This window comes from Dyadobacter tibetensis Y620-1, assembly GCF_000566685.1.
In the GTDB taxonomy this organism is placed as follows: domain Bacteria; phylum Bacteroidota; class Bacteroidia; order Cytophagales; family Spirosomataceae; genus Dyadobacter; species Dyadobacter tibetensis.
Genome location: NZ_AZQN01000008.1, coordinates 115,344 through 173,014 on the forward strand (window position 1 = coordinate 115,344; position 57,671 = coordinate 173,014).

The window sequence follows — 57,671 nt, forward strand, 5'->3', positions numbered from 1 at the left end:
AACAAGGAGCCAGTCGAAACCATGAAAACAAAGATCAGATATTTTTTGGATGCCTTACAATCCAGCTTTTGGTTCCTACCCTTGGTAATCATATTTGCCGCTATGGGAATGGCCTTTCTCTTGTTATTTGTGGATGGCCAATGGTCCTATATGCCAACTTCCGGACTGATCTGGTTTATTCTTTCGGGCGGTGCAGAGTCGGCCCGAACCGTACTCTCAACCATTGCCAGTGCCATGCTCGGTATGGCAACCACCGTGTTTTCCATTACTCTGGTGGTCCTTACCCTGGCCTCTTCACAGTTTGGGCCTCGCCTTCTGCGCAACTTTATGTATGACCGGCTCAACCAGGTAGTCCTAGGCACCTTCATCGCTACCTTCGTATTCTGTCTGATAGTGCTGAAAGCCGTTCACTCGGAGAGCGATTATCTGTTTGTCCCCAATCTATCTATTCTATTTGCAGAACTTCTCACCATCGGCAATGTCATCCTGCTGATCATTTTTATACACCATACCTCAGTCAGCATTCAAGCCGACAAGGTAATATCGGATATCAGTCAGCAATTAGTTAAGGCCGTTCGCAAGGAGCTGCCCAACAACGATCAGAAGATGGTATTTAGCGAACAAAAAAATTTCGAACAAGCAAAAGAAACATACTTATACCGAAAAACAGTTCGTAACGAGAAAAACGGTTATCTACAGGCCATCGATTATGACTCCCTTGTTGATTTTGCAGAGGATCATGGTCTAATGCTGGAAATGCATTATCGTCCTGGAGATTTTTTAATTGCTGGAGTTACCTTGGCATTGATTAATGGACATAAACCGGTGACTGAAAATGAGTCCGATGCAGTAATCGATTCGCTTATTATAGGAAAAATAAGGAGTCCAGCCCAAGATGTTGAATTTGCCATCCATCAGCTGGTAGAGATAGCGGCACGGGCCCTTTCGCCGGGCGTCAACGATCCCTACACTGCCCTGACCTGTATCGATCAGCTGACGGTACCCCTTTCCTATATGGCCCAAATTCACTTCCCTCAAGGCTATCTGTATGATTCAAAAGAGGTGGTTCGAGTGAGTACCAAAAGATTATCCTTCGATGGAGCCATGGATGCGGCCTATAACCTCATCAGGCAATACGGCACGGGTAGCCCCACCATTCTGATTCGACTTATGGAGCGCTTCTACACCATGTACCTGCTAACCGAAGACAAAAGCCATAAACAAACCATCCTGCGCCACGCTAAAATGGTCCATCAAGCCGGCAAAGACTCCATCACCGAGGCCAATGACCTGCACGATTTGCAGGAACGGTTTGGAAGGTTCGAATAGGGGGGGGGAATAAAGCAAGGCACAGTTATTAGCGGTGTCTAATTTTGCTCGATAATGAAAGATTTCCGTTCTTGAGAAACGAACTTATATCTTGCTATGACCTATTTCGAAGACCTGGACTTTAACGACAAGAATTTCACGACTGAACCGCTTACGAAGGGGGAATATGAAACCTGCAGCTTTACCAACTGTGACTTCTCTGAATGCAACCTGTCGGGCTATACCTTTGCCGACTGTACTTTTGAAGGCTGCAACCTTACGATGGCCCATCTGGCCAAGACCTCTTTGAAATGGGTCCAATTCCGGGAGTGCAAGTTGCTAGGCCTGCATTTTGAAGTTTGCAACCCTTTTCTGCTGTCGCTTTCGTTTCAGGGCTGTATGCTGAACTTGTCGTCTTTTTATGGTTTAAACTTAAAAAAAACGGATTTCAATCTCTGTTCATTACAGGAAGCGGACTTTACAGGTGCCGATTTGACAGCCGCTAGCTTTACCGGCAGCGACCTTCGTAATGCTATTTTCGAACAAAGCATCCTGGAAAAATGCGATTTCCGTTCCGCTGAAAACTTTCAGATCAATCCAGACCGGAACCGTGTTAAAAAGGCCCGGTTCTCCCGCTCCAATTTAATAGGATTGCTGCAACACCACGATTTGAAAATTGATTAATGCTATCAATTATACCTGGCGTTAAATCCGCCCTGTAAACCCAATAATTTTAGACTTTACAGTCTGGGTAATTCCAATACTATTTTTTTTGGACCCTCTGGCAGCAAAGAAAAACTCTTTCTGCCAGAGGCCTGCTATTACCAATGCAGCTGCCTAGCCTTTAAGGCCTTCATCAATTTTTCAGGTTCATCGGTCTGGATAATATTTGCTCCGTTTTCGGTAAGCGTATCAATCACCTTATTTACGTCGCCCTTTCTAATCTCTTCGTCCAACTTACCTAAGGCATTGATCCAGATTCGGGCGTGATTGCCCTTTATCAGCTGACCCACCTGAGGACTGTCAAACTTACTGTCGATATGTACCACTTCGGGGCTAAAGAGTTGGATAGCGGAATCGGCCATGGCTTCGTTATAGGCTCGGGGCATTATCATAAACTGCTCGTCGGCTTCATCGATCATTTGAAGCACTTCATAATCACTGTCGAAAAAGAAAACGATATCTCGGGTGCCTGTCTTACGTATCACCGCTATCACCTCTTCCATCCGATCCGTTTTAAGGTCAAGGTCTACCAGGATATTCCCTTTGGCAGCCAGCAAAGCCTCCTCCAATGTAGGTATTTTCTCATTGGTGAGTTTGTCCTGTGCTTTCAGTCGCAACTTCCGTAGATCCTCAAAGTTTTGTTCTTCCAAATCTCCAGTACCATTGGTCGTTCGATCGATCGTTCCATCATGCATCAGCATGGGCACTCCGTCCTTGCTAACCTTCACGTCGATTTCAAGAATATCTATACCCAATCGAATACCTTCTAAAATAGCAGGAATAGAATTTTCGGGTGCCTCGTGATGCACAGCCCTATGGGAGGCTACCAATATCGAACTGGAGTTTGCATTTAGAAATTCCTCTCTGATTTTATCGACATTATTTTGAGCCTGAACAGGAAGGAAATACAGTCCCAACGATAGGGATAATAGAATTGATTTAAACATTTTAAGATGATTTTCAGAATATACTTTTTACTTTTTGATTACAAGCTGGTCCTTAACATTTCCATCTGGATCCATGGCACGGTAAGTCAGCGTATTTCCTTTGATTGCCATATGCTGATAAAGCGGCCCATCGGGGTAACGCACTACGGCATAGTCCTCATCGAGCCATTCATCCTGCTTACCTGGAATGCTGATCGACATCAAATAAATTGTTCCCTGAGAAGGGTTGGCCGCCACTTGGTTGTTAAACATGGGCTTGGTACGTAAATAGTAATGCATATGACCACTCATCACCATATCGACATGGTATTTATCGAATAAGCTGCACCATTTCTCACGAATTTCGTCATAAGGCTCTACGAAGTTATAAGGAGGAAAATGAAACATAGCGAACTTCCAGGTCGCTTTAGAGTTCTTAAGTTTTTCCTCAATCCAGGCCGTTTGCTCGTCTACGGGTTGTGTCCCGTCAATTTGTAAGTAGAGCGCATTTTGATATTCGAGCGCATAGGTCACCTCTTTGGGTACTCCAACTGGTCCATTTTCGGGAAGACTAAAAAGCTCCTCGTACATCCACGAACCCAGACCATCCTGACTATCATGGTTACCTGGCACGGGCATAAGGGGTTTGTACTGAAAAACATTCCCTGAATTTTTCCAGAATTCATCCCATTCGTTTCGGTGCAAACCTGTACTTACCAAGTCTCCTGCAATGGAGTAGAAAGCCACTTCAGGATGACGCTTATGCACTTTCTGGATCATATCGCCCCAGACGGGGGAATAGTGCGTGTCCCCGAACCAGACGTAAGAAAAACCGGCTTCAACATCGGGCTCGGTAGAAAACGTAGCCACTTCCGACCATTTCCCATTGACACTTCCAGCACGATAATGATAGGTTTTCCCTGGATGCAGATCTTTTAGTTTGGCAGTGAAACGATGAACATATCGATCATTTTGTAATAGCCGATCTTCCATTTTAAATAAACTCGCTTCCGTTTGCAAGGTATCCTGCTGCCCTTCGATCCAGTAGCGCAGCATTCCAGCCGGCACTTTGTCATTGGTTCTCCATTGAATATTCATAGTGGTAGTGGGATCGCCACTCCAGGTCTGCAAGAGCTGATCGGGCATCTCACTGGAAACGCTCACCGTATTCCGGAAAGCACCTACCAGGTGCGCTTCTCGTGCCCTCCCCCTTACGGTGGTAAAAAGCATTTGTCCTTCCAGAGAAGGGGGAACTTCTTCCAGGATTAGACTATCCCAGTCGTGATAGGTAAATGCTCCTTTCCGCATCACTTCTATACTATACTTTTCTGGCACTACCTGAGAAATCTCCAAACGCTCGGAGGGGTCCTTTGGTCCAATGCATATAAAATAAACGGGGCGGTGCTTATCGAAACCGTTGATTCCTAACCTGACAGGACCTTTGTCAAAATCTTTTTGCCAGACTTCGTAAGTGCTATGCTCATTGGTTACAACCATTTCGGTACGTTTGAAACCAGCACGCTCCAGCCAGAAAGGAACTACTTTCTGTTCCTTGTCCCGCATTAAAGATACAGTAACTGGGACATTTACTTCAAATGTTTGGTATCCGGTGGACAGTACCTCCCGGTCTTCCTGGCTAAGATATTCCACAATAAAATCTTGACCAATAGTATCCAGTTGGGCAGGAGTGAAATCATTATAAAATCTGGTCACCACTTCATCAATCACATTTTTTACCGATCTCGATGAGGAGTTCTGGGATGGCTTGCAGCTTGGTACTGCGAGTGATAATAAGGCCAGAACATAAAATAGTTTTGCTGGTTGTATCGTTTTCAATGGCTTTTGGAGCATTTCTTTAATTCAAATTAATGGGTTATTGTTTAATTGGTTTAGAGTAGCTGTTTTTCTTTGGCAAGAAATACTCTCGTACTTTCTGTATAGGTCTGCCCATTGACATCCCTATATTTCAGATCTACATAAAATGCCTTAAAACCAGAACTAGGAAAGGCTTCATGAACTATAACCTTCGATTTATTATTAATATCCAAGCTTTTGCTGGTCCAGGTATCATTGCGCATATCCTGGTCAGGCGAGGTCGCAGTCCATACAATCACATCTACGAGTTTGTCTGCCGTCGTGTTGATATTGAGCTGAACGCCTTTGCTGGTAACCGAATGCGTCCAGTCGCATTGATTATACGGGGTACTGGTGAGGGTAGCTCCAAAGAAAGAACCTAGAGCCTCTATGGCCTGTTTACCTCCATTGAGATCGTGTCCTGCATTCGGCACATAATGAAGCATATTCTGACCCGGTATATCCTTCAGGTAATTTTTAATATTGTCTACAACCCAATATTCGTCGTTGGTACCCATAAAAATCATTTTAGGCATCGTCAACTTTTTACGATACGAATAGGGGTCGATCATCGTCGTTAAGGCCTTGCCATCGGCACTTCCTGTCGACTGAGGTATGCCAAGTTTTACATAATCCTCGATCTGAATACTATAGTCTCCCCATGACTTCATCTGATAGTCTAAGCTAATGGGCATGTTCAACACATCGATTACCATGGGCGCTATAGCCACCACCCGCTTATCGCTGGCACCCGTTAGCCAGGTCGTCCAGCCACGTTTTGAGGCACCAGAAACTACAAATCGTTTTATGGAATGATTCAAATTTTGGCCTGCAAACTCCTGTAACGCATCCATCCCTCTCACCGCACTTTTGACCATGGGGAATAATAAAGGCCAGCTATAGTCTTTATCTTTCTTAAAGTTATGAAGGGTATACGATATCAAGGCATCTTCGGTCAGCCCATCAAAATTGGGCTGGTTGGGTGTCTGGCGAAGTTGGGCTACTATGGCTTTGTTCGTTTGAGCCACCTGAGCCAGACCATTAACCAATTTATCATTCCTAGGGTCGGACCAATCTGGCACACCATCCTTATTTTTCCCTCCGGTAATAAATAGAAGCGCACCATCATGTTGAATTTTATCTGGTACGATTACGGTCAATTGATGCGTCCAGGTAAACTCCCGCCACTTCTGAGAGGTCAAATGCAGATTGTAAATGGTAACATCTTTTAGTTTAAATGAATCTTTTAAGGTCCATTCAAATGATTGGTCCCCATTTTCCAAATAGCTTTCCAATGCTGTTTCGGGAGTAATGGTCTTTTGGGCAAAGCCCGTCACACACGAAGCCAGGAAAAAGCCTATGATAAAAAGCAAGTGGTTGGTTCTCGTATTTTTCATTTTTTAAAAAAGGTTTGGGTTTCTTGTTTATTTGGGCAATTGGTCCGGCATTGGTGCATCTGCAATCATCTTTAGCACTTCAGCCATATATATTTCAGCAGTATTCTCCCCCAGACTCGTTCGGCTGACATAGTCATAACGTTTAAAACTGTTAAAATCGACCTTGGTAAGCATATATCCAAAAGCATCGTTGGTGAGGCCCAGGAGGAAAGCATGTGGACTTTTCATTTTTCTCTTAAGGTAGAAACCAATGTTGGGCAGGGCCTCCCCGGGAATAGAGAGGATTTGTGCCGTGCCGATATTGAGCAGATTCACCTGGCTACTAATCATTCCAGGCTTTGGCAAATTGTATTTCAGTGGCGATTTGCTAAGAATATATTGCATCAAAGGGGAGTCGATGGGAAAGTCGACACGTCGCGCTCCGATGAATAATCCTGGATCGGATTGTAATGGTGCCTGATCTATGATGCGCAAGGCTTCATCGGCCAACAGATTTCCTATTCTGGTACACTCCAAATAGTCATTTTCTTCACCTCCACCATCTTTTCTATTATCGGCCGTAACCATGCCACCCTGAGCACCGTTCATAAAGACGGCTATGCCGCCTACCTTCTCTTCTATACGAGCATAAAGCGGGCCACATAAATCGGGGCTCAGGATTCCCCTTCCCGCTCCAATAACCTCTGGATGCACGGCATAATTGACCAAGGTGGCGATTACCTTTTGTTGATCCGCCCCTTGAAGGCCTATTGCCTGAATAACGCCACATCGGGGATCGTATAGTGCATCTGCGTAGTAGTTATAGGCGATTTTGCCCTTGGCCTCACCTACTGCAATGCGGAGGGCGGCTGGCTGGGCATTTTCTATGGCTTCATTTACCGCCTCTGCTATCTGTTTGACACAAAATTCTATATAGGATAAGTCGGCCGATACATTTCCTTTGTCATCGGGGAAACCATAGGCATCTGGCGCACTGTGTGTATGTGTGGCTCCTATCAGAATATTTTCTGGAAGAATTCTGGATATCAACTTTCGGGACCGGTCTCCCAATGCCGCTGGCCAGCCCAGGTTATCAATGCTAACGATGGCTATGGAGAGGCTACCTTTAATCAGAACCATAGCGCGAACGAAAAGGTCCCCTTTCTGCATAGTGGCCGGAGATGGGTTGCCTACTCCACCAGAAACGGGCAACAGTGGTTTCGGGGTAATGGTCCGAACGGAAGCGCCCACCTTGAGTTGCTGCCCTGCTGCCAGTTGTGCGGATATACCCAGCAAGACAAACATCCAAATCAATCGGATTTTATGCATCTGAAAATGGTATAATTTAAGTGATTCCTAAAACGACTGAGGCTGCTTCGGTTAAGAGCAGCCTCAGTCCAGCTTAGAGCAAATTATTAATTACCAGGGTATACTGGTCCCTTTGTTCAACCAGGTTTTAGACCAGGCGCTATTTTCTTTGTCGGCCTGAGAGAATGTAGTTATTTCCAGTTTGGAAACAGCTGCAGCAGCATTATCTGCATTGATATTTAACTCCTCACGCATATAATAAAAGCGAACAGGAAGTGCCTGTCTTTTGGCAGCAGGTCCAGCTTTTAAATTGGGGAAGCCAGTCCGACGGTAGTCAAACCAGGCCTCAGCAGCCGCAGTCCAGCTGGCGATCCATTTCTGTTCGATCACTTGTTTCACTGTATTGTCAAATGCCACACCAGGTTGTGCTATATAATTAGCATAAGCAGCACCTACCGTCCAGGTAGTCAAGGAAGCTTTCACACCGGCTTCATAATAGTTCTTAGCGGAACCTCCAACCGACCAACCCTTTAGTGCAGCCTCCGCAAGAATGAAATTCACCTCAGCGGCCGATATCAGTCGGGCCTTTAATAAGGTTCCCTTTGCAGCTTTATAGATATCGTTTAAGAAGGAAACATGGGGGTTGTAAGAAGTTTGACCGGGAGTTGGGTTAAGGTTATAAGCCGAAGGCAAAGAAGAGAAACTTGGGGGTAAGCCCACGTACTCAGGATCAGTATCGATCAGCGCAGTCCCCACCTTGTCCGGTGCCAAATAACGTTTGCCATTCTCTATTTTATCCGTTCCGGCGGGTAAGTTAGCGTCCACCACCAGTGGTATTTGCACCTTATTAGCCCAAATTCCTAAACGCGGATCTTTATAATCCTGTAATTTTTCTACCAGCGTCGCGCACATTTTAATTCTCCTGTAATTACTTCCGCTGGCATCAGTAACCGTATTGGCCGGCCAGGAATCTCCTTCATTATTTCCAGGGAAGGCCATGGTCGCATCATCGGCTACATCGGTGATGATCGGATATTGAGCCGCATTGGCCAGTATTTTCTCCACCCCTGCTTTGGATACCGCCGGAAGTTTCGTTGAAATACGCATGTAGTAACGAAGCAACAGGGAGTTCGCCATCTTACGCCATTTCACAGGATTTCCTCCATAATATACATCTACATTATCCACGATTCCCTGATATTCTGCCTTTGACTTGGAAAGCAAGGTATTGGCTTTTTCCAAATCGGCAATAATACCCGTGTAGATAGCTTCCTGATCGTCGAAGGCTGGCAAAATATCTTCTACCTTACCATCTTCTCCGTTCAAGGCCTTGCTATAGGGCGCATCACCCCATAAATCGGTAATCAATCCGAACATGAAGGACTTCATTACCAGGGCTACCCCTTGGTGAAACTCAAACTTATTTTCTACGGCACGAGTATACAACAGGTCATTATTGCGGAGAACGTCGTAATACCCATTCCAGCTCTGGCTACCGCCCCAGTCGTAGTCGTTATGTCCCCCGGCCCAGGCATCCTTCTGGGTGTGTTGTACCACCCCGGCGATGTCCTGATAGCCCAAGTTAAGATATAATTTACCTGCCTCTGTCAGCACCGTTGGCATGACCAGGTTCGGGTTTACCGTTTCCGGAGCCACCCCGTTGGGGTTTTCATTGATCTCTGATAAGTCCTTGCATGAAAAGGTGATCATGGCCAGGGCAAATATCGAGAGTATGGTTCGATTTATATTTTTCATAATGGTTTATATTATAAATAAACGGGAATGTTATTTCTTAGAACGTAAGTCCTAGTTTGAAACCTACTGGGATCACCCAGGGAGTGACGTTGTACCGCTCAATCCCTTGCTTGAATTGAGTACCAGCCTGGGGACTAGCTTCCTGCTGGAAGGCCATTTCAGGATCGATGCCAATCTTGGCTTTTGTCCAAAGAATGATATTACGACTGTAAACTCCTATGTTAGCACTCTGCATACCTAGCTTCTTTACTAAAGCCGATGGGATATCATATCCTATTGATACTTCTCTCAATTTAATAAAGGATGCATCGAAAGTTGCGGCACGCATAAAACTCCAAGGGTAGTTATCACCATAAGGAATGTACTTTGTTCCCGATCCTCCTAAATTCTCAGTATACCCAGAGATATTTCCTTCTGAATCATATTCAGCAAATACACCTGGATTAAATACGGCATAATTGTAGGTATTCCCTCCATATTCAAAAGGAAAGCCTCCATATTCGGCCGTAGGTCCACCGACAATATTGAACTTATTGCCTTTTACTATTACCATATCGTTATTAACCAAATGATTTCGAAGTTGATCTCCTGTTAACCCATTTGGATTAATCAAATTGTCAAGGAAACGTTGTGATTTCAAATCAGACTCTCCATAGCGATAGGTTTGAGATACGAAATCCCCACCATTCCTCCAGTCGAAAGTCATGTTTAGACTAAAACCCTTATAGGAAACAGAAGTTTGCATGCCCAACATAAAATCTGGATTGAAATTACCGATTTTATTTCTGGTGTTGCCAGAAGAGATTGATTGCCAGGAGCCTTCGTCATCCAAAATTGGATAGCCATAATAAGGTGAATTTTTATCGGTCACGGTAACCAACTCAGCATCGTACAAATCTCCTATAGTCTCACCAACATAAGTCCAGGCTCCACCTTTGGCATCGCCCCAAAGGGTATAGAAACTTAAACCATCGGAAAGCTCCTTAATTTTTGTACGGTTACGAGACCAGTTGGCTGTTACGTCCCATCTCCATCCGTTTTTGTCAATTGGAGTACCACCCAGCTGCAATTCAAGTCCCTTACTTACGAGCAAACCCGCGTTGATATTTTTGGAAGTAAAACCCGATGAACCTGGTAAAGCTGTGGGGATTATCTGGTTACGGTTTTCTACCATATAGTATGTCCCTGCGAAACGCAATTTGTTTCTGAATAGATTCACATCGATACCGGCCTCATAGGAAGTAGCGATTTCAGGCTTCAGGTCAGGAAGCAGAATTTGTCCAGATTTGGTCAGACGAGTTATGCCATTCCAAGCTCCAGCATTGCCTAAGGTTGCCAGAAGTGCATAGGGGTTGGTATCGTTACCCACCTGAGCTACACCACCACGAAGCTTCAACAGACTAACCTGATTAGACAAGGGTAGCATTTCGTTCAACAACACGCTCAAAGAGGCCGAAGGATAGAAATAAGATCTATTCTCCTTAGGAAGTGTACTCGACCAGTCGTTACGAGCCGTAACATCCAGGAAAATCATGTCCTTATAACCAAAATTGGCCAATCCATATGCACTGAATACCGCCTTTTCAGAAAGGTAACTACTGTAGTTCAGATCGGCAGGGGCAATATTAGACAGATTGAACAAGCCTGGAATAATCAGACCCGTTTTGTTTTTGGATGACGAGTTAATATCTCCATTTTTCTGATAGCGAGAATTACCTCCGGCAGAAACGGATAGACTAAAATCATTGAAATCGCGCTGATAAGTCGCCAAGAAGTCAGCATTACGTTCGTAACGATCCAAATTGATCACCCCATAGGCTCCACGGGGTTCGCCTGTATAGCTGTTTCCAATCCTTGTCTGCCGCTCTTCCCGATAGGTATCCAATGCAAAACGTCCCATTAAACTCAAATAAGGAGTAATCTGGTAGTCTAGTTTCATGTTTCCATACACACGGTCCCTGGTAAAACTATTATTTACTTCATAGGCTAAGAAATAAGGATTATTATAGTTACCTGGTCCTTGTGAAAGCTGGGTCAAGCCCTCCTGCCCATCTACCCAATAATTTCTTAGATCACGGATATCGATATGTGGAGATACTGCATATGCCCACTGTAAGGGGTTGGTACCCCGGTTGGAAGATGGGCGATTATTCGAATTATTACGGCTAAAATCAATATTTGAACTTAACGATAACTTTTTGGATAATTTTAGAGTAGTGTTTAAACTAATCGAATTACGGTAGAGGTCTGAATTAGGGATAATCCCGCGATTAGTCATATTGGAATAGGAAAGGCGGTAATTCATCAGATCAGTACTGTTCATCACCGACACCCCATTGGTAGTAGTAATTCCTGTTCTAACAAAATTTTTCACATTATCAGCATGCGAAACTAACTCTGTAGGTATTGGATTCCCATTAGCGTCCTTAGGACTATTCCACTGGATAGCCTTATATCCTTTGTCTAGCTCCGGACCAACTCCCCCCGCAGAGGCTTCATCAATTATTAAAGTACCACCGGGATAAGGGTTATTATCAGGTGTGAAAGGCAATATACCCGTTGCAAATTTTGTATGCATATCCAAATATTTGTAGGGCTTATCAAACACCGTGTTAGAGTTAACGGTTACCGTCATTTTCTTGGCGTTGCTACCACTTTTTGTCGTAATCAGTACGACTCCATTACCTGCACGTGAACCGTAAAGTGCCGCTGCACTAGGGCCTTTCAGGATAGACACACTTTCAATGTTATTGGGGTCAATACTGGAAATGGCATTACCATAATCCACCTTGTTGTCGTTACCAATCTGGCTCACGTTATTCAAGGTATTGGCAATGGGAACTCCATCTACTACGAATAAGGGTTGGTTATCGCTGCTTAGAGAAGTAGCTCCACGGATGACCATACTCACCGAAGAACCCGCTCCGCCCGTCTGACTGATGGATACCCCAGCCACTTTACCCGATAAGGAGTTCAGAACATTTTCCTGAGCTACCCGACTGATATCTGCTCCATCGACCTTGCCGACAGAGTACCCCAATGAACGCTCATCGCGCTTAATGCCTAAGGCAGTAACCACCACTTCGTTTAGCGTTTCATTACTTTCTTCCAGCTCCAAATCGATCACCGATTTGTTCCCTACCTCTATTTCTTTGCTCTTATGGCCAATAAAGGAGAAAACTAGAATAGGGTTTCCGGTTTCACTTACGGAGATACTGAATTTCCCTGAAGCATCCGTCGAGGTACCGATCTGGCTACCTTTCACAACAACATTTACGCCTGGAAGTGGGGTGCCATCGCGCTGGGAGACAATTTTTCCAGTGATGGTTTTATCAACCGTTTTAACGATTCCCAACCCAGGTGCGGCTAAGGAGGCTGATGCCGGTAAGCCTGCCATTAAGGACATGACCGCCCAACGCCTCAGCGTATTTTTAGAGATAAAACTTGTTTTCATATCGAATCAATTGAATTGGTAAGTAAAAATTGAAATAGCTTTTCAGTATTATTTAGTTTGAATTCTGTTAAGAGTAAGACATCGATTTAGGCGACGCTTGTGAAATGATAACCTTTTCAATCATATATTTTTGGTTTCACCCACAAGCCTGTTGGTACTAACTTAGTTTTCACTTCATTTCATAGGAGAGTTATGTTATCAAATCGTTAAATACTTATATATGGGTAGAGTTTTTTCGAAAAATTCTGTAAGAGCTAACCGCCTTATTTTCAGTCATTATTTACCAGTATACTCCCTATTTTAGAAAAGAGACTACTTTCAAAAACCAAATTTACAATCATGCAAGTCTCTTCTATTTTATAGGTACCAATAGTGACACCGAAGATGATTTTAAGAATATAGATTTCCGCATTTTCGTTAACCTAACTGAGGTTCACCTCATTTTCCTCACTAATAAACCCTTTAAATATTTCACCATATAGGCAAAATTAGACCTCCAGATCTAAATGACTTATTTTTTTATTATTTTATCCTGTTCCATTTGCTTTAATAGCCCATCAAAATATTTTTCCAATATTTCGGAATAAATCTGCTCCTGTTGTCCATTATCGAAGCCTTTCAAAAATTCCTCTAACTCACTTGCAGTTAGATTATTATTGAGCATTTTATTTATCAATATTTCGGCCCTTGTGCGTGACATCGTGTTGGTTGCTTTTTGTGCTTATGATACTCTTGCTTATTGATATTGGACTATTTCCCTTTAATTTTCGATAAAAATAGTTTCCACTATTCTTACTATTCTTAGCATTTACGGGTCTATTGAAAAAGTTGCTATACGTTTAGGCTTATGGCAATTAAGCCGTACTTTTGCATGACTTTACACCATCAATTGCAATAAATCCCTTGTTCTCCAAGCCCATATATTTTTATTATTTTTTTAAACTGCGACTCAGTTTAATAGGAGCCCTGACTTTCCTTGGAGCCTCTGGGATCTCACAATGCTACGGTCAGTCGGCCGATACGCTCCGAAAGGCAATTGAAATAGGAAATATTTACATTGAAGGAAATGAAAAAACACGATCATCCATAATCCGACGGGAGATGGCCATCGTTCCCGGTGACGAATTCGATAGCTTAGCTTTGGCCACAGCTTTGGAGATCGACCGTAGAAAAATTGTCAATACCAACCTATTTGTCACTGTCGACATGCAATTAGGCTTCAATAGCGACAGTTCCAAGACAGACATAACGGTAGTCGTCAAAGAGCGTTGGTATTTTATTTTTTTACCGGTTTTTCAGCTTGCCGACCGAAACTTTAACGAGTGGTGGTACGACCGTAAGAGGGACATTCGTCGAACTATCTATGGGGCTTATTTTAGCTATGGAAATCTGACTGGCAGAGCCGACAAACTTAAGGTATTAGCCGAGTTTGGTTTTGTACCAAAATTTGACATTGCCTACTCTCTTCCTTATATAGACAAAGCCCAAAAGACAGGGATTACCTTGGGTGCCTCCTACTCCATTAATAAAACGACTGCTTTCCGTACATGGAATGACAAACTGAGTTATTTTAACAGTGAGGATATTAATAAACGCAGGTTCTATACCTTCGTTAATCTGACCCGGCGGAACAAATTCTATAGTTACCATTCCTTGGACTTTCGCTGGAGCACCACCACCATATCCGACACGATCGCCGCCTTAAACCCCAACTACTTCAAACAGGAGGGCACCCGGCAGCAGTATTTTCAACTTACCTACAGTTATAGTTACGACAAGAGGGATAACGTCCAATACCCACTAAGAGGCCAAAGCGGGGGCCTTCAGATCTCCAAAATAGGACTTCTTCCCTCCGACGATGTCAATACTGCCTATTTGTATGGTGCTTATCGAAAGTATTTTGCGCTTTCTCCGCGATGGTATGCCAATACAGGGGTGAAAGCACGGCTTTCTTTTCCTAAGAAACAACCCTATTTGCAAACCTCCGGTTTGGGTTTCCGCAATGATCTCGTGCGGGGTTATGAGCTTTACGTAGTCGACGGACAAGATTATGCTCTCTGGAAAAGTGAAGCAAAATTCAAGTTATTCGCTCTGCAAAAAAAGTTCGACTGGATTCCTATTCGCCAGTTCAACACCATTCCTTTAGCGGTGTATATCAACACTTTCGCTGATGCAGGTTATATCAAAAATCATTATCCTGAGCTAAGTAATACCCAACTGGGCAATCGTTGGCTTACAGGGGCCGGTACAGGCCTGGACATTATTACCTTTTATAATATTGTAGCTAAGTTTACTTACAGTATGAACAGGGAAAAAGAAGGCCGGTTCTTCTTTAACCTTTCCCGTGATTTCTAAAATTTAATTGTCTTACTAATCAAAGCTTTGGTTAATTTTGCAGCAGAATCTATCCAGTGGAACTATTTTTTTAAGGATAATTTGAACAAACCATCAACTATATGCGCATATTCTACAATACTATGACTTCATTATCCATTCCATCTCTCCGGAGTCTGGCTATCCTGCTTTTATCGTCCCTTCTTTGGGGCTGCCAGTCCCAGACTCGTGAAGAAACAGAAATGACTGCCGACAGCATCGCTTTGACCGACCCAGTACAAAATGAACTCAATAGCGATCAGTCAGTGCTCCTGTCGGAGATTTTGTCGGATGAAGCAGAAGGGAAACTTCGTGGCATCTCCTTTGGCGACCCGGTAAGCAAGGTAAAGGCTACCGAAGCCTATGATATCTTTGAAGAACTACCCGATCACCTCGGTTATACCCATGAAACCGAGCAGCTCGAAACTATTGACGTTCAATATCATCTGACCAAAGAGGGGAAAGTTAATAAAATAGAAATTGATGTCTATTTAAATAGTCAACAAGCCGCCACCCAGTTGCTGGAATCAGGAAAAAAATACTTTACCGAGAAGGCCGGCCCTACCACCAGCACTGGGCCTGTATATAGCTGGAATGCCCCCGCTATGAAAATACAAATGGAGGATGTATCGAAAGGAAAAGACTTTGGTCTTAAATTCCTTTTTCATCCAAATGGGAAACAGGCTTTGGCAAGTAAGTAATTCTGGCCGGTTTTATCAACCAACTTAAAAAAATGCGACCTACAAAAATATTCATTCCCTGCCTCGTGTTACTAGTCCTTTCAGTAAACGGCTATGCACAGAAAAAATCAAGAAAAGACGAGTTAATCACTTTGGAAACCAGTCAGGGTACAATGCGTTTAATTCTCTTTGAAGAAACGCCCAAACACCGGGCTAATTTCCTTAAGCTAGTAGAGGATAAATTTTATGATGGCCTTTTATTTCATCGGGTTATCGACGACTTTATGATCCAAGGGGGTGACCCAGATTCCAGGGGAGCGGAAGCGGGCAAATTGCTCGGCCGTGGTGATAATGGATACAAAATTCCTGCTGAATTCTCGCCCAATCTATTTCACCAAAAAGGCGCCCTGGCAGCAGCAAGAGATAATAACCCAAAGAAAGAATCGAGTGGATGCCAATTCTACCTGGTACAAGGCCATAAATGGAGTGCAGGAGATCTGGATAAACAACAGGCTCGGGCCGCACGGAAATTTACCGACAATCAACGTAAAATATATCAGGAAATCGGGGGAACGCCCCATTTAGATGGATCTTACACCGTTTTTGGACAGGTGATAGACGGCCTTGCGGTTATAGATAAAATAAGTTCTCAAACCAGAGATTCTCGGGATAGGCCTGAAACAGATATCACCATGAAAATTTCTGCAAAGAAAATGAATAAGAAAAAAATTAGCCGGAAATATGGCTATAAATATGACGACTAATCGTTGCCGTTAGCTCCGTACCACTTTTATCAGCATACATTATTTACGATGTTTAGTGGCATTATGGTGAAAAAACCCCATAAATCCACACTTCTACATCGGAGGAAACCAGGTAGAATTATTTCTCCCTGGTTTTTTACATTTTTTACCCTCTTTTGATCCAGTTAAAAAAATTAGCTTATAATGAGCTAAATACCAATAATTTACAACAGTTCGGGACATAATCCAACGAACTTAACGGTATTAAAATATACGTCATAAGCGGATACTTACGTTTTATTACAAAAGAAAGCATGGGTTGGCAAGATTTTTTTAGCCTTGACTATAAAAATCTTTTTTTACACCTTGCTAAAAAGGCTAATCTGCCTCACGATTATCAACAAATATTAAAAATTACCACAATGAAAAAACAACTGGTATACACACTATTACTATCTACTGCAATTGGTGCAGGAGCGATAGCGCAATCGAATAAAGGCGAAACGAATTCAAAAAAAAATAAGGTCATTGAAAATACGGTAGTCATAGACACGGTTAAAAAGCAAGAGACCATACGCGACATAACGGAGCGAGTAGTGGAGACGACCTACAAGAACTACCCTCAGCAAGCAGGACAGCCCACCATAATCATCAATAATATTATTCTTCCACCCGACTATCAAAAGAATGGGAAGCAAGGTTCGCCACAGGTGGCCACTGAAATGCCGGTACAGGATCGCAATTCAGGCCTCAGCGCAGCTCAGGAAGATGAGGAATATCAGGCTTGGTTAAGAGAACGCAAGTACCGTCAACAGGATTTTATGATGGATAGTCGCATGCGTCAAGATATGCAGGCCCAAAATTTCTATTCGGATATAAATGGTAAAAACCCAAATGGAAAACGTACTCTTGAGGAAAGGCTGGGTGAAAGACCACCAAGAAATTCTGGAATGTGGATCATTCCGATGGTAGGTTTACACGTTCAAGATTTCGAAGATCCACTTAGTGACGAGGATGTTAATGGTCGTGCAGGATGGAATGCAGGTTTAGATTTCCGCATTAGAGCGAAGCGATTCTTTGTTCAGCCCGGCGTTCACTACTTCAATTCTGCGTTGGAAATCACCCAGCGCGATAGCTTGGAGCAGGAGTCTTTCATCGACGGCCCACGTATTCATACCTTAAAAGTACCCATGATGGTGGGGGTTTACCTTACCAAAGCCAATAGCGGATTCTTTAAGTTTAATGTTAAGGGGGGTATAGTAGGAAACTACCTGCTTTCAGTAGATAAAAGCAATAATACCAGCTTCGGGAAAGACGACCTAAACGAGTTCTTCTACGGTGCCAATGCGGGTATTGGTCTGGAATTTGGCTTTATTACTCTAGACGTTTCCCATGAATGGGGAATCAGCAGGTTTGTTAAAAATAGTGACAAAAATAGCAATGTCCTTCGTGCCACAATCGGATTCAAGATTTAATAATAATAAGGTTCAGAAAATCAGCCGTCCTCCAAAAGGGGGATGGCTTTTTTATTGATTCCCATTTTTTAACTATCTTTTGAGCATATCTGAAGCTTAAAATGAATTTTGATTTTGACTACCAATAAAAAGCGAATACTGATCACGGGGAGCAACGGCCTGTTGGGCCAAAAGTTAGTAGCTCTACTGCTTACCCGGCAGGAGGTAACGGTAATTGCGACTTCCTCCGGCCGCAACAGACTACCCTTTCAGGAAGGTTATATATACCACGAAATGGATGTCACTAATCCAGATAGTCTGGAAAAAGTAATTACCCTGACTAAGCCTCAGGTTATTATTCATACCGCGGCAATGACTAATGTAGATACCTGTGAGCTTGAAAAGGAGATGTGTTGGAAAATAAATGTAACGGCGGTGGAGTATCTGGTAGAAATTTGTTCGCGCCTGGATATCTTCCTACAGTACGTTTCTACGGACTTCGTATTTGACGGGAAGCAGGGCCCCTATACTGAACAAGACGAACCCAACCCCATTAGTTTTTATGGATGGAGTAAATACGCTGCAGAAAAATTAGTGAAGCATGCCTCCCTGAGATGGGCCATTACACGTACCGTGCTGGTTTATGGTATAGCACAGGATATGAGTAGGAGCAACATTATCCTCTGGGTAAAAAAATCTCTTGAAGAAGGGAAGAACATACAGGTCGTGACCGACCAATGGCGCACCCCCACCCTCGCAGAAGACCTGGCTATGGGGTGCTATCTGATAGCTCAGCAAGAGGCTCCGGGAATATTTCATATTTCTGGTGCCGAAATGCTTACTCCCTACGACATGGCTATTAGGACAGCCGAGTATTTCGACCTTAATAAACATCAGATCGCGGCAACCGATGCCTCTCAGTTTGTGCAACCTGCCCGCCGTCCACCTCGTACCGGATTTATACTCGATAAGGCCTGTCAGCAACTAGGCTACCAACCCCATACATTTCTGGAGGGAATAGCCATCATGGCATCACAAATGCCCATGAATGATTAATATAAACGTTGATAATATTCTGCTGCCATTCGGTCAGAGTCGAAGGCAGTGGCCACGTCATCCATACTCCGTAAGACCATCTTCATCCAAAGCTCCGGATGCTCGTAATAGGTCGGCAGTACCTGATGAAGCAAGCTGCGATACAGGTTGTCGGCATCTGTCTTATTAATATCCTCCGTAGTAGCGATAGGAAGGAGAAAAGAATTTACCTGATCTTGGGCAAATTCGCGCACCCATCCGTCGTTAGTCGATAGGTTGAGTGTAGCGTTCATAGCCGCTGTCATTCCACTCGTTCCAGAAGCTTCCCGGGTAACTACGGGAGTATTGAGCCAGATATCTGCCCCTTGTTTCAAGCTTTTGGACAAAGAAAGCTCATAACCCGTCAGAACGGCCATATTGGAAAAGTGATGGCTAAGGTAGAACAGATCGTTGAAAATCTTGATAGCCCCTTCATCTTGGGGATAAGGCTTGCCGGCCCAGATAACTTGTACAGGCCGTTCCTGGTCTTCCATCAATTTCCGAAATCTTTCAAGCTCCCAAATGAGCATATCGGGGCGTTTGTAGGTGGCAAATCTCCGTGCCCAAACGATGGTCAGCACGTCGGGGTCCAGAAGTTTCCCACACTGGTCGGCCACCATTTCAAACAAAGCTACTTTCAAGGCCCGCTTTCTCGCTCTTAAACCTTGTATATTTCTACTCACCCTTGCTAATTCTAGGGCCTCATCTACCCAGAACGATTTTTTTTGAGCATTTGTGATATGAATGATTTCACAGGAGCCTGGATGACCCTTCCACATTTCCCTCGCCACTTCTCCATGTAATTTCGACACGGCATTCGCTTTCCTGCTCAGATGGAGAGCGGCCAGTGTATGGTTGAAAAGCTCTCCCGAATTGCCACTTAAATTACGCACCTCCTCCAGAGGCAAACCGCTAAAAAAGCCCAGGTGATTCAGGAAGTTTATATCATGCTTTTCATTTCCAGCTTCTTCGGGAGTGTGGGTAGTAAATACTATCTGTTGCTTTAAAGCTGTAAAGGTGCTAGCCTGACCATACAGGTAGAAGGCAGCTGAAATAGCATGTGCTTCATTAAAATGATATACCTGCGGTTTCCATTTCAACTTTTCCAGAAGTATGGCCCCTCCTATACCCAATATCATACATTGCTCAACTTTCTTTTTTGTATCATAATCGTATAGCTGATAAGTTATAGCACGATCAGCCTCCTGATTCCCCTCTACATCAGTAGTTAGCAAAAATACTGGTGCGCTTCCAAAAACATCGGGGGCCAGATAATAGGCCTCTACCCATACCCCTCTATCCTCAATTGTTACCTGAAATCGGACGCCTGTCCGCTGCAGAAAATGGTAAATTTTCTCATGACGAATGGGTACCATGCTATTATCCTGGTTTCGCCCCTGGTCATAGTACCCATATTTCCATAACATGCCTATACCAACCAAATGTTGATTTAAAGACTTAGCACTGCGCATATGAGAGCCTGCCAAGAATCCAAGACCTCCCGAATAGATTTTCAGCGCTTGATCAATAGCAAATTCCATAGAGAAATATGCCACGGCCTTTTTATATTTTTTCTCAATATCCAAAGGAAAATGAAAAGGGAATTCAAATTGGGTTCGCATATTCATGAAAGTTTAATGTAAAAAGGAGGACAGGAAACCTGGCTCGTGAAGGGTGAAAGGCCCTGTCTGCAGAAGTAGAGCATCCAGTAACAGACCACAATCGGCTATCTATCTGAGCACAGAAACCAAATAGGCCTGCCATCGGTATATGACAGGCCTATTCGGGATTCATCATTAGGTTATTTCCCAAAAATCCTGGCCCAGAAACCTTTCGCTTTCGTTTTGGTCTCAGCCAAAACCTCAGCAACTTCTCCTTTCAGATCTTCGAGCTCCTCACCCGCCTTGGCCTGCAATTCTTGTGCCTTGGTCTTCGTTTCCGCTAATTTTTCTGAAGCCAGCTCCTTGGCCTGATCCAAAGCTTCAGAAGCATCCGACTTCAATTCCTCTAGTCTGGTAGCGGTATCATTTCTGATCTGATCTACTTCTTCCAAAAAATCGGAGGAAAACTCCTGCGCTTTTTCCTTGGCCGCTTCCAGCCTTTGAGCGGCTTCGGCCTTTATTTCTTCAGCTTTCTCGGACATCTCGCTGGCAATTTCTTCGGCCTTCACCTTACCCGAAGCAATATTTAGCTCTACCTCGTTCTGAAGAATAGCAGCCTTATCGGCCATACTTGATTTTATTTCATCGAACCGGCCAGCCATTTTATCGCTGGTCTCACTCAGCTTATCATGTACCCGCTGCTGGGTTTGAGAGATATCATCTGCAACAGTCTCCTTCAAATTAGCCCCCTGTTCAGCTTTCAGCTTTACCTTCTTTTCCAGGTCGGCGGCCGTTTCCTTCGCCTTCGAAGCCAGATTCTCTATTTCTGCCTCTGCCCTGGCCTCAATAGTTGCCTTAACATCCTGGGCCTTTTCAGCCATCTCACTAGCAGCCTTAGCAGCCACTTCGGTTACATCGGGTTTGGTGTCGGGTGACTCCACTTTGTCGTTAGAGTCAGGAGTAGGTTTCGTATCGGACATAGCAGCACTGGTTATGGTTTGTGATAGACGTATATCCCGAAATCTACAAAGGAGTTATGGCTTTGCCAAACAATGTTGCTACGAATTATTTCAGGCTAATCTTCTTATGATCAATTTTTTAACCAGCTCATAAAACTGTTCGGGCTGTAAGGTCCTCCAGGCGTCAAATTCAAGTGTACCCCCGAAGTTAATATAGTAGTCTAGCCGATATCTGCTCCACTCCTGACGAACATGATCCCGAAAGTTCATTCCTGTAATCCAACCATCTTCTACTTCCTCAAACCACTCCGCATAATAGTCGTCGGAATCATTATCGCCATGAAAATCCAGAACATTTTCGCCCAACAGGATAAACTGATTGATTCCCTCCGTCAATAACGGATCGATTACCTGCCGCTTAAAAAACATGATATCATTATGAATGCTGTCGTTCCATTCTCCAAACATTTCAATGATCGCAAAATGCTTATTATAATCTGCAAAAAGGATCTTTACATAAAGCGTCTCCGTACCTATATAGTCCCAGAGAGGGTGGACATAATAGCCGTAAATATCATTTTCATAATAGTTTAAATTGTATGTTCGCTTATAAAAAGGGGAGCGCTTATCACGACTCGCTACATAATGCTTTTCCCAGTTATAATAAGGTTCTATCTCTTGCATGCCAAAAAAGATCGTTAAGGCCAAATAATAAGGAGCGCTTCTATATTCATGCCAGCTTTGTCCGGCTCAGTCGGCCATTTTCCTGAATTTGATATACCAGTGCAACAAAAAAGCATGGCCAATCGATTCGATGGACCATGCTTTTTTACTTATTATTTCAAAAATCTATAACTCACGGATCCAGATATTGCGGAAACTTGTCGTGTTATTATGATCCTGAAGCTTGATAGGGCCGCGACCATGAGGGGTAATATTAGGCTGACCCACATAAGGAGTAGTACCCTGAATCATGGTATGATTCTGCACCAGAACGCCATTATGAATCACAGTAATATAAGGAGGTATGGTCATCATCCCATCCTTATTAAAATGCGGGGCCGTGTAAATTATATCGTAAGTCTGCCACTCGCCGGGTCCCTTGCTGGCATTCACCAATGGCATAGTTTGCTTGTAAATCGAACCAGCTTGTCCATTGGAATAGGTGCGGTTATTATAGCTATCCAATACCTGTAGCTCATAAATCCCTTGCATAAAAATACCACTGTTCCCTCGGCCTTGCCCATTACCATCCACCTTGGCGGGAGTCCGCCACTCGATATGCATCTGATAATCCCCAAAGAGTTCCTTGGTCTGAATATCTCCGGACTTAGGGACAACGGTCATAATCCCATCGCTATTGGTCCAGGGCGCTTTGGAGCTACCATCTTTGGCCGAGACCCATTGATCTAAATTACGCCCGTCAAAAAGCACAATGGCATCGGAGGGTGCCGTGAATCCCGATACCTGCGAGTCAGCCTTGCCGGCGGTTACCAGCCGGGGCTCAGGCGACCAGAGTTCGCTGGATTCAGGAGTCTGTTTGCCGGGTTGCAACTGTGCCTGCGCCGTAACGGCCGACAACAAACCCATCATTACTAAAGAAAAACATTTCATAAGGTACTTAACTAGTTTTTTTGTGAATAAAAAGTTGGAGCCAATCCTATTTTACTCTTTTCAGAATAGACCTGCCCGCTTGTATTCAGCGCCCTGGCGCTTAGGTCTGGCGGTGAAAATAAGACTATTCTCTTTTAAAATTGACTAGCAAAGTTAAAATAATTTAAAAAAGTTTTCAATGCTAAATCGTTTTATTGTTAATTTGTCCCAAAAAGTAATATAAAAATTCGAAACCGCGGTCGCACCACAGATATTTCACATGGATAGGTATGCGAAAATAGCACTAATTATCAAATAGTTATCAACATTCGGCGAATATTGTAAATCAGCTGAAAAACTGGTTAACCATAAAGAATCGGCATAAGAAGACCAGCAAATTAACGGACTTTAGGAAAGAAAATATGAAAAAACTTTCAATACGGGATATAGGAAAGGAGTTAGGGGTCTCCATTACTACTGTTTCTTTTATTCTGAATGGGAAAGCCAAGGAAAAGAGGATTAGTGAGGCATTGACCAAGCGGGTATTAGACTTCGTGGAGAAGGTAAATTATACCCCCAATGTAATGGCTCAAGCGCTTCGAACGGGCAAATCCAAGCTCATCTGCTTAATGGTAGAAGATATCTCAAATAATTTTTTCTTCTCTCAGGTGGCCCGTCAGATAGAAGAAAAAGCCCATATAAATGGTTACAGAGTTATTTTCTGTAGCACGGATAACGATAAGAACAAGACCCGAGAGCTAATTAAGTTATTTCGTGACCGCCTGATTGATGGCTACATCATTACCCCTCCGGAAGGTATAGAAAAACAAATAACCAATCTGTTAGACGATAATATTCCAGTCATATTAGCCGATAGAAATTTACCTGATATTCAATGTAGCTCAGTGATGGTAGATAATTATGAAAGCTCCTTTCATGCGACTCAACATTTGATAGATCAGGGGTTTGAACAGATCGCTTACCTGGCCATAGAGTCTACTCAAACACAAATGAGGGATAGACAGCGCGGTTATGAGGCGGCCATGAATCGGTCGGGGAAGCCCATACTGATTAAGAAACTAGATTATTATGCCCCCCAGTCCGAGAATGTTGCCCAGCTCAAATCCTTTATGCTCGCGCATCCGACCTTGGACGCTGCCTTCTTTGCAACCAACTACATTTGCAACTGGGGTCTTGAAGTAATCAGAAGTCTAAATCTACGGATTCCCCAGGATATAGGTGTGCTGTCCTACGATGACACCAGTCTTTTCAAACTCTATAATCCGTCCATTACGGCAGTAGCTCAACCTATACAGCAGATATCAGACAATATCCTAAAATTAATGTTAGATACACTCAACGGTAAATTCCGGGCACAGGATGTTCATCAGGTCGTTATCCCCGCCCAGCTCATCGTTCGAGAATCCTCCATTCGTAACACCCTGATACCTAAGGACAGTACCATTTTAACGCAATAATCATTACTTAACATCAAATAACCATTTCTTAACCAAAATATGTACAACTCAAAAAGAAAAACCCTTTATGCCGTTCTGATCGGTTTGGCTTCTTGTTTTCCAGGGCGTTTTGCCATGGCACAAGCAATTGAGCTCGACAATCTGAAGGCCTTCAAATCGCCTCCGTCCAACTGGAAAATTGTAGGCGATGCCTCTGCCGGTCTTGACAAAGACAATGCCATGACGACCAAACCCGGTACTGGAATATTAGTCAACCTTCATGAGCATGGAAAGTATGGCAGCCAATATGAACTGCTCACAAATTTCCAGCACGGAGATTTAGATTTAGAAATGGACTTTATGATGGCCAAGGGGTCCAACTCTGGCATATATCTCCAAGGCAATTATGAGGTACAATTGCTGGACAGCTGGGGAAAAAAATCTGTTAATTATGGAGATTTAGGTGGAATCTACCACCGATGGAATGATGCCAAGCCAGAGGGGGAAAAAGGCTACGAAGGTTATGGGCCTCGATTCAATGTTGCCAAGGCACCGGGCTTATGGCAAAATATAAAGATATCCTATCAGGCACCTCGTTTCGATGCTCAAGGGAAGAAAATAGCCAATGCAGTATTCCTGAAGGTAGAAGTTAATGGCGTATTGCTACATGAAAATGTGGAGGTAAGTGGTCCTACCCGGGGTGCTATGTCAGAAAAAGATGTAGCCATGGGTCCTTTACGTATACAAGGGGATCATGGATCTTTGGCCATCCGTAATATTGTCATCAAAAATTTTGACAAAAAAGCAGGTACCCTAAGTGATATTAAATATAAAACCTATTATGGATCCCTGTCTGATAAGGAAGACCTTAGCAAACTAAAACCCGCTGAGTCTGGAAGTAGCCCTGCTATTAGCTGGGAGGTTTTGAAAGAAAAAAATAATTATTCGCTCGTATACACCGGCCAGTTTGAAGCAGAAACTGCAGGGAAATATGACTTTCGTTTGCAAGCTGCTGGCAACTCATACTTGAAAATTGATGGTAAGGAAGTTCTTCCTACCCAATGGAAAAACAGCAATGAGTATCGTAACGCCACTGTAGATCTAACCGCCGGCAAACATAGTATCGAAATTCTGAATAATAAAAGAGATGGATGGTTACGTCCTACCTTAGGACTTTGGGTAGCCGGACCTGGCTTCCGTGAGGTAGGTTACAATACCAAGAGTTCCACATTAAGCAATCGGTCTACTGACCCGATTCTGATTCAGGCCCCTACACCTACGGTAACACGTAGCTTTATGGACTTCAAAATGTCTCCGAAAGAAAAAAATCACCGGGTTGTTCACGCCGTATCAGTTGGGACACCTTCCAATATTCATTATACCTACGACCTTGACAAAGGAGCCGTTTTTCAGGTATGGCGTGGAGACTTTTTAGATGCTACTCCCATGTGGCACGACCGTGGCGATGGATCGTCTCGCCCGCTGGGAAGTGTAACCCGTTTGGGAGACCATATGCTATTGGGCAAAATTGCTAAGGGCGCTGCTTGGACAAGTGATACCACGGGTAGTGGTTACCGCCCCAAAGGATATATACTGGACGAGCATGGAATGCCTGCTTTTCGCTACGAAGCGTTTGGGACCACGGTTACCGATAAGCTGAGTGCTGTGGATGGAAAATCTTTCGAAAGAACCATCTCTTTGGCCAGTGTTCCCTCCGACTTAATGGCGAGACTTGCACAAGCCAATAAAATAGAGCAGATCTCTGACAATCTTTATTCCGTAAATGACAAGCAATATTACATTCAGCTTGCCGATAAACGTCTTAAAGCCGAAATCAGAACGAGCAATGGAGGCCAAGAGCTCTTAATTCCTGTAAAAAATACAGAAACCAAATATGCCATCCTATTCTGATATAATTTCGAAAATAATAAATAAGATGAAAAAAATAACGCAAATAATACTCCTTATCATGGCAGTTATGCCCATGTTAAAGGCTCAGGAGTCACCAAAAGAAGAGGATTTCTACAAGATCGTCACACCGCCCATACCCGAAGGTATTATCTTGGAAGTAGGAGGCCTCATTACCCTACCCAATGGATCCTTAGCCATATCTACCCGCCGTGGCGAGGTATGGATCGTAGATAACCCGACCAGCAGTCGTCCGCATTTCAAAAAATTTGCCTCTGGCTTACACGAAGTATTAGGTCTGGCCTATAAAGAAGGTGCTTTATACTGTGCCCAACGTGGAGAGTTAACTAAATTGGTTGATAAAAATGGAGATGGTACAGCGGATGTGTATGAGACCGTATATGCATGGCCCCTATCTGGTCACTATCACGAGTATTCATTTGGCCCTAAACTGGCCGAAGACGGCAGTTTCTTTGTAAGCGGAAACGTAGCTTTTGGTGATGAAGAATGGTGGAGAGGTGAGAGCCGTGTACCAGGTCGTGGATGGATTTTTCATATTACCAACGATGGAAAATTCGAGCCTTGGGCTACCGGAGTTCGCTCTCCTGCTGGAATCAGTATGATTAATAATGAGCTTTGGTACACCGACAATCAGGGCGACTGGATGGGGACTGGTGGTATCTTCCGAGTAAAGAAAGGCGATTTTATGGGACACCCTGCAGGTTTACGTTGGGCTGAACTGCCTAACTCTCCGGTAAAGTTAACGGAAAAACAATTTTTTGCTGAAAGAGACAACCGTCAAAATAGAGACGCCAACAACCGGGCCATTAAACCGGAAAATATTATTGACGAAAAGCCTGAGTTTCTTTACCAATTAAAGGAAAAATATGATATGGTCCGTCTCCCTGCCGTTTGGCTTCCTTATGGGGTACATGGAGTTTCCACGGCAGAGTTAATATTGGATGATACGGAGGGTGCCTTTGGGCCGTTTGCCGGTCAAATTTTCGTAGGAGACCAAGGACAAAGTAATATTATGCGTGTCGTATTGGAAGAAGTTAAAGGAGAATATCAGGGTGCGTCAATTGGTTTCCGCAGTGGTTTCCAATCGGGAGTTCTCCGTATGGCATTCGACAAGGATGGTTCTATGTTCGTTGGAGAAACTAATCGTGGATGGGGCTCCGCCGGAGATGCCAATCAGGGATTACAACGACTGGTATGGAATGGCAAAATGCCTTTCGAAATGTATACAGTAAAGGCAAAACCTGATGGTTTTGAAATTACCTTTACCATGCCTGTAGATCGCAAATCAGCAGAAGATCTTAGTTCGTATGCGGTAAGCAGCTACCTTTACAAGCATTTCCCTGTGTATGGTAGCCCGATGGTAAACACGGAAGAGCTCAATATTAAAGGGGTGAAAGTTTCTGAGGACGGCAAGACCGTCCGGATTGTGGTGGACGGTATGCGTCAATATTACGTACATAAAATTTCTCTTGACGGAGTACGTGCAGCTAACAACTATTGGTCACTCGTGCATCCTGATGCCTATTACACCCTGAATAATTTTCCTGATGGAGAAAAATTGAAGGCCTCTGAAATGAAAACCACACGTTCGGCCACTACTAAATCGGCCCCTGCTACTCCTGCCAAAACGCATGTTTCGCCTGATGGCAAAGGAAAAGAAGGTTCTACCGCCGCAGCAGCAGCCCCTACCTGGGAAGATGTAAAGCCCCTTTTGCAGAAGAATACCTGTCTGGCATGTCATACTGTAGACAAAAAAGTGGTAGGTCCTTCCTATCAGGATATTGCTAAGCGCAAGTATACTAATCAACAAATCGTAGACCTGATCTACAGTCCAAAGCCAGAAAACTGGCCTGATTATGCCACCCCTATGGCGCCTATGCCTCATGTTCCAAAGGCGGAAGCAGCCAAAATAGCGGCTTGGATCAATACCCTCGCTAAATAATTTAATTAAGAATTGGTATTTTAAACCGGCTGTCACATGATAGCCGGTTTTTTTATGACCTAGCTGATTCATACCCAGCCCCCCCCCGCCGTCCAAAATTTTGTCATAATCCACCCCTATCCTGTCATAAAAGCCCTCCTGCTAAGCTGAAATCTTTAGCTATTTTTGGATAACCAATAGCAATTGAAAATGGTGCATTTTAAGCCAGAACAATATAACTCGCTATCCCCGTATCTGATTGTAGATGGGGCGGAAGCATTGGCAAACCTGCTCGTAAGCATTTTTGATGCAAAAATGCTGCGTCGCTACGACCACCCCAATGGAAAAATAGCCCATTTAGAAGTGATGATTGACGACTCAGTCGTCATGATGACCGATAGCAGTGAGCAATATGCCGCCCAGAAGTCCATGTTACATGTCTATGTACCCGATTCGGAAGCCTCCTATCGGCGTGCCATTGAACTCGGTTGTAAACCTTTCCAGTCACCGCAGTTGAAAGAGGGAGACCCTGATCGACGGGGCACCTTTTATGACCCCTGGGGTAACTTATGGTCGGTTAGTACACAGGTAATTTCCAATGAATAGCTAATGAAAATTTTCGTCCTTATTATTCGTATTTTACTCGGAACACTATTCGTCTTTAGTGCGATCGCCTATTTTTTTGAACTTATTCCTACCCCGGCTTTAGAAGGAGATTTAAAGACTTTTAATGAAGGGTTGGCGGCGGCAGGATATCTTTTACCCTTGGTGAAAGGTACGGAACTCTTATGCGGGCTTGCCCTTCTGGCAGGACGCTATGTCCCATTGGCACTGATCGTTCTGTTTCCTATAATTATCAATATTATGGGTGTTCACCTATCTTTAGCACCAGAAGGACTTCCGGTAGCCCTTTTCGCTCTGACGGCTTCTTTATTTTTAGCCTATATTCATAGGGAAAAATATTTACCACTCTTCCGCAAATAAAGTGATGGACTCACCTCCATCCTCAATATTTATTAACCCACCGTATCATTAAGTTATTTGCTATATTGGTAGCTTTAAAGGTTATCATCATTAGCGCTAATTACCCGATTTTAGAATCCCTATCCGAAATTTTCCTAAAGCTTTTACATCACGGAAGTGCCTGTTAAATCCCTATCCGTCAGAACCCTGAACATCCATCGCACAGTGGGTATATCTTAATACCATCGTTCTACAAGCTCTTCTATGACTGCTGGAGCTACTAGCCTTCATATACGAATGGTATAGGTGTTTTGCAACTTAACACTATCCCCAAGCTCTTAATTTTTATTTAATAAAATTATAGGGGTGCGATCGCTACCAATTCATAATAGATACGTTCCTGATATTCTATAGGGGTCAGCTTTTCATAGGAGCTTTGATATGTGTGCCCTTTAATATTATAAACCATAGTTTTCGAGTTGCGGAGTGCTGCTGCTTACCTGCCGAAGGTCTTAACAAGCCCTACCCTGCAACGAAACTACTTAATTTAACGTTTTTATGTAACTTGCTTTATGTCGCGCTAAAACTATATAAATCATATGTCTTCTATTCGGGACAAATCCATATTACGTTCAGTAAAGGGGAAGGTTATCTTAGGGTTTTTACTGGCTTCTTTGGCCCTTGGCGCCTCATGGGTGATCAGCAAAGTGGCCTTTGAAAATATGCTGGTGAAGCTAGAACAGCTTACCACTCCGAATGCTAAAATGCATCATATCAATCAGGTATTTAAGGAGATCGTTCTTCTGGAGCACCTACAAAATGCCCTTCCGGTAAATAACGGAGCAAGCCAAGCCGAATTCTTAGAACACTCTGCCAAGCTTTTGGCCCGGCTCGACACCTTGAGTGAACTTAATCTTGACGATCCCAAGCAAATTGTCAGGATCGATTCCATGAAAAAAATTCTCCTGGAACGAGAACAGATTTATCAGAATTATATGGCTGTCCGGAAACAATTGGTAAGTAATAAGGCCCTTACTAAGGAGGTAAGATCCATATCGGGCATGATCACCACCAACAAGGTTAAGAAAGACAGCACAGTGGTTAAAACTGAAAAGAAAGTCACTACTACCACCGTTTATACTCCAGATGAACCTGAGCAGACCGGTGAAGATGATAAAAGAGGATTCTTAACAAGATTGTTTCGCTCAAAGAAGCAGACAAAAAAAGAGCCTGAACCCGAAAAGGCCAAAACCGTTCGGAAACAAGAAGTCAATGTTACGGTAGACACCCTTAAAATTGCACAGCGCGATAATACCATCGATCAAGTAGGAAAAGCGGTTCATGCTATAGAAAAATCGCAGAAACGTCGTACCAACCAATTTGTGGACCGGGAACAGCAACTGGCCGCCACAGGCAATACTTTGGTCAGCCAGCTCCTCACCGTCATGCATAACATCGAGCAGGATGCGATACACCAGTCTATCTCCGATCACGATCAGGCCCAGAAACTGGTCACCGCCAGTATCAACCGGATTGAATGGGTGATGCTAGGCTTCTTCCTGCTAACCATACTACTGGCCTATTTCATTTTTACGGATATTACGCAAAGTAACGACTACCGACGTCAACTGGAGGAAGCCAAAGAAGAGGCCGAATATCACAGTATGGCTAAACAGCGCTTTTTATCGAATATGAGTCATGAAATTCGCACGCCATTACAGTCGATTATTGGCTATACAGAAGTGCTTAAAAATGCAGATAAACCTCAGAAGCAAGATCTGGACACCCTCCATGCCGCTTCTGAACATTTGCTTCACCTGGTGAATGATATCTTGGATTACAGCAGGATAATTTCCAATCAATTCAGTTTCGAAAAGCGAACATTTTCAATTCACCAGGTTCTCCAGGAAGTTACGCATATGCTTCGTCCTACCGCCGTGGCCAAGTCTCTGGATCTTCGTTTGGTCAATCAACTTCCCCCTGACTTATATCTTGAGAGTGACCCTTTTCGCCTACGACAGGTTCTGTACAACCTGCTCACCAATGCCATTAAGTTTACTGCTCAGGGTGAAGTAGTACTCAAGGTTTCTGGAGTAGATACCGGTAAGTCTTACAAGGTAAGTTTTGAAGTCAGTGACACGGGAATAGGACTTACAAAAGAACAGATACAGCGAGTTTTCAATCAGTTTGAACAGGCTGACGCCTCCATTTCCAGGCGATATGGTGGCACCGGTTTAGGTCTTAGTATTGTTAAATCCCTGGTAGAAGGCATGCAGGGCAAGATTGCCGTGCGCAGTCAACCAGAGAAGGGCACTGTTTTTGTAGTAACGATGCCAATGAAAAAAGGAAAACCTGTTATTGTAAATAAGGAAGATGCCACTGTGCAATATCAGGTAGCTGGCAAGGTTTGGCTTGTAGATGACGATGCATTTATTCTAAAATGGTGCTCTTCAGTTCTTGCACAATATGAGATCAGGCATGCTTGTTTTTCTTCAGCAGAAGAAGCTTTGAATCATCCGTGGGACGAACAGGTACGCTTCGTGCTTACCGATATGCGAATGAGTGGTATGAATGGTGCAGAATTATGCCAAAGCCTCCGTAAAAAGGCCGCTCCGGAAGTAAAGTTTTTTGTACTGACAGCACAAGCTTTACCCGAAGAGCAAGAAAAACTATTAAGACTAGGTTTCGACGGAATTCTGATGAAACCCTTTCATTCTAATGAACTAATGGCTCTGTTAGAAACCAATGCTGATTCAGATGATGCTCAATCAGAAATTATTAGTACTCAGGCATCAACGCTCGATTTGCAAAATCTTATGAGTATGGCATTCGGCGATGAAGCCTTATTAAAAGATATATTACAGCAGTTCGTCACCGACTCGGTTCGGGATCTGGAGTTGTTTAAGGACGCTTTCCGTCATAATCAATTTACGACCTTGATGGAACTTGCCCATCGCCTTGCGGGACGTACGGCTCAGTTAGGTGGAAATGAGCTTTCTGCAAATTTCAGGAAAATCGAAATTAATATCCGAGATCATGCTGTAAATCCCGAAGAAGCGCAAATCGAAAGCCTAACCAGGCAGTTGGAGGGAATGATAACCCTGGTAGAAGCCCATATAGCTCAAGAGGCCTGACAGGTTTCTACCAGTGGACTAGACTCATTCGATCTGATATTTTTCGATTTTGTAGTAAAGAGTTTTTCGGTCAATATTGAGTAATTTGGCTGCTTTACTTTTATTATAACGGACCTCCTGCAATACCCGCTCGATCATCTCCTTTTCATGGGATTCCTGTATAGCCTTCAGATTGGACCCTGTGGGTTTCTGAGGGGTTTCTTCTAAAGCGGTTATCATTTCAGAGGGCAGGGCCGCCAAGGAGGCCTCTTCATCTTTTGATAACAGGATCAGCCGTTTGATTACGTTATTCAATTCCCTTAAATTTCCTGGCCAGTCATACCGTTTAAATACATCCATGACTTCCTTGGAGAGTCTTTTTACATTTCTCTCCAATTCCACATTGGCCTTTTCGACAAAATGCTGAACGAATATCTCTAAATCCTCTCCCCTCTCACGTAGAGCTGGAACTTCAATTTTGAATTCATTTAATCGGTGATATAAATCGTCTCTGAACTCTCCTTTGGCGGCATTGGCCACCAAATCTTCATTGGTTGCAGCAATTAACCGAACATCTACTTTCACCTGCTGGGTGCTGCCTACCGGTACGATCACTCGCTCCTGGAGGGCTCTAAGTAATTTCACCTGAACGTCGTACCCAAGATTACCTATCTCATCCAGAAATAAGGTCCCCCCGTCAGCTGCCTCAAACTGGCCAATCTTGTCCTGCAGAGCTCCAGTAAACGCCCCCTTTTTATGTCCAAACAGTTCACTAGCGGCAAGATCCTTGGAAAGCGAGCCACAGTCTATCGCTACAAAGGGTCCTTTGCTGCGCTTACTAAGCTGGTGAATGGTTTTGGCAACATGTTCCTTCCCTGTTCCACTCTCTCCCTGAATAATTACCGACATATCGGTAGGAGCCACCAGGCGAACATATTCATATAGCTGGTGGGAAATGGCGCTTCGCCCCTCAATATTATCGGAAACGACCTTTTTACCCTTTGAAACGGGTGTCGAAGGCTTATCTACCTCGCTACTCGCTCCGCTCTTACTCAGCGCCTCACCCAATACCATCAATAATTCCTCAGGATTTACAGGCTTGGTTATATAATCAAGGGCTCCATTTTGCATGGCGTTGACTGCCGTGCGTACATCATGAAAACTAGTCATTATAAATGCTGGAATCCGGATCCCTTCACTTCTCAAACTCTTGAGAAAATCAACCGAATTCCCATCGGGTAAGCGGTAATCCAGCATCAACGCCTCATATGGAATTTCGGAAACATTAAATGAAAAAAGTGCCTCTCTAGCCTCCTGTATACTCGTGCAAACCTTCACCTGATGGCCGTGTTTGCCAAGAAATGAAAAAAGTAATTTGGAAAAAGTTGAGTCATCCTCAAGTAGCAACAGCTGTGCCATATATATTTCTAAGTAACTATGTATTAAGCAAACAGATAAAAGTAAGATAAAATTACAAAAGAAATGCCAAAAAGCCGGTACTCCCGGCCTTTTGGCATTAATGATTTACTTTATTATTACGCTTTCAACTTTACTCAATAACTTTTCCTTCGGCATCGAGATTAATAGTCGCCGTTTGGTCACCTTTCTTGACCATAATCTCATAATATTGAGATTTATCTTCCTGAGTTACCATATTGGCTCCGGTTACCTCCCAGCCGGCATATTCATCACTTCCCAAGGTTGTTTTGACTGCCTCAGGTAGATCCTCAGGTTTCACTGGCACCTTTTCTTGGGCCACAATTACTTTTTCAGTTGCTACCGGAGTTGCTTGGGTGGGCATTTGAAACATTCCTATCATTCCTAATGCCATCATTGAAATTGCTATCCTTTTCATAACTGTCGAATTTAAATTTAAAACTGTATGTGTAATTGACTTATGCCTGTTATGAAAAAACAACCTTACCCAAAAATAAATATTATTTTATATTGCTGATATTCAAGTGTTTATATTATTTAGTAACTCAAAAGCAACATACGTAATTGGACCGTTTACCCACAATTTGTCCCAAAAACTGGCCATTTGTAACCACTTCCACACTTAAAGGAGATATTTTTTCAAAAAAGTATGCTCGTATAGATCTCCTAAAAGTGGAATATTGACCCAGCAGATTTTAAATCACCTCCCTTCATGTTCAGGAATCGAGCATTAGAAATTTTTATTTCAATATCAACGTTGGACAGAAATTCTCATCATATCACTGATAATCAGCTAATTCTATAATTTTAAAGAGAAATAACTACAAAGAATACTGTAGGGCAAACATATTATTTAATGGAAGAATGATCTAAATAAAATTTATGGGCGTAGGTTTTTCACAGGATCACTTTCGATGGACGGAAGAAATCAGTAAAATTTTAGAGCTATGAACAAGATGACAGAGACACACGAAAAATCATTAAAAGACGAGCCTCAAATGTTGAGCGTTGTCAACAGAAGATTCTTCCTTCGCTCAGCGGGGGTGGCTACAGCAATGGGTGCATTTATTCTGGGAGCCTGTAAAGATGACGATCCAGTAATGGAAGGAGATATGACCGTCGACTTAGGATCGGGCGATGTAGGCGTATTAAATTATGCCTATGCTCTAGAGCAGTTGGAAGCAGCATTTTACACACAACTTATCGCTACGCCTTATTCTGGAATGAGCGATATGGAGAAAACCATACTTACTGACATTAGAGACCATGAGATCATTCACCGCGATTTTTTCAAAAAAGCTTTGGGTAATGGAGCTATTAAAGATTTGGAAGTCAATTTTTCATCCATCGATTTTAGTAAAAGGGATTCTGTCCTTGGAGCGGCCAAGCTCTTCGAAGACACCGGCGTTAAAGCCTATAATGGTGCGGGTAAATTAATCAAGAGTGCCGACTACCTATTGCTTGCCGGAAAAATTGTGTCGGTAGAGGCACGCCATGCGGCAGTAATAAGGGATCTGCTTAACCCCAAATCGGCCGATTTTGCCGGTGACGACATCGTAGACAATAACGGTTTCGATATGGCGGTTGCCCCCTCCGATATCTTAGCTGCGGTGAAAGGGTACGTAAAAACACCAATTAGCGGCAATAACGTAGGTAAATAATCTCAAAAAATTTAAAGAAGAACTCATGGATATTTTCAAATTAATAGATGACTTTCAAAAAGTAGACGGAGATGCAGCTGGGCGACTGGAATATGCCTCGCGCCGTCAATTTATGAGCCGACTAGGTAATAAAGTGGCTACAGTGGCCGCTCCTATGGCCTTTGCCAGCGTTGTTAATAAGGCTTTTGCCCAATCAGCAGGAGCGGTAGACGTTCTTAACTACGCACTTACACTAGAGTATCTCGAAGACGAATTTTACAAGGCCGGACTCGCAGCTTCTGGCTTAATTCCTGCTTCGGACCGGGCCCTATTTGCTCAAATTGGAAAACATGAGACGGCGCATGTCGCTTTCCTGAAATCTGCTTTGGGCTCCAAGGCCATAGCAAAACCCAATTTCGATTTTCAATACAAGGGCGCTTTCGCCGACGTATTTACCAATTATAAGACTTTCGCAACGGTTTCCAGTGCCCTTGAAGACACCGGAGTGCGAGCTTACAAGGGTCAGGCAGGTGCCCTGATTGCCGATCCCCAAATATTGGAATACGCCCTCCAAGTTCATTCGGTAGAAGCCCGTCACGCGGCAGTTGCTCGCCGCTTGGTTGCCTCACTTACTGGAAATGCAGCTATGAAAGGATGGATTACTAATAATGAAGGAGCAGTCCCTGCCGTTTATGCCGGAGAAGAAAATATGACTCAGGGAGGAGTAGATCTGAACGGATTAGCTGGCAAGTCTAAGGCAGCTATTACCGAAGCATTCGATGAGCCGCTTACCAAAGAGGCGGTACTGGCCATAGCTGGCCCCTTCCTCGCCTAATCTGCACCAACTACACAACTATATAAAAGAGGTGACTTACATCATGTAGGTCACCTTTCCGTTTTTAAACTAAAAATATTTAGCTCATTTATCGTTTTTTTTTAATTGTAATATATATATGTATATCGTAGTAACTTAAAAAGTACAATTAGGTGACATACAGTCTATAATTCCCCAGATGTCTCCGCGGAGTACAAATCCCCATCTCATTCCCGAATCGCCATCAGAGCAATCTAAAATTCGTATTTCGGACTATTATGCCGTTTGGGAGCCTTCTAGGCTATCTTCGCTTTTGTACGAACACACCCTTCAGAAATGTATAAAAATCCAGGCCTTTACTTGAAAATTTTTCATATAATAATTCTAATATCTGACCCGCCTATAAATTAATTTAGTTTAATAATTTCTAGATTAAATTATATAATATGTAATGGTTGACCTCTTTCCCGGACGTCTAATAAGATGGTCCTTGTTCTTCTTTTCGGTTTTTGTTGCTCATTTAGCAAATCCCTAAAAGTCGATAATCAAGGATTTTAATCACCATTTAAAGCTCATTACGTATGAAGGTAACATTACTCCAATCCAAGTGCAGATGGTTAAATCAAATACTGATTCCACTGCTTACATGTGCTCTACTCGTCGGTACACCAGAACTGACCTATTCGGCTCCCAGAGAAAACATCATTGCTAATCCAAAAAAAGCTGTCACGGGCACAGTTACTGATGCCAATGGAGAAGCTTTGCCCGGTGTTAGTGTAGTAATCAAAGGGACAACACAGGGTACGACAACTAACGCAAAAGGTATATTTAACCTGGAGGTACCCAATAATGAAACGGTCTTAATATTCAGCTTTGTTGGATATCAGTCCAAAGAAGTAGTAGTAGGGAATCAAAGCAATATAAAGATTGATCTCACGGTGGAAGACCAGGTTTTGAGTGAGGTGGTAGTGGTAGGTTATGGAACGCAACAGAAGGTTAACCTTACCGGAGCCGTTGGTGTAGCGGATGCCAAGCGACTCGAAAACCGTCCGATCGCTAATGCAGGAGAGGGTCTTCAGGGGGTTATTCCCAATTTGAACGTCGGGATTAGAAACGGAGATCCCGCCCAGGCAACGACCTTTAATATCAGAGGGTATGAATCTATTAACGGAGGTAGCCCTTTGATATTAGTAGATAATGTCCCGATGGACATTAATCGAATCAATCCTAACGACATAGAGAGCATCAGTGTCCTGAAAGATGCCTCAGCCGCAGCCGTTTATGGTGCAAGGGCCGCCTTTGGAGTGGTATTGGTAACGACTAAAAGTGGAAAATCTGGTAAAGTAAGGGTCAATTTCGGCACTCAGCTATCCTTAGCCAAACCCATATTCAACATGGACGTTGTAACTGATCCTTATGAATTCGTTCAGGCCTGGAATACCGCTAATGAACGCACATTCGGGAATCCGGCCTATGGTCCTGACTTCGTAGCAGCAACAAAGAAATACTCTGAAAACCCCATACCGGAAAATGAATGGGGCGTGGTAGACGGGGCCTTGCAGTATTATGGCTATAATAATTACCAAAATAGCATCATGACTGATTATGCACCTACCAATCAGCAAGACCTCTCTATTTCTGGTGGGGGTGAAAATTCAAAGTTTTTTTTCTCCCTGGGTCGCTATAGTAAGGATGGATATTTGAGACAAAATAATGAGAAGTTCAAGAGGTATAACGTCTTGATGAAAGCGGATTTCAAGGTAAATAAATGGCTTAGTTTCGATGAAAAGGTAATTTTCAATTCACAACACAGTGACAAGCCGCACTTTTATAATTGGGATGTCAATATTAACTCTTTGGCTCGGGTGAAACCAATTATGCCGGTTCAGTTTCCCGATCTGCCCTATTATAATGCGCCGGGTGACCGGGATCAATATGCTGAATACATCGGCAAATACTTTGGAGGCACCAATTTCTTCCCTTATCTGCTGAATGGAGGCAGGGAAACATTCACCCGGAACGACTTATGGCTTACTCAAGGAGTAACCCTTACCCCGATCGAAGGGTTAAAAATCACAGGAAACTTCTCCTATAATTTATTCAATAATATCTATCAGGATGTACAAAGTAAGGTGGAGATTGTAGACACCGACCTCAATGCGGCCAATCCAATCAGCAATGGTTTTAGTGGAGACGACTGGATCGAAAATAGGGACACCTACAATCAATATTATGTATTGAATGCATTTGCCGAGTATAGATTTCAGAATCTGGGCAAACATAATTTGACGGCCATGGTAGGGTTCAATCAAGAACGAGGCACCAACCGCAGCATCTACGCCCAGGCGCGTTCCCTGATTACACCACAGGTAACCGATTTGAATGCTACTACTGGCGTACAGCGTACGGATGGCAGCAAGTCGCATGTCGCTTTACGAGGAGCATTTTACAGAGTTACTTACAATTATAACGATCGCTATCTCCTGGAATTCAATGGGCGCTACGATGGAACCTCGAGGTTCCCCTCCGAGAGCCGCTTTGGTTTTTTTCCTTCCGTATCGGCTGGTTGGAGGCTTAGCAACGAGAAATTTATGTCGGGCACTAATCAATGGCTCGACAACTTAAAAATCAGGGCCTCTTATGGTACCCTGGGCAACCAGCTTCTAGGCAATAACTACTATCCCTATGTGGCTTCCATGGGTACCGGTCAGTCACCTTATATGTTTTCCAATTCCGTTATCCCTTACGTTTCCGCAGCGGGTTTAGTAAGCCCTACCCTAACCTGGGAGTCGGTGACTTCTCAGAACATCGGGTTGGACATTACCGTGTTGAAGAGTCGCCTGGATCTCTCTTTCGATCTATATGCCCGTGACACAAAAGACATGTTAATGAATGTAAACTTCCCGGACATTCTGGGAACGGATGCGCCAAAATCCAATGCTGCGGACCTGCGGACTAAAGGATGGGAATTGGCCCTAACCTGGCGTGACAAAATAAAGTCAGACTGGAATTATGATCTGACACTGGCTCTATCGGATGCCACGGCAGAGATAACCAAATTTGAAAATCCCTCTGGCGCCCTGCCTAACCCCAACCAGGGAATTTATTATGTAGGACAAAAACTAGGAGAAATCTGGGGTTATGAAACGGTAGGTATTTTTCAATCCCAGGATGAAGTTGACAATGCACCAGACCAAACCCGTCTGGGTAATAATTGGCGTGCAGGAGACATACAATATGCCGATTTGAATGGTGATGGAAAAATTAGCCCTGGCGACAATACGCTGCAAGATCCCGGCGACCGTAAGATAATCGGTAATAGTACCCCTCGCTACAGCTTCGGAATCAATGCAAGCATAGGCTACAAAAATTTTAGATTAACGGCATTTTTTCAAGGTATTGGCAAATCCGACTATGCCCATAGTAATGGTAATTGGAACTGGTTTTACCCCTTCAACGCCGGTCATGTAGAGAAATACTATATCCGAGATTCTTGGTCTGAAACCAACCGTGACGCCTATTTCCCGGCGCCTCATATTTCGACCAGCGACAAGAAAAATTTGCAAACTCAATCGCGCTTCCTCCAAAGTGCAAGCTATATAAGGGCTAAAAATATTACCCTGAATTACGACTTGCCCCAGAACCTTTTGAGTAGAATTGGCATGAGCAGAGCGCAGATCTTTGTGTCGGGTATGAACCTGTTTGAATTCTCGAAAATCCGCAAACCATTGGATCCGGAGAGCATACAGACACCAACGATTGAATACCCCATGCAGAGAATTGGGACCCTGGGGATTAATGTGTCTTTTTAGAATAACACTAAACTCCGACCCTTTAATTTTCCATCAGGGGCTTGGAATCCCTGCTCATCCTCGACAAGGAGACAAGGGTGAGGCTCCTTGATGAAGTTCTACCCATTTCAACATTAAATTCAAGGTAAAATGAAAAATATATTCACTAAGCTAATGACCGGCTGTATGTTACTGGCTACAGCCGGTGCTTGTAACGATGAATTTCTGGAGCGCTATCCGCTCGATCAGGTAACTAACGAAACCTTTTGGAATTCCGAAAATGATCTACGGGTTTATAATAACAGTCTTTATAACCTTGTCAGAAACGATGTGGACGTCCCTATCCTGATGGGACATCACGATGGATTTACAAGCCATTATGCGAGCATCTGGTTTCAGGACGAATTTGCCGATAACATGGCACCGCGTGCTCCCCGACATACTCGATTTCAACAAGTTCGGGCCGGCAAACATAATGTACCATCCAATCCGGAATGGTTCGGATACCGGGGATGGAACTTCGTAAGAGCCATTAACGTAGGACTTGACAATTACGATCGGGCGAGTATTAGCCAGGCTGTCAAAGATAAATACATTGCGGAGGCCAGACTTTTTAGAGGTTGGTTTTATGCTGAGAAAGTTTCCAAATTTGGCGATGTACCCTTCGTTGAGAGGGAACTCAACATCGATTCGGAAGAGTTGTTCGCCGCCCGCACGCCACGCAAGGAAGCCATGGCGAAGGTGTTGGCCGACCTGAATTTTGCCACGGAAAAGCTACCCGCCGACTGGGGAGATGGAAATGCTCCGGGAAGACTCAACCGCTGGGCAGCTCTGCTGGTAAAAGCAAGGGTATGTCTATTTGAAGGTACCTTTCAAAAATACCATGGGGGCTCCGATGCCAATATGTGGCTGGAAGAAGCTGCCAAAGCCAGTAAATCTCTAATTGATAATGGCCCCTACCGACTTTACAGCACAGGGGATCCCCAAAATGATTATAATGCATTTCACAGAGTACTGGATGTGACGGGCAATCCTGAAGTTATAGCATGGAGAAAATACAAACTAGGCGTGTTCACCAATCATGTTCAATCCTATTTCAGCTATTCTGGTGGAGCTTCCAAAAGTATGGTGGAAGATTACCTTTGCACCGACGGGCTACCCATTACCCTCTCCCCTCTTTATAAAGGCGATGATAAAATCGAAGATGTTTTTGTCAATAGAGACCCCCGTCTGCGTCAGACAGTGCTTCATCCAGACGATACCCAAAAATACAAATATGACCGTGCGGACGGACGGACCTATCCTAAACTAGAAGGTAATGAAGGCGGCGGAATGAAAACTACTACAGGCTATCATATCATCAAGCATTATAATGCTGACGATCTGATCGGGAAAGCCTATAATACAGCGGAATCGCCGGCTATTATCCTTCGTTTTGCCGAAGCTCTTCTGGTGTATGCTGAAGCCAAAGCTGAACTTGGAACCATTACGCAGTCAGACCTAGATTTATCCATAAACAAATTACGAGATCGCGTGGGTATGCCACATATGGAACTGGGAAAGATTGCTGTAGACCCCCGTTACACCTCCGATGGTGTCTCGCCTTTAATTGCAGAAATACGTAGGGAAAGAAGAGTCGAAATGTTTATGGAAGGACAACGGTATTCCGATCTGATGCGCTGGAAGCAAGGCAGGAAATTAGTTCAGCCTACCATGGGAATGCGGTGGAATGATGCCGCCAAAGCGAGATTTGGAACCACCACCATGGGCACCTCTGTCGATCCGGTCTCCGGAAAAACCTATATCGATGTCTACAAAGGTACTGACTGGGCTGTACCGGTTTTCGACGAGACTAAGCATTATTTATGGCCTATTCCCCTGAACACGCTGGCACAAAACCCAGCCATTAAGCAAAATCCGGGTTGGGAATAAATTTGTAATTGCCAGACTTACCTTACTGTAAAACCAAAGAAGATCGGTTGCCAAACATTTCAATGTAACCGATCTCTTTGGTTTTTGTATTATTCAGAATTGTTAACAAAAGAAATGACAGAAGTGGATACCAGTGCAAAGCAGAATATGTAAATTGGCCAAGAAAAATTGCAAAAACTATAATTCCTAAACTTAACCCATGACTGGACCCATCAACAGACGCGGATTTATTAAGAAATCGGGTTTAGCGGCACTTACTGCGGCTATCGGCACGAACATCGTTTATGCTAACCATTTACCCGAAGGTTTTCGACCGGTTATTTTCGACGAAAAGAACGCGCTGGCAGGCAAAAGCCCCGAACTGATAATTCGCGGAGAGCGCCCTTGGAATGTCGAATCGCTACCCCATCTTTTAGATGAGCGGGTGACCAGCGCAAAAAATATGTTTATCCGTAATAATGGTCTTAGTCCGGAGAAAATAGACTTACAGAACTGGAAACTCACTATTGACGGTGAATCTGTAAGAGCTACAAAATCCTATACCTTGGCAGACTTAAAAAAACGTTTTAAGCAATATACTTATCAACTCGTTTTAGAATGTGGTGGCAACGGACGCTCCGGCTACCAGCCCCAAACCTCCGGAAACCAATGGGATCAGGGAGCTGTTCACTGTGCAGAATGGACAGGCGTCCGCTTGAAGGATGTACTCAAAGACGTGGGTATTAAAGAAGATGCAGTCTATATCGGTTACCATAGTGCCGATGCTCACCTGAGTAAAGACCCGGCCAAGGAAGCTATTTCGCGAGGAGTTCCCATTGCCAAAGCATTGGAAGATGAAACCCTAATTGCATGGAAGCTCAATGGGGAAGACATTCCAGCCATTCATGGTTTTCCCTTAAGACTGGTGGTTGGGGGTTGGCCAGCTTCCACTTCGGGCAAGTGGCTCGAGCGTATCTCCATCCGGAATAAAGTCCACGATGGGGCAAAAATGACTGGGCATAGCTACCGGGTTCCACGCAATCCCGTAGTGCCAGGAGAGAGCATCCCAGAGACCGATGAATTTTATAAAATCATTGAATCGATGCCTGTAAAATCATTGATAACCTATCCTAAGACGGGAGCGATAGTAAAGCCTGAAACGAAAATTGACTTGCGGGGCCACGCTTGGGCGGGAGACCTTAAAGTGACTAAGATGGAAGTGTCCATTGATTTTGGAGCTACCTGGCAGGAATGTGAGCTAGAGGCCCCAGCCAATCGCCTAGCATGGCAGCACTGGAAAACGACCGTACAACTACCTCAAAAGGGATATTATGAAGTCTGGGCGCGGGCTACTGACGAAAAGAATGTGGCACAGCCCATGGTTATCCCTACATGGAACCCCGGTGGATATATCAATAACGCCTGCGAGCGCATTGCGATGAAGGCCGAATAAATTATGCAACAAATAAATTGATCCGTATGAAAATCCTCTCTGATCAATTTTGATAAAAAAACTTATTCCAATATGAAGACAATCCAGATTGCAATCGCAGTGGGGATATTCGCCGTATCCATCTGGAACACCAACGAGTTTACCTCCCCCAGCCGAGCTCAGTCAATGCTAAGCGACACCCTGAAGAAGGACGCCGAAAGTGGACTGTATGAAGATCCCAACCTATATATGGTGAAGGCTATGTGTAGCAACTGCCACGCCACGACCCTCATAGCACAACATCGCTTCACTCGCCAGGGTTGGATAGAGAAAATCAGATGGATGCAAACCAACCATAATCTTTGGGAGCTTGGGGAGGCTGAGCCTGTAATCTTAGATTATCTGGAAAAGTATTACGCACCGGCTACCATCATTTCACGAAGAGCTCCATTAACCGATATAAAATGGTATAAGCTGAAAGAGTAAAACTTTTTTTTCTGAAAGAAGTCTATGTGAAATTGTTCTATGAGTTTTATTCCAAAAGCTCGCTTTGGAAATATCAGGATTTAATTCACTAGTAATTTTTCCTGCCATAGAATAATATCTAATAAACCTACAGATACAAATTTTATAATAACCTGTTCGAAAATCAATTTGGAAAATATGGGCATCAATAAGTAAGTTAATTGCCATAGGTAGCCTTCCCTCGTATGACGATTTACTGCTTTCCAAATATCTTTATTGTTTATGAGTAATTCTTACTCTGGCAAATACCGTTAGAAAGGCCACTCAAGCCATATTCCTTCTGCAGGAATCTGGCTTGAGTGCTGAATCACATTTCCGGAAACTTTAAGTATCTGCAAATTACCTAAGGTAACTCCTTGTACTATTATCCAGTCTTTAACCAGATGGGGAAAGAACACGATTGGCGAGCCAAAAAATCCAGGCTTTGCATCCGAATGTATGCAAAAGTGTGATCCATGCGGCCACCGACCGATCGATCATTTGTAGGCGGAACAGATTTTCTCCGGGCCGCGTTCGGTCATCCATCGAAGATGCGTCTAAAAGTGCATAGCTGGAAGCTTTGTCTCCCATTGCCACAACACTTCCGAGAACCTTACACTATTAACCGTCCTGGATTCTCTCAACATCGAAGTGGTCGGAATTAATTTAGGAGGATATCTGCCAATCCAATAATGCTGTTGTTCCTACTTTGGTAGCGGTAAAGCTTATTAATATGACAAGGAGGGGAGCTGATGAATATAATCTTTTGAACCTATTTCCGGATGTATCCTGGGAATATGTTGTTTTTGCTTCTACTGAACGCAAGACAAATGTGAAACTTTTTTAAGTAGACTTTTTACATTTCATTATTGTTTTTTATAAATTATCAAGAGTATAATTAATAGACTAAATGGTCTTTACATCTTATATACCATGGTTAAACCGGCAGAAGTCGATCGGCCGTACAGATCAAATCGAATACCGTAGGGTGAATTCACCGGTGGAGCAGCATCAACAGTCGGATAAATAAATGATTGATGTTTAACGTAAACTGCTAATGACGTCTTCTGGTTTATATTATAATCAAACCCTAGGCCCGCATGTAACCCAACCATAAAACCATTTTTATCGGTTCCGAAAGTCCATTCGCCATAAGATTCTCGCCTTAGTGTCACATTATATAGCCTTACAGAACTAGATAATTTATTGCTTAAAACTGAAATAAAACTGGGGCCTGCAAATACGAAAGGATTAAATTTCCTCCTTGTTTTATAAAAGAAGGAATACTTTATAACACCATCAAAATTAATTTGCTTTGAAGAAAAACTCGTGAGTTTTGATGTTTGAATAACACCGTATTCTCCCGGCGGTTCGTGATGAATACTATCTTTTAAATGGTGATGAGTCATGGAATTGACATATACCTGTATTTCATAATCAAAGGCCTTCCTACCCTTATACCCTGCTATCAGTCCATAAGCCCCCTGTGGACTTCGGTAGTATCCGGATTTTATACCTGTTTCTGTTGGCTTAATAGCAATGCTGTTCGTACCAAAAGACAGGTATGGACCTATTATAAAACGACCCTTGATTCTGCTATGATTTTCTGGAGGGACAACCTGAACCAAACCTGATTTTTCATTACTGAACATTACCAGACTCTTAAAATAACCAATAGTATACGATGGTTCAGTCCGATACCTTAGTTTGAATTCCTCCATTAGGGAAGAGCCGAATATTACCGGCAGGGCCAGGGTAAGGTATTTTCGGTTAATTAATCTCAACGTATCATTTTGCTCAATGTAAAACATAAAACGATCTTCCTGGATCCATAAACTATTTTTTCCTCTTACGAGCTCCACCAGGAGGTCAGAATTTTGATTAATAAACTTTTTGGTAAAGGTTTTTTCTGATCCCAGTTTTATGGAATCTACCAGATCGATAGGGATCGCCTTTCTTATTTCTCCATCCGTTTGATACAATACCATTGCATGTTTATAGTCAATATAAATACTGACTGGTAATGGATTCTTCTGCCCATTCATAAAGAGCAAACCTTCATCGGTTTGTGCAATGGCCATTTGGCAAAGCAATAGTGATATAATTATTAAGAGTGCTTTCATCTACATGTGGATAGTAAAGGTCTTGGATTTGCTGTTTTTAAAAACGCTTATTATGAAAATTGTATCAGCACTTAGAATAGTGTGTCTCGCCAAGAATCTCAGTATTATCAATTTTAGTGCTATGCCATTGAGATAATCCTGTGTTAAGGTTATAAATCCAACGGTTTTTACAGTTTTACAAAGTTTATTGCCCAATCCGTCATAAAGAAGTTCGATGGTATTATAGGAGCCAAAATCAAACTTGCTGGGCAGGTTCAGATTTGTCCTACCCAAACGTTGATAATTTTTTGCGGGGCGACAGATACCAATCCTCCTTTTTTGGATCCTATATGTCGTTAACTAATTCAGTCACTAAAGTAATATACTGAAAATTATGATATTTGAATAAAAAGAGGAAGGTCATGCTTCGTAGTTTATACTCGTTCTTTCTCCCTGATAATAATAATACTAATAATCTTCTATTGGGTAAAAAAATACAAAAAGTAGTATTAAATCTCTTCTGAAATTCCAATGACGAGTTGACGAAAGAAGGAGAAGAAAATCTTAGAAAAATTCAATACGATTTGTTTGGTCAGTTCCATGGGGGTATTTTTGCAAATCCAGTAGCATACTAGCAATTTATTTGCTCCTGATAATTTCTCACTATAGGATCAATTACTTGTCCTATAGCGCTAAAATCACCAAATATGCCTATGATTACTAAAACTTTCGGAGGGCTCTGAGTTGAGTAGTTTAATTTTAACTACTATTATTGCAATTATTTTCCAGAATTGGAGCTCCACCGCCCCACAGTTCTTCCTGAACTACATTACAGTTTAATTCCGATATGTCCGCATCATACAATACCTCATATGTCCGATGTCTTTTCATCTTCTTGTCCTGCCTTATTTTTCGCATTACGGCTTCCGGACAGAATCAAGTAGACTTGACTCCCTTTATGGGAAAGAACAGCCTCTCAACTACCACCAATATCGACAGTACCATTCATTCCCTCACTATAGGCATTGCTAGTTCACTGAATGATAAGGATACCAGCAAAGCCATTTCTCAAATGGTTATACTTTCAGATATCTACGCCAATAATGCGCAATTTGGCAAGGCTTACGATGGGTACTGGGCAGCCTTACTCCTAGCAGACCGAAGTCAGGATACAGCCTCTAAAGCATTGATATACCACGGCCTCGGATGGCTTTACAGCCTATATCTACGTGAGAACCTAGCCATTGAGTACTTTAACCGATCCCTGCAAATCAACAAGGCTGCCGTTGCAGCCGGAAAGCTAGAGAAGGCACAACTCATCCGAGACTATTATTCCTTGCTTACACTACATCGTAAGCTGAACCATTTGAAGGTGGCCCGGCAATATCTAGACAGCTGTCGCTTACTTCGAAGAGAGGCACCTTCCGTACCAAATGCCTATCATGACGCCGAAGAGGGCTATATCCTCTTTATGGAAAGTAAACCTGAAGCAGCCTTGGCCATTCTCAATAAAAGCAAAACTACCTTCGAAAAAAAACAGGACTCGTACCTAGTGATACTATACAGCTTCTTAGGGGATATATATAAGTCATTGCACAACTATCCTTTGAGTAAGTCTAACTATCTCGCCGCCTTAAAAATGATAGATCGCTATCAGCGACATGTAGACTGGAAACCGGGCATTTACGAAAATCTTTCAGAAATATACCATCTGGAAGGGAATGAAGGGCAGGCTTATGAAATGCTAAAACAATCGAAATACTATACCGAGCAACAGTTTGGTAGCCGAAGTAGTAATAATCGAGAGTTACTGGAAATCAAAGATCAGTTTCGGATAGAAAAAGAAAAAAAACAAGGAATGCTGCAGCGCCAGGCCCTGGAAAAGCTGGAAGGAGAAAAACAGATTGAAAATCTCAAAGCCATCATTCTGTTTATAACACTTATATTTTTATTCCTAACCGGGCTACTTTTGTACCGCTATCTGCGTTCAAAACACCAGGCCGAAAAAAAGTGGTTAAAACAACAACAGGAATCAGAGCGAGTGAAAGCGAAGGAAATTCTGGAGATAAAAAACAAAGAACTTACAACCTCTACACTTCGAATTATCGAAAAAGAAGAAGTTTTGGCGGACCTTAAAGAGAGACTTCATCATCAGAAAGCACAACCTGATGTCCACGAAATCAACAAGCTTCTGAAGACCATTGACACGAGTACCTATAATAACTGGGAAGAGTTTGAGGCTCGGTTTGCGTCGGTAAATGAATCCTTTTACAAAAATCTTGCTGAGCAATTTCCCAATCTCAGCCACTCAGACCGTAAGATATGTGCCTTGATAAAACTTAACTTCTCCAGTAAGGACATGGCCAGGCTTTTGGGTATATCCACAGAAAGTGTACATACCACCAGATACAGGGTACGCAAAAAATTAAATCTGAGCCGTGATGTGAATCTATACGAATTCATTCAAAACATATAATGCGCCGTTTTCTGCACTTAACCAGCTATTTTATTCTGGCATAGGATATTAGTATTCCACCATGTCGCGAAGGTGAGAAACATTGGGATTAAATTGAACATGCATAAGGCGTTTGAGCGTATAAGTATATTTGATTTCACCAGGTTGATTTTCCTTGAAAATACTCACAAGCTGCATGCTAGTAGACGCCTTTGCCGCATTTACCTCCGCCAGAGTTTGATATACCACCATGGTACTTTTATCCAAATACGTCTTTTCGCCAATTGGTATAATTTCAAATCCCCCCACATCTACCGATCTAAAGATATATGTAGCCATTGTTTCGTCCCAATAATATTCAATATTGACGGGCCTGGCAATACGATAGATTAGTGAAAAGATTTTTGCTGGGGCCGGGTAGTCAGGAAGAGTTGACGGACCACCCGTATAAAATTGTGTTCGCCCGCTAGGCAGGAATTCGAAAAATACCTGATCCCTGGAGCGCTCATAGGCGGTATCTAGGGTTACCTGAGTTGTAACACCATTTTCCGTTTTTGTAATACCTGCTACATGCCAATAAGCTGATTGAACAGTCTGTTGGATTTGTTCCAGGCTGAGGGCTTCTTCTTGTGGCTCAGCATTCTGCTCCGTACAAGAGGCGGTCAGTAGAACGATGGCTATAGAGCATAAAAGATTAATCGTTTTCATGGTCGCATGTGTAAAGTATACCTAAATTTAAAAGCTTTCAGCTAAAATTTCTAACCGTATAATAATTTATATAAAAAACACAAAAAAACTCCCCCGCCCATCAGAAAGAATGGAGGAGGAGTCTGGATGTTTGGCTTGTGATATAGGTAGTTTACTTTTTAGGCTCCGCTTTTTTTACAGGCCATACATATTCGAAGCGACCATTAGAAGGTGCACCAAAGTAATTGACTTCCAATAGATCCAATCGTTTTTGATGTATAGCCCAGCGAGATTTAAAATCCTCAATATTTTTCTTTTCCTTTTGCGTCCAGGCCACCTCTGAAATAGCCGAAGCCCGGGGCCAGACCATGTATTCTACATAGGCGGGGGTTTTCATATATTCGGTCCAGACATTTCCTTGAACCCCAAGAATATGTTTGGCCTGATCGGCCGTAAGCACTGCCGGAGTGGGATCATAGGAATAAGTTTCGGCAAGGTCGGTAAAGCCCCCTATTGCTACGGGCTGAGTAGCGGCATCAGCCTGGTAATGATCCAGGTAAACATAATTGCCCGGGGTCATGATTACGTCATGGTTCTGTTGAGCCGCCGTGATGCCCCCTTCTTCCCCTCTCCAACTCATAACGGTAGCATTTGGCGAGAGCCCTCCTTCCAAAATCTCATCCCAGCCGATCATTCTACGACCTTTAGAGGTAATAAACTGATCGATGCGGGTGATCACGTAACTTTGTAGTCCATGCTCGTCTTTCAAGTTTTCTTTTTTGATAAGCTCTTGTGCGAAACGACTATGCATCCATTGATCCTTAGGGCATTCATCTCCGCCTATATGTATATATTTGCTCGGAAAAAGATTGATTACCTCAGTAAGTACATTTTCCCAAAAGGTAAAAGTCTCCTCACGGGGCATGAAAACTTCATCATATACCCCCCATCTGGTACCTACCTCATAAATCTGATCGGGATTATTGCCCAGATGCGGATAGGATGCCAGAGCGGCTAAAGCATGTCCTGGTAATTCTATTTCGGGAATAACATTGACAAATCGTTCGGCAGCATATTGAATAACTTCCTTAATCTCCTCCTGAGTGTAGTAACCTCCATAGGGTTTTCCATCATATTGCCCGTCGGTATAGTGCCCCTTCATTGTCTGCTTACGCTGCGACCCTACCTCTGTCAGCCGAGGATATTGCTTGATTTCAATACGCCAGCCCTGATCGTCCGTTAAATGCCAGTGGAACTGGTTTTGCTTATGAAGTGCTATTAGGTCAATGTATTTTTTAACAAAATCTATTGGCATAAAATGGCGACTAACATCTAGCATTAGTCCTCTGTAACTAAAGCGAGGCACGTCTTGAATGCTAACCAGTGGGATTTGCCATTTTACCCCACCCACTTTCTTGTCACTGAAAATCTCTACGGGAAGTAGTTGCAAAAGGCTCTGAACTCCATAAAAAGCCCCTTTTGCTGTGCGTGCCTGTATATTAACTCCTTTGGGCGTTACCAAAAGGCGGTACCCCTCTTCGCCTAGACCCGCATCTCCAGATAGGCTAAAAGCAATATCGCCTTTTCTGGAGACGGACTTCACCTCCAGTCCCGAGGCCTTTTTGAGCTGCCCGGATAGTAGCTCAGACACATGCTGCCAGGCCGAATCCTGAGGTGCGGAAATTTTCACCTGTGCCTTTAAATTATAATGACCTTTGGCAACGATCATCTGATTGGGTTGCGGTATGATACTCACCTGACTATAACCCGAAAGAGCCCAAAACACCCCTAACGTCAGCAATACTAAATATCTCATGACCTCCTGTTTATCAATTTTTAATTAAAATATTTTAATAATGTCGCAATTTATACCCTTAATTTTTCAAAAATCATATAATTCGGTTTTTTTTCGTTTTAGATGTAACATATTCTGTATTTACGCCGTTAAAATTTGTAAACGTGGGTTTGACAATTCTTTTTCAAATTCTGATCTTTGTTCCCACCACTACCTTCCAGACCTTCTGGCAATATTTGATTTCTATATAAAATTATAACCCCTTTATTGTGACTCGACATTTCCCTATCAGTGCTATTCTACTATGTTGTTTATCCATTGCCCAGACCCACGCAGGGAAGGCCAATATGCTCCGGAGTTCAGCAACTTCTATCGTCTTAGGGGTGGAAGGCAGCAAAATAATCGGCAAAGTAGTTGAGGCCGGCAACTCAAATGCGGTAAGTTTTGCTACCGTAGCCCTGATGGCAGCCAGAGATTCTTCGATAGCAGATGGTGCAGTAGCGGACGAAAATGGGGTTTTCTCCATTACTAATGTAAAGGCAGGCTCCTATTTGTTGAGAGTAACCAATATGGGCTATCAGACCTTGACGGTAGATAAGATTGCCGTTAACGCAGAAGCGAATGTTGTGGACGTAGGTACCTTAGTACTCACAAGTGAAGCTACTAAGCTCAACGAAGTGGTGGTAAGGGCGGAGAAGACTATGATCATCAATGATATAGACAAGAAAATCGTCAATATCGGGCAGGACATGCTCGCTACCAGTAATAATGTTAGCGACTTACTGGAAAAGGTACCTGCGGTATCCCTGGATGAAAATGGCAATCCACAGGTACGTGGAAAAGGCAATGTAGTCGTGCTAATAGATGGCAAACCTTCCAGCATGTATGGCAACGATCTACCGACCATCTTAAAATCATTTCCGGCCGATTTGATAGAGCGCATCGACGTAATGACGACTCCTTCGGCCAAATACGAAGGCGATGGAGCCTCGGGAGTCATTGATATTATCACCAAAAAAACGAAAATTCAAGGTGTTAATGGAGGTGGTAGGCTTACCTTAGGCAATAAGGATAATTATAATGGATCGGGGAATGTGAGCCTGAGAAGGGGTAAGCTAGGGGTAAATGCTTCGGCTAGTGCGGCCATCCGCAATCGCTATTGGAAGCGCACATTAGATCGTGTCAATCTGCTTAGCGAAGAAACTACCTACCTTTCACAAAATGGGACTGGCGGCAACTACGACGGAGATCTTTTTGGCCGGTTCGGAATCAATTATGATTTCACAGAGAAAACTACTCTTTCTGGAGGAATGAATTATTCCAGAAATTATTTTGTCAATACAACCGATTATCTGAACCTTACTACCAATGACGCATCAACTGTATTAGAAGAGTTCACCAGAACGTCAGACCAGGATGGTATAGGCGACAATATGAATATGTACGTCGATCTTCGGCAGAAATTCCGCGAAAAAGACCATCTCCTCAGTTTTACGGCGAGCTATTCTATTGGAGGTTCCGACAGTGATACAGACTTCGAACAAGTGGGCAACCTTGCCTCCCTCCTCCTCAGCCAGCAAAACAACAAAGTCAACGACCGGAAATCAATTTATCTGAATTCGGATTACACCTGGCCGGTAACACCAAAAGCGACCGTAGAAGTAGGTGTGCGTGCTCGCTTTAACACGGATGACAATACCAATAGCTTTTTTATATACAATCCTGAAAGTGAGGATTATCTCTTCGACCCAAACATTAGCAATATTTTTTCCTATTCAGATGCGCTTTATACAGGTTACTCCACCTTCTCACAAAAAACTGATTTATGGGGCCTGAGAGCTGGCTTAAGGGTTACTGACTACAATCAGACCATCAATCAGGTTAACATCAACCAATCCTTTGATGTTCATTTTCTAACATTGGTACCTTCTTTAGCCGTGACCAGGAAACTCTCTGACGCAGCACAACTTAAGCTAAATTATAGCCGCAGGGTGCAGAGACCCAACGCAGCCTGGCTGAATCCATTTACCGATGTATCGGATCCACGAAATCTGAACACAGGAAATCCGAACCTGAAACCTGAGTTTACCCATAAAGCAGAATTGGGTTATTCAAATTATGAAGAGAATACTGGCTTCGGTCCATCACTTTTCATGGATTATAGTAATAATGCAATCACCCGAATTAAGACCATCGACGAAGAAGGGATTTCCACTTCGCGATATGATAATGTAGGTCGGGAGCTCTCTTATGGGTTCGAGACTGACTTTTTTCAGCGCATCGGCGAAACAGTAAAAATAAATGCAAGCGGAAGACTCTTTCGCAGCGAAGTAGTGTCCGCTCTCGCGCAGATAGATAACAGAACCTGGAGTTATTCCGGAAACGTGAATGCCTTTATAAAACTCCCACTAGACTTTAGAGCATCTGCCTATATCAATTATGAAGGACCTAGAGCCGTGGCTCAAGGTAAACGCGAAGGTGTGATGGTAGCCAATATGGGTCTTCGCAAAAATTTTATGGAACGAAAGGCAACCCTTTCCTTAAGTGTCCAGGATATATTTCTCTCCAGGGCCTATAAAACGCAACTAGCCACCAGCACTTATTTACAGAATTCATTGTGGCAACAGACCAATCGTCAGATGAGCCTTACTTTTCAATATCGTTTTGGAAAAATTTCGGCTTCTAGTGATGACGCCTAAAGTTTAGCTTATCGTAAACAAAAAAATCCTCTGATATGGAGGATTTTTTTGTTTACGATATCATTCGTCTGGATTAACGAATACCCTTTCCTGTAGCAGCCCAATAGATACCTCCATAGAGGTGATCCAGGAACGACTGGTCTGAATATACGAGACCTATGTGCCCCAGGCCGGTATAAAATGCCCGCCCCCCGTCGAAGGCATGGTACCAGGCGATGGGATGGACATCGCCCATGCCCGTCCCTTTAGAAGTCTTGGGATTATAGGTTTTCTCGTCCAGTGTAATCAGGAATTTCAGATAATTTGACTTATAAGGCTTCTGATATTCATACCATTCGTCTGTCCAAAGCATCCGCTTAGGGAAGCGCTCTAACCCCGGAAAATTATTATCAACAACATCCAGATAAGCCGTCTGCTGAGCAGGGTGCGTGTTGAACATCATGCCCACCATACGGGTATACCAGTCCCAGTCATATTCTGTGTCAGCCGCCGCGTGCACACCTACCCAGCCTTTACCAGATTGAATAAACTTTTCAAAGGCCGTTTGCTGCTCTGCATTCAGAACATCCCCGGTGGTATTTAAAAAAATAACCACATCATAATTTTTCAATTGTTTCTCATTAAATACGCCGGGAGACTCCTGCCAGTCCACGGAAAAGTTATGACGCTGTGCCAACTGCCGGACACCTGCTACACCCTCATGAATCGATTGATGATGGAAGCCCGCAGTTCGAGTAAACAATAGGGCTTTAAATTGTTGGGCATGAGCACCAATAGCAGTACCCAACACCAGGAAGAGTAAAATAGTTTTTTTGAACATTATAAGGAGTATATTAATTTTATCTCCGAATTTCTATATTTTTTATTTGAATGCCTAACCGGGCCACAGATAAATATGACAATAAGGGGCAAACGTATAATTATGGGAGCGAATATTCCCAGGAAGGGGTGCTGACTAAGAGGGAAGGTATTATTTTTGTGATCTTTTACTGCAGCAGGTTTGGTATATCTCTGGAATATTGATTAATTTAAATTCTTAAACCTTCACTCAATTCCAGTGTCTAACCCCTATATTAGATAAAGTTTTAAGACAGTTGACTGTAAATCAATAAAATCATCAATATGAAAAAATTAATAAATGTACTGATACTTATACTTTTTGTGTCGGTCACCAGTTATGGCCAGAAAATACCGGTTGATACTATTTTTGCAAACTATTATCAGGCCACCGGTGGCAAAAAGTTATGGGATTCGATCAAGACGTATACCTTAAAGCAAAGCTTTTCCGCCCCTTCTGCTACGCCCTACACGGCCGATATATCGGTGTCGATTCCAGAAAATGCAATGTACAAGTCCAAAACCATAATGAGACGGAGCTTTGTTTATGGCGTGAAGGATAAGGAAGGATGGATTAAAGTACCGATTGGAAGTAAAATGGACGTTCGTGACCTTAGCCCTGCCGAGCAGACCAATATGCGCTACGAAATATATGATCAGCTCGTACCTTTTATGGACTATCAAAATCGGGGATTTGTTGCCACAACCGTTGGGCAAGAAACACTCAACAAGGTGTTGACCAACCAGGTGGAGTTACAAGGGAAGGAAATCAAATATAATTTGTGGTTCGATGCCAAGACGGGGCTGCTTGTCCGGAAGAAGGAAACTATGGCCGGAGTAGAGACTACTACCGACCTTTCTAATTATACTAAATCTGATTTTGGGATACTTTATCCTGCCAAAATGGTAGAGATTAACACTGTCGATAAAAAAGCGGTAACCATTGCTTCACAGTTGGAGATCAATAAATCTATACCTGAGGAAGTATTTATACGTTAGTATTCCGATATTACCGAAAACCTGGGTCCTTTTCTAGAAGATGGCCCAGGTTTTTATTATGACATACACTACAACCAAACATCAGCACAAAGGACCACGGGCCCATGAAGAAAGTACTTAAGGTATTAGCAATTATTATACTCACACTCCTCCTAATATTGGGTATCGTTATCTATGGTATTCAAACCCCTTTTGGCCAAAACCTGCTAACATCCCAAGTAAATACCTTCCTCCGAAAAAAGCTTCGAAGCAATGTAAATATCGAAAAAATACGATTTGATATTCCCGATTGGATCGTTTTAGAAGGCGTCTTCTTCGCAGATATGCAGGGGGACACTTTACTATCCGGCCGTAAAATCAGGATGGATTTGGACATGTATAACCTGATAAAGGGTGATGTCGGCATCAATTCGGTGGAGGTAGATGGCCTTACCGCCAATATTCACCGCTCTTTACCAGACACAGTATTTAATTTTCAGTTTATTGCTGATGCTTTTGCTTCGGCACCCGACCCCGCCGATACCCTCGCCAGTGAGCCTCTCAATATGCGTCTGGACAAAATAATCCTTAAAAACATACGTCTAACCTATAAAGATGCCGTTATCGGAACCGATGCCTCCACTCGTATAGATTCGGCTTATATAGCATTTAAGGCATTTAATCCAACCACGTCCACTTATCATCCGTCACAGGTTTTCCTGAAAAAAAGCGAAGCAGCCCTTCGTTTATACGAAGCGCTGCCCGTTAAAGCTGCACCCTCTCCCCCAGCAGATCCGAGCGACACCCTAAATATCAATGTGGGAGACATAGACATTCAGCAATTTAAATGGTCCTTTATAGACGAAACCAGTGGACTTACCAATGGCGTAGAGCTAGGCAGGCTCAAGGGACACGTAAATAAAGTCCATGTCGCCAGTCAGAATGTTGATATCCGGGATGTCCTAATCGACAACATGGATGCATTTGCAGCCTTTGAAAAAAAGAAGCAGTTAGTACCTGCTGCTACTTCAAAGGATGTGCCTCCGGCCGATATGTCCGCTTCGGCTGCGACTCCTGGATGGACCGCCCGGATTGGGACTCTGACCCTGATAGACAATGCACTTCGTTACGATGACCATAATTCTCCGGCGATAGCCAAGGGCATGGATTATGCCCATCTTGCTATCAGTAAACTTAATGTATCGCTCAAAGATTTTCTCTTTTCTGATGACAATATTGCTGGAAATTTGGCCGCTGCCAGTTTCAGGGAGAAGAGTGGATTTGGAATCAACAAGTTCACCACCAATTTTGCCTATGGAGCGAAGCAAACCTACCTCAAAGATTTATTGCTGACAACAAGCAACACCACGCTTCGCGACGAACTTATACTCAAATATAATAACCTAAATGAGCTTTCTAATGATCCTTCCAAAGTTCAGGTAACACTCAATTTGAAGGATAGTAAGGTCGGCTTCGCTGACATTCTACATCTCGTACCAGATTTGTCCCAAACACCTCCCTTTGAAAAAAATCCTAATGGAAATGTCTCTGGTTCGGCGCGTGTGAGCGGCACGGTGGACGACCTAAACATTGCAAATGCTCGATTTAAGATGATAGATGCCACCGTCTTAGATCTGTCGGGCAATATTAAAGGTCTGCCAGACCCGGATAAATTAGGCCTCAATATTACCCTAAAGGAACTGTCGACCACCAAGGCGAACTTAGTTAGTATGCTTCCTGACAGTACCCTCCCTGCTTCAATAGAATTACCCGACTCCATTCGTATCGTTGGTTCCGCGAAGGGGAATATGGCCAACATGGATCTTACGACTACTATCAATACCACCTTTGGCTCTGGCACTTTTTCAGGAAACCTTAAAAATATCACAGACAGCATAAGAGCTGAATACAACGGAGACTTAGCTTTCGAAAATTTTGATATGGGCCGATTGCTAAAACAGCCCCCAGAAGAATTGGGAAAGCTAACTTTGAACACCAACTTATCTGGAACTGGCTACGCTATGG

40 protein-coding genes (1 of these 40 only partly in view) are annotated in these 57,671 nt (G+C 43.2%); 23 read left to right on the forward strand and 17 right to left on the reverse strand.

Going from position 1 to position 57,671, the window contains the following annotated elements; all coding sequences use genetic code 11:
* Nucleotides 1–21: 21 nt before the first annotated feature.
* Together X939_RS0118230 and X939_RS0118235 are read left to right on the forward strand one after the other, a co-directional pair.
* Nucleotides 22–1,329 carry a DUF2254 domain-containing protein gene (locus X939_RS0118230; protein ID WP_025764720.1) on the forward strand — a complete coding sequence of 436 codons (1,308 nt, stop codon included), beginning with the start codon at nt 22–24 and terminating at the stop codon, nt 1,327–1,329.
* Nucleotides 1,330–1,425: 96 nt separating this feature from the next.
* On the forward strand, nt 1,426–1,992 hold the full coding sequence (locus tag X939_RS0118235) for a pentapeptide repeat-containing protein (RefSeq protein ID WP_025764721.1): 567 nt from the start codon (nt 1,426–1,428) through the stop codon (nt 1,990–1,992).
* Nucleotides 1,993–2,129: 137 nt separating this feature from the next.
* Here X939_RS0118235 and X939_RS0118245 read toward each other — a convergent pair whose 3' ends face one another.
* From X939_RS0118245 to X939_RS23700, 7 genes are all read right to left on the reverse strand, one after another.
* A complete protein-coding gene (locus tag X939_RS0118245; RefSeq protein WP_025764722.1) occupies nt 2,130–2,978 on the reverse strand; it encodes a glycerophosphodiester phosphodiesterase family protein in 849 nt (282 codons plus the stop codon).
* 27 nt (nt 2,979–3,005) lie between these two features.
* A complete protein-coding gene (locus tag X939_RS0118250; RefSeq protein WP_229236099.1) occupies nt 3,006–4,793 on the reverse strand; it encodes a purple acid phosphatase family protein in 1,788 nt (595 codons plus the stop codon).
* Between the two features lie 53 nt (nt 4,794–4,846).
* Nucleotides 4,847–6,208 (reverse strand): PhoPQ-activated pathogenicity-related family protein, encoded by a 1,362-nt coding sequence (locus X939_RS0118255; protein ID WP_025764724.1) that lies wholly within the window; start codon nt 6,206–6,208, stop codon nt 4,847–4,849.
* 27 nt (nt 6,209–6,235) lie between these two features.
* Entirely contained in the window at nt 6,236–7,516 is a 1,281-nt protein-coding gene (locus X939_RS0118260; RefSeq protein WP_025764725.1) for a hypothetical protein, read from the reverse strand.
* Between the two features lie 90 nt (nt 7,517–7,606).
* Nucleotides 7,607–9,250, reverse strand: coding sequence for a SusD/RagB family nutrient-binding outer membrane lipoprotein (locus X939_RS0118265; protein WP_025764726.1), 1,644 nt, complete (start codon nt 9,248–9,250; stop codon nt 7,607–7,609).
* Between the two features lie 37 nt (nt 9,251–9,287).
* Nucleotides 9,288–12,704 (reverse strand): SusC/RagA family TonB-linked outer membrane protein, encoded by a 3,417-nt coding sequence (locus X939_RS0118270; RefSeq protein WP_025764727.1) that lies wholly within the window; start codon nt 12,702–12,704, stop codon nt 9,288–9,290.
* A gap of 511 nt (nt 12,705–13,215) precedes the next feature.
* Nucleotides 13,216–13,404, reverse strand: coding sequence for a hypothetical protein (locus X939_RS23700; protein ID WP_025764728.1), 189 nt, complete (start codon nt 13,402–13,404; stop codon nt 13,216–13,218).
* Nucleotides 13,405–13,607: 203 nt separating this feature from the next.
* On the opposite strand from X939_RS23700, the gene X939_RS0118280 reads away from it, so the two are divergent.
* The 5 genes from X939_RS0118280 (at nt 13,608) to X939_RS0118300 (ending at nt 19,010) form a co-directional block, all read left to right on the forward strand.
* Nucleotides 13,608–15,059 carry a BamA/TamA family outer membrane protein gene (locus X939_RS0118280; RefSeq protein WP_025764729.1) on the forward strand — a complete coding sequence of 484 codons (1,452 nt, stop codon included), beginning with the start codon at nt 13,608–13,610 and terminating at the stop codon, nt 15,057–15,059.
* A 101-nt stretch (nt 15,060–15,160) separates the two neighbouring features.
* A complete protein-coding gene (locus tag X939_RS0118285; RefSeq protein WP_025764730.1) occupies nt 15,161–15,778 on the forward strand; it encodes a hypothetical protein in 618 nt (205 codons plus the stop codon).
* A 32-nt stretch (nt 15,779–15,810) separates the two neighbouring features.
* Nucleotides 15,811–16,521, forward strand: coding sequence for a peptidylprolyl isomerase (locus tag X939_RS0118290; protein ID WP_044199999.1), 711 nt, complete (start codon nt 15,811–15,813; stop codon nt 16,519–16,521).
* A 401-nt stretch (nt 16,522–16,922) separates the two neighbouring features.
* Nucleotides 16,923–17,975 carry a porin family protein gene (locus tag X939_RS0118295; protein WP_198034451.1) on the forward strand — a complete coding sequence of 351 codons (1,053 nt, stop codon included), beginning with the start codon at nt 16,923–16,925 and terminating at the stop codon, nt 17,973–17,975.
* Between the two features lie 114 nt (nt 17,976–18,089).
* On the forward strand, nt 18,090–19,010 hold the full coding sequence (locus X939_RS0118300) for an SDR family oxidoreductase (protein WP_025764733.1): 921 nt from the start codon (nt 18,090–18,092) through the stop codon (nt 19,008–19,010).
* Here X939_RS0118300 and glgP read toward each other — a convergent pair.
* From glgP to X939_RS0118320, 4 genes are all read right to left on the reverse strand, one after another.
* Nucleotides 19,007–20,650, reverse strand: a complete 1,644-nt coding sequence (gene glgP / locus X939_RS0118305) for an alpha-glucan family phosphorylase (RefSeq protein WP_229236100.1) — start codon at nt 20,648–20,650, stop codon at nt 19,007–19,009. The two genes, X939_RS0118300 and glgP, sit on opposite strands and share 4 nt — an antisense overlap.
* Nucleotides 20,651–20,829: 179 nt before the next feature.
* Entirely contained in the window at nt 20,830–21,609 is a 780-nt protein-coding gene (locus X939_RS0118310) for a coiled-coil domain-containing protein (protein WP_025764735.1), read from the reverse strand.
* Between the two features lie 90 nt (nt 21,610–21,699).
* On the reverse strand, nt 21,700–22,272 hold the full coding sequence (locus X939_RS0118315) for a hypothetical protein (protein WP_025764736.1): 573 nt from the start codon (nt 22,270–22,272) through the stop codon (nt 21,700–21,702).
* Between the two features lie 165 nt (nt 22,273–22,437).
* Nucleotides 22,438–23,202 carry a 3-keto-disaccharide hydrolase gene (locus X939_RS0118320; protein WP_025764737.1) on the reverse strand — a complete coding sequence of 255 codons (765 nt, stop codon included), beginning with the start codon at nt 23,200–23,202 and terminating at the stop codon, nt 22,438–22,440.
* A gap of 401 nt (nt 23,203–23,603) precedes the next feature.
* Between X939_RS0118320 and X939_RS0118325 the strand changes: the two genes are divergently transcribed.
* The 6 genes from X939_RS0118325 to X939_RS0118350 all read left to right on the forward strand — a co-directional run bounded on the left by X939_RS0118325 (nt 23,604) and on the right by X939_RS0118350 (nt 32,585).
* Entirely contained in the window at nt 23,604–24,659 is a 1,056-nt protein-coding gene (locus tag X939_RS0118325; RefSeq protein ID WP_025764738.1) for a LacI family DNA-binding transcriptional regulator, read from the forward strand.
* Nucleotides 24,660–24,698: 39 nt separating this feature from the next.
* A complete protein-coding gene (locus X939_RS0118330; protein ID WP_025764739.1) occupies nt 24,699–26,549 on the forward strand; it encodes a 3-keto-alpha-glucoside-1,2-lyase-like domain-containing protein in 1,851 nt (616 codons plus the stop codon).
* Between the two features lie 25 nt (nt 26,550–26,574).
* Entirely contained in the window at nt 26,575–28,509 is a 1,935-nt protein-coding gene (locus tag X939_RS0118335; protein WP_025764740.1) for a c-type cytochrome, read from the forward strand.
* A gap of 189 nt (nt 28,510–28,698) precedes the next feature.
* Nucleotides 28,699–29,094: a VOC family protein gene (locus X939_RS0118340; protein WP_025764741.1), complete on the forward strand. Its 396-nt coding sequence runs from the start codon at nt 28,699–28,701 to the stop codon at nt 29,092–29,094.
* Between the two features lie 3 nt (nt 29,095–29,097).
* On the forward strand, nt 29,098–29,472 hold the full coding sequence (locus tag X939_RS0118345; protein WP_025764742.1) for a DoxX family membrane protein: 375 nt from the start codon (nt 29,098–29,100) through the stop codon (nt 29,470–29,472).
* Nucleotides 29,473–30,050: 578 nt separating this feature from the next.
* A complete protein-coding gene (locus tag X939_RS0118350) occupies nt 30,051–32,585 on the forward strand; it encodes a hybrid sensor histidine kinase/response regulator (protein ID WP_025764743.1) in 2,535 nt (844 codons plus the stop codon).
* A gap of 24 nt (nt 32,586–32,609) precedes the next feature.
* Here X939_RS0118350 and X939_RS0118355 read toward each other — a convergent pair whose 3' ends face one another.
* Both X939_RS0118355 and X939_RS0118360 read right to left on the reverse strand, forming a co-directional pair.
* The gene (locus X939_RS0118355; RefSeq protein WP_025764744.1) at nt 32,610–33,983 is read right to left on the reverse strand and encodes a sigma-54-dependent transcriptional regulator; all 1,374 of its coding nucleotides are present in this window, start codon (nt 33,981–33,983) and stop codon (nt 32,610–32,612) included.
* Nucleotides 33,984–34,113: 130 nt separating this feature from the next.
* A complete protein-coding gene (locus tag X939_RS0118360) occupies nt 34,114–34,419 on the reverse strand; it encodes a hypothetical protein (protein WP_025764745.1) in 306 nt (101 codons plus the stop codon).
* A gap of 529 nt (nt 34,420–34,948) precedes the next feature.
* Between X939_RS0118360 and X939_RS0118365 the strand changes: the two genes are divergently transcribed.
* The 6 genes from X939_RS0118365 to X939_RS0118390 all read left to right on the forward strand — a co-directional run bounded on the left by X939_RS0118365 (nt 34,949) and on the right by X939_RS0118390 (nt 44,075).
* On the forward strand, nt 34,949–35,662 hold the full coding sequence (locus X939_RS0118365) for a ferritin-like domain-containing protein (RefSeq protein WP_025764746.1): 714 nt from the start codon (nt 34,949–34,951) through the stop codon (nt 35,660–35,662).
* Between the two features lie 25 nt (nt 35,663–35,687).
* Nucleotides 35,688–36,476 (forward strand): ferritin-like domain-containing protein, encoded by a 789-nt coding sequence (locus X939_RS0118370; protein ID WP_025764747.1) that lies wholly within the window; start codon nt 35,688–35,690, stop codon nt 36,474–36,476.
* A gap of 560 nt (nt 36,477–37,036) precedes the next feature.
* On the forward strand, nt 37,037–40,267 hold the full coding sequence (locus X939_RS0118375) for a SusC/RagA family TonB-linked outer membrane protein (protein ID WP_025764748.1): 3,231 nt from the start codon (nt 37,037–37,039) through the stop codon (nt 40,265–40,267).
* Between the two features lie 129 nt (nt 40,268–40,396).
* Nucleotides 40,397–42,178 carry a RagB/SusD family nutrient uptake outer membrane protein gene (locus tag X939_RS0118380; RefSeq protein ID WP_025764749.1) on the forward strand — a complete coding sequence of 594 codons (1,782 nt, stop codon included), beginning with the start codon at nt 40,397–40,399 and terminating at the stop codon, nt 42,176–42,178.
* 199 nt (nt 42,179–42,377) lie between these two features.
* A complete protein-coding gene (locus tag X939_RS0118385) occupies nt 42,378–43,610 on the forward strand; it encodes a sulfite oxidase (RefSeq protein ID WP_025764750.1) in 1,233 nt (410 codons plus the stop codon).
* A gap of 72 nt (nt 43,611–43,682) precedes the next feature.
* The gene (locus X939_RS0118390) at nt 43,683–44,075 is read left to right on the forward strand and encodes a hypothetical protein (RefSeq protein ID WP_025764751.1); all 393 of its coding nucleotides are present in this window, start codon (nt 43,683–43,685) and stop codon (nt 44,073–44,075) included.
* Nucleotides 44,076–45,010: 935 nt separating this feature from the next.
* Here the strand turns inward: X939_RS0118390 and X939_RS0118405 are convergent.
* On the reverse strand, nt 45,011–46,216 hold the full coding sequence (locus X939_RS0118405) for a hypothetical protein (protein ID WP_131694779.1): 1,206 nt from the start codon (nt 46,214–46,216) through the stop codon (nt 45,011–45,013).
* Nucleotides 46,217–47,042: 826 nt separating this feature from the next.
* On the opposite strand from X939_RS0118405, the gene X939_RS0118415 reads away from it, so the two are divergent.
* Nucleotides 47,043–48,671, forward strand: a complete 1,629-nt coding sequence (locus X939_RS0118415) for a helix-turn-helix domain-containing protein (RefSeq protein ID WP_131694778.1) — start codon at nt 47,043–47,045, stop codon at nt 48,669–48,671.
* A 48-nt stretch (nt 48,672–48,719) separates the two neighbouring features.
* On the opposite strand, the gene X939_RS0118420 is transcribed toward X939_RS0118415, so the two are convergent.
* Complete coding sequence (locus tag X939_RS0118420) at nt 48,720–49,358, reverse strand: hypothetical protein (protein WP_025764756.1); 639 nt, start codon at nt 49,356–49,358, stop codon at nt 48,720–48,722.
* Nucleotides 49,359–49,509: 151 nt separating this feature from the next.
* On the reverse strand, nt 49,510–51,153 hold the full coding sequence (locus tag X939_RS0118425; protein ID WP_025764757.1) for a beta-N-acetylhexosaminidase: 1,644 nt from the start codon (nt 51,151–51,153) through the stop codon (nt 49,510–49,512).
* Between the two features lie 248 nt (nt 51,154–51,401).
* Here X939_RS0118425 and X939_RS0118430 point away from each other — a divergent pair, with 248 nt between their 5' ends.
* Nucleotides 51,402–53,831 (forward strand): TonB-dependent receptor, encoded by a 2,430-nt coding sequence (locus X939_RS0118430; RefSeq protein ID WP_229236101.1) that lies wholly within the window; start codon nt 51,402–51,404, stop codon nt 53,829–53,831.
* A gap of 73 nt (nt 53,832–53,904) precedes the next feature.
* Here the strand turns inward: X939_RS0118430 and X939_RS0118435 are convergent, their stop codons facing one another.
* Complete coding sequence (locus X939_RS0118435) at nt 53,905–54,651, reverse strand: ThuA domain-containing protein (RefSeq protein ID WP_025764759.1); 747 nt, start codon at nt 54,649–54,651, stop codon at nt 53,905–53,907.
* Nucleotides 54,652–54,953: 302 nt separating this feature from the next.
* On the opposite strand from X939_RS0118435, the gene X939_RS0118445 reads away from it, so the two are divergent.
* Together X939_RS0118445 and X939_RS0118450 are read left to right on the forward strand one after the other, a co-directional pair.
* Entirely contained in the window at nt 54,954–55,667 is a 714-nt protein-coding gene (locus X939_RS0118445; RefSeq protein ID WP_025764760.1) for a hypothetical protein, read from the forward strand.
* A 104-nt stretch (nt 55,668–55,771) separates the two neighbouring features.
* Nucleotides 55,772–57,671: the beginning of a translocation/assembly module TamB domain-containing protein gene (locus tag X939_RS0118450; RefSeq protein ID WP_025764761.1), read on the forward strand. It continues 3,050 nt past the right edge of the window; only the first 1,900 of its 4,950 coding nucleotides appear in the window; the start codon lies at nt 55,772–55,774; the stop codon falls past the right edge of the window.

Bases quoted from the DNA above. Each gene is read 5' to 3' on its own strand.
- X939_RS0118350 (WP_025764743.1), top strand. From the start codon at position 30,051: ATGTCTTCTATTCGGGACAAATCCATATTACGTTCAGTAAAGGGGAAG.
- X939_RS0118340 (WP_025764741.1), top strand. From the start codon at position 28,699: ATGGTGCATTTTAAGCCAGAACAATATAACTCGCTATCCCCGTATCTG.
- X939_RS0118265 (WP_025764726.1), bottom strand. From the start codon at position 9,250: ATGAAAAATATAAATCGAACCATACTCTCGATATTTGCCCTGGCCATG.
- X939_RS0118260 (WP_025764725.1), bottom strand. From the start codon at position 7,516: ATGCATAAAATCCGATTGATTTGGATGTTTGTCTTGCTGGGTATATCC.
- X939_RS0118405 (WP_131694779.1), bottom strand. From the start codon at position 46,216: ATGAAAGCACTCTTAATAATTATATCACTATTGCTTTGCCAAATGGCC.
- X939_RS0118355 (WP_025764744.1), bottom strand. From the start codon at position 33,983: ATGGCACAGCTGTTGCTACTTGAGGATGACTCAACTTTTTCCAAATTA.
- X939_RS0118375 (WP_025764748.1), top strand. From the start codon at position 37,037: ATGAAGGTAACATTACTCCAATCCAAGTGCAGATGGTTAAATCAAATA.
- X939_RS0118290 (WP_044199999.1), top strand. From the start codon at position 15,811: ATGCGACCTACAAAAATATTCATTCCCTGCCTCGTGTTACTAGTCCTT.
- X939_RS0118310 (WP_025764735.1), bottom strand. From the start codon at position 21,609: ATGTCCGATACGAAACCTACTCCTGACTCTAACGACAAAGTGGAGTCA.
- X939_RS0118445 (WP_025764760.1), top strand. From the start codon at position 54,954: ATGAAAAAATTAATAAATGTACTGATACTTATACTTTTTGTGTCGGTC.
- X939_RS0118335 (WP_025764740.1), top strand. From the start codon at position 26,575: ATGAAAAAAATAACGCAAATAATACTCCTTATCATGGCAGTTATGCCC.
- X939_RS0118325 (WP_025764738.1), top strand. From the start codon at position 23,604: ATGAAAAAACTTTCAATACGGGATATAGGAAAGGAGTTAGGGGTCTCC.
- X939_RS0118425 (WP_025764757.1), bottom strand. From the start codon at position 51,153: ATGAGATATTTAGTATTGCTGACGTTAGGGGTGTTTTGGGCTCTTTCG.
- X939_RS0118230 (WP_025764720.1), top strand. From the start codon at position 22: ATGAAAACAAAGATCAGATATTTTTTGGATGCCTTACAATCCAGCTTT.
- X939_RS0118365 (WP_025764746.1), top strand. From the start codon at position 34,949: ATGAACAAGATGACAGAGACACACGAAAAATCATTAAAAGACGAGCCT.
- X939_RS0118315 (WP_025764736.1), bottom strand. From the start codon at position 22,272: ATGCAAGAGATAGAACCTTATTATAACTGGGAAAAGCATTATGTAGCG.
- X939_RS0118420 (WP_025764756.1), bottom strand. From the start codon at position 49,358: ATGAAAACGATTAATCTTTTATGCTCTATAGCCATCGTTCTACTGACC.
- X939_RS0118320 (WP_025764737.1), bottom strand. From the start codon at position 23,202: ATGAAATGTTTTTCTTTAGTAATGATGGGTTTGTTGTCGGCCGTTACG.
- X939_RS0118360 (WP_025764745.1), bottom strand. From the start codon at position 34,419: ATGAAAAGGATAGCAATTTCAATGATGGCATTAGGAATGATAGGAATG.
- X939_RS0118345 (WP_025764742.1), top strand. From the start codon at position 29,098: ATGAAAATTTTCGTCCTTATTATTCGTATTTTACTCGGAACACTATTC.
- X939_RS0118285 (WP_025764730.1), top strand. From the start codon at position 15,161: ATGCGCATATTCTACAATACTATGACTTCATTATCCATTCCATCTCTC.
- X939_RS0118270 (WP_025764727.1), bottom strand. From the start codon at position 12,704: ATGAAAACAAGTTTTATCTCTAAAAATACGCTGAGGCGTTGGGCGGTC.
- X939_RS0118245 (WP_025764722.1), bottom strand. From the start codon at position 2,978: ATGTTTAAATCAATTCTATTATCCCTATCGTTGGGACTGTATTTCCTT.
- X939_RS0118255 (WP_025764724.1), bottom strand. From the start codon at position 6,208: ATGAAAAATACGAGAACCAACCACTTGCTTTTTATCATAGGCTTTTTC.
- X939_RS0118415 (WP_131694778.1), top strand. From the start codon at position 47,043: ATGTCCGCATCATACAATACCTCATATGTCCGATGTCTTTTCATCTTC.
- X939_RS0118435 (WP_025764759.1), bottom strand. From the start codon at position 54,651: ATGTTCAAAAAAACTATTTTACTCTTCCTGGTGTTGGGTACTGCTATT.
- X939_RS0118380 (WP_025764749.1), top strand. From the start codon at position 40,397: ATGAAAAATATATTCACTAAGCTAATGACCGGCTGTATGTTACTGGCT.
- X939_RS0118295 (WP_198034451.1), top strand. From the start codon at position 16,923: ATGAAAAAACAACTGGTATACACACTATTACTATCTACTGCAATTGGT.
- X939_RS0118385 (WP_025764750.1), top strand. From the start codon at position 42,378: ATGACTGGACCCATCAACAGACGCGGATTTATTAAGAAATCGGGTTTA.
- glgP (WP_229236100.1), bottom strand. From the start codon at position 20,650: ATGCGAACCCAATTTGAATTCCCTTTTCATTTTCCTTTGGATATTGAG.
- X939_RS23700 (WP_025764728.1), bottom strand. From the start codon at position 13,404: ATGTCACGCACAAGGGCCGAAATATTGATAAATAAAATGCTCAATAAT.
- X939_RS0118390 (WP_025764751.1), top strand. From the start codon at position 43,683: ATGAAGACAATCCAGATTGCAATCGCAGTGGGGATATTCGCCGTATCC.
- X939_RS0118330 (WP_025764739.1), top strand. From the start codon at position 24,699: ATGTACAACTCAAAAAGAAAAACCCTTTATGCCGTTCTGATCGGTTTG.
- X939_RS0118370 (WP_025764747.1), top strand. From the start codon at position 35,688: ATGGATATTTTCAAATTAATAGATGACTTTCAAAAAGTAGACGGAGAT.
- X939_RS0118235 (WP_025764721.1), top strand. From the start codon at position 1,426: ATGACCTATTTCGAAGACCTGGACTTTAACGACAAGAATTTCACGACT.